This window comes from Xanthomonas axonopodis pv. maculifoliigardeniae (genome assembly GCF_041519315.1).
In the GTDB taxonomy this organism is placed as follows: Bacteria; Pseudomonadota; Gammaproteobacteria; order Xanthomonadales; family Xanthomonadaceae; genus Xanthomonas; species Xanthomonas euvesicatoria.
The window spans coordinates 2752392-2810062 of sequence record NZ_CP167998.1 but is presented as its reverse complement, the minus strand read 5'-3'; the positions used below and the strand labels follow the sequence as shown (position 1 = coordinate 2810062).

General features: G+C 63.8%; 40 protein-coding genes and 1 pseudogene (1 of these 41 only partly in view). 28 read left to right on the top strand and 13 right to left on the bottom strand.

What is annotated here, in order from left to right:
• Positions 1-87 precede the first annotated feature (87 nt).
• Positions 88-1196 (top strand): IS3-like element ISXca2 family transposase gene (locus tag ACDH77_RS12200; protein WP_087944180.1). Its coding sequence is split into 2 segments (ribosomal slippage): positions 88-340 and positions 340-1196, totalling 1110 coding nucleotides; the frame shifts between segments, so codons are not numbered across the junction.
• A 17-nt stretch (positions 1197-1213) separates the two neighbouring features.
• Here ACDH77_RS12200 and ACDH77_RS12195 read toward each other — a convergent pair.
• The 4 genes and pseudogenes from ACDH77_RS12195 to htpG form a co-directional block, all read right to left on the bottom strand.
• Positions 1214-1669 (bottom strand): annotated as a pseudogene (locus ACDH77_RS12195) (RHS repeat-associated core domain-containing protein); the annotation flags it as partial.
• Between the two features lie 125 nt (positions 1670-1794).
• Complete coding sequence (locus ACDH77_RS12190; protein ID WP_126952847.1) at positions 1795-2301, bottom strand: hypothetical protein; 507 nt, start codon at positions 2299-2301, stop codon at positions 1795-1797.
• Entirely contained in the window at positions 2298-6842 is a 4545-nt protein-coding gene (locus ACDH77_RS12185) for an RHS repeat-associated core domain-containing protein (protein ID WP_372353471.1), read from the bottom strand. The genes ACDH77_RS12190 and ACDH77_RS12185 overlap by 4 nt, the downstream gene beginning before the upstream one ends.
• A 198-nt stretch (positions 6843-7040) precedes the next feature.
• A complete protein-coding gene (gene htpG, locus ACDH77_RS12180; protein WP_372353470.1) occupies positions 7041-8945 on the bottom strand; it encodes a molecular chaperone HtpG in 1905 nt (634 codons plus the stop codon).
• Between the two features lie 174 nt (positions 8946-9119).
• Between htpG and rsmD the strand changes: the two genes are divergently transcribed.
• From rsmD to ACDH77_RS12145, 7 genes are all read left to right on the top strand, one after another.
• Complete coding sequence (gene rsmD / locus ACDH77_RS12175) at positions 9120-9809, top strand: 16S rRNA (guanine(966)-N(2))-methyltransferase RsmD (protein ID WP_031423154.1); 690 nt, start codon at positions 9120-9122, stop codon at positions 9807-9809.
• Positions 9806-10312: a pantetheine-phosphate adenylyltransferase gene (coaD, locus tag ACDH77_RS12170; RefSeq protein ID WP_008574388.1), complete on the top strand. Its 507-nt coding sequence runs from the start codon at positions 9806-9808 to the stop codon at positions 10310-10312. Before rsmD ends, coaD begins: the two co-directional genes overlap by 4 nt.
• A 46-nt stretch (positions 10313-10358) precedes the next feature.
• Entirely contained in the window at positions 10359-10856 is a 498-nt protein-coding gene (locus tag ACDH77_RS12165) for a hypothetical protein (protein ID WP_005931897.1), read from the top strand.
• Between the two features lie 58 nt (positions 10857-10914).
• A complete protein-coding gene (locus ACDH77_RS12160; RefSeq protein ID WP_033478847.1) occupies positions 10915-11097 on the top strand; it encodes a hypothetical protein in 183 nt (60 codons plus the stop codon).
• Positions 11088-11372 (top strand): YfhL family 4Fe-4S dicluster ferredoxin, encoded by a 285-nt coding sequence (locus ACDH77_RS12155; protein ID WP_014090436.1) that lies wholly within the window; start codon positions 11088-11090, stop codon positions 11370-11372. Before ACDH77_RS12160 ends, ACDH77_RS12155 begins: the two co-directional genes overlap by 10 nt.
• On the top strand, positions 11369-13147 hold the full coding sequence (gene ggt, locus ACDH77_RS12150; RefSeq protein ID WP_014090435.1) for a gamma-glutamyltransferase: 1779 nt from the start codon (positions 11369-11371) through the stop codon (positions 13145-13147). The genes ACDH77_RS12155 and ggt overlap by 4 nt, the downstream gene beginning before the upstream one ends.
• Before the next feature lie 289 nt (positions 13148-13436).
• Positions 13437-15197 carry a glycoside hydrolase family 9 protein gene (locus ACDH77_RS12145; protein WP_218488468.1) on the top strand — a complete coding sequence of 587 codons (1761 nt, stop codon included), beginning with the start codon at positions 13437-13439 and terminating at the stop codon, positions 15195-15197.
• Positions 15198-15572: 375 nt separating this feature from the next.
• On the opposite strand, the gene upp is transcribed toward ACDH77_RS12145, so the two are convergent.
• Positions 15573-16205 carry a uracil phosphoribosyltransferase gene (gene upp, locus ACDH77_RS12140; protein ID WP_008574400.1) on the bottom strand — a complete coding sequence of 211 codons (633 nt, stop codon included), beginning with the start codon at positions 16203-16205 and terminating at the stop codon, positions 15573-15575.
• A 151-nt stretch (positions 16206-16356) separates the two neighbouring features.
• On the opposite strand from upp, the gene ACDH77_RS12135 reads away from it, so the two are divergent.
• The 4 genes from ACDH77_RS12135 to ACDH77_RS12120 all read left to right on the top strand — a co-directional run bounded on the left by ACDH77_RS12135 (position 16357) and on the right by ACDH77_RS12120 (position 22487).
• Entirely contained in the window at positions 16357-18915 is a 2559-nt protein-coding gene (locus ACDH77_RS12135; RefSeq protein WP_029819668.1) for a TonB-dependent receptor, read from the top strand.
• Positions 18912-20033: a phytase gene (locus ACDH77_RS12130; protein WP_031423142.1), complete on the top strand. Its 1122-nt coding sequence runs from the start codon at positions 18912-18914 to the stop codon at positions 20031-20033. The genes ACDH77_RS12135 and ACDH77_RS12130 overlap by 4 nt, the downstream gene beginning before the upstream one ends.
• The gene (locus ACDH77_RS12125) at positions 20030-21409 is read left to right on the top strand and encodes a metallophosphoesterase (RefSeq protein ID WP_372353469.1); all 1380 of its coding nucleotides are present in this window, start codon (positions 20030-20032) and stop codon (positions 21407-21409) included. The genes ACDH77_RS12130 and ACDH77_RS12125 overlap by 4 nt, the downstream gene beginning before the upstream one ends.
• 370 nt (positions 21410-21779) lie before the next feature.
• Entirely contained in the window at positions 21780-22487 is a 708-nt protein-coding gene (locus ACDH77_RS12120; RefSeq protein ID WP_071118702.1) for a glycosyltransferase family 32 protein, read from the top strand.
• A 351-nt stretch (positions 22488-22838) separates the two neighbouring features.
• On the opposite strand, the gene ACDH77_RS12115 is transcribed toward ACDH77_RS12120, so the two are convergent.
• Entirely contained in the window at positions 22839-24335 is a 1497-nt protein-coding gene (locus ACDH77_RS12115; protein WP_372353468.1) for an aminotransferase class III-fold pyridoxal phosphate-dependent enzyme, read from the bottom strand.
• Positions 24336-24457: 122 nt separating this feature from the next.
• Between ACDH77_RS12115 and ACDH77_RS12110 the strand changes: the two genes are divergently transcribed.
• The 14 genes from ACDH77_RS12110 (at position 24458) to ACDH77_RS12045 (ending at position 40953) form a co-directional block, all read left to right on the top strand.
• Positions 24458-24889, top strand: a complete 432-nt coding sequence (locus ACDH77_RS12110; RefSeq protein ID WP_008574410.1) for an Lrp/AsnC family transcriptional regulator — start codon at positions 24458-24460, stop codon at positions 24887-24889.
• 165 nt (positions 24890-25054) lie between these two features.
• Positions 25055-26125: a tRNA preQ1(34) S-adenosylmethionine ribosyltransferase-isomerase QueA gene (queA, locus tag ACDH77_RS12105; RefSeq protein WP_008574413.1), complete on the top strand. Its 1071-nt coding sequence runs from the start codon at positions 25055-25057 to the stop codon at positions 26123-26125.
• A gap of 81 nt (positions 26126-26206) precedes the next feature.
• Positions 26207-27352: a tRNA guanosine(34) transglycosylase Tgt gene (tgt, locus tag ACDH77_RS12100; protein WP_029819662.1), complete on the top strand. Its 1146-nt coding sequence runs from the start codon at positions 26207-26209 to the stop codon at positions 27350-27352.
• Between the two features lie 131 nt (positions 27353-27483).
• The gene (gene yajC / locus ACDH77_RS12095) at positions 27484-27837 is read left to right on the top strand and encodes a preprotein translocase subunit YajC (RefSeq protein WP_003489768.1); all 354 of its coding nucleotides are present in this window, start codon (positions 27484-27486) and stop codon (positions 27835-27837) included.
• Between the two features lie 190 nt (positions 27838-28027).
• Positions 28028-29872 (top strand): protein translocase subunit SecD, encoded by a 1845-nt coding sequence (secD, locus tag ACDH77_RS12090; RefSeq protein ID WP_014090428.1) that lies wholly within the window; start codon positions 28028-28030, stop codon positions 29870-29872.
• 89 nt (positions 29873-29961) lie between these two features.
• Positions 29962-30930, top strand: coding sequence for a protein translocase subunit SecF (gene secF / locus ACDH77_RS12085; RefSeq protein ID WP_010372305.1), 969 nt, complete (start codon positions 29962-29964; stop codon positions 30928-30930).
• Between the two features lie 641 nt (positions 30931-31571).
• On the top strand, positions 31572-32039 hold the full coding sequence (locus tag ACDH77_RS12080; protein WP_083348091.1) for a DUF4145 domain-containing protein: 468 nt from the start codon (positions 31572-31574) through the stop codon (positions 32037-32039).
• An 81-nt stretch (positions 32040-32120) separates the two neighbouring features.
• Positions 32121-32663, top strand: coding sequence for a hypothetical protein (locus ACDH77_RS12075; RefSeq protein ID WP_143030926.1), 543 nt, complete (start codon positions 32121-32123; stop codon positions 32661-32663).
• A 78-nt stretch (positions 32664-32741) separates the two neighbouring features.
• Positions 32742-33401: a hypothetical protein gene (locus ACDH77_RS12070; RefSeq protein WP_071118706.1), complete on the top strand. Its 660-nt coding sequence runs from the start codon at positions 32742-32744 to the stop codon at positions 33399-33401.
• A 413-nt stretch (positions 33402-33814) separates the two neighbouring features.
• Positions 33815-34885: a hypothetical protein gene (locus ACDH77_RS12065; RefSeq protein WP_277574555.1), complete on the top strand. Its 1071-nt coding sequence runs from the start codon at positions 33815-33817 to the stop codon at positions 34883-34885.
• Between the two features lie 30 nt (positions 34886-34915).
• Positions 34916-35272 carry a Rap1a/Tai family immunity protein gene (locus ACDH77_RS12060; protein WP_014090426.1) on the top strand — a complete coding sequence of 119 codons (357 nt, stop codon included), beginning with the start codon at positions 34916-34918 and terminating at the stop codon, positions 35270-35272.
• Positions 35273-35577: 305 nt separating this feature from the next.
• The gene (locus ACDH77_RS12055; RefSeq protein ID WP_041470100.1) at positions 35578-36219 is read left to right on the top strand and encodes a DUF1629 domain-containing protein; all 642 of its coding nucleotides are present in this window, start codon (positions 35578-35580) and stop codon (positions 36217-36219) included.
• 35 nt (positions 36220-36254) lie between these two features.
• On the top strand, positions 36255-40262 hold the full coding sequence (locus ACDH77_RS12050; RefSeq protein WP_277574554.1) for an AHH domain-containing protein: 4008 nt from the start codon (positions 36255-36257) through the stop codon (positions 40260-40262).
• Between the two features lie 40 nt (positions 40263-40302).
• The gene (locus ACDH77_RS12045; RefSeq protein WP_372353466.1) at positions 40303-40953 is read left to right on the top strand and encodes a hypothetical protein; all 651 of its coding nucleotides are present in this window, start codon (positions 40303-40305) and stop codon (positions 40951-40953) included.
• Positions 40954-41187: 234 nt separating this feature from the next.
• Here ACDH77_RS12045 and ACDH77_RS12040 read toward each other — a convergent pair whose 3' ends face one another.
• From ACDH77_RS12040 to ptsP, 4 genes are all read right to left on the bottom strand, one after another.
• The gene (locus ACDH77_RS12040) at positions 41188-42465 is read right to left on the bottom strand and encodes a carbohydrate porin (RefSeq protein ID WP_014090422.1); all 1278 of its coding nucleotides are present in this window, start codon (positions 42463-42465) and stop codon (positions 41188-41190) included.
• Positions 42466-42636: 171 nt separating this feature from the next.
• Positions 42637-44379: a PTS fructose transporter subunit IIC gene (locus ACDH77_RS12035; RefSeq protein WP_109290909.1), complete on the bottom strand. Its 1743-nt coding sequence runs from the start codon at positions 44377-44379 to the stop codon at positions 42637-42639.
• Positions 44380-44531: 152 nt separating this feature from the next.
• The gene (pfkB, locus tag ACDH77_RS12030) at positions 44532-45488 is read right to left on the bottom strand and encodes a 1-phosphofructokinase (protein ID WP_014090420.1); all 957 of its coding nucleotides are present in this window, start codon (positions 45486-45488) and stop codon (positions 44532-44534) included.
• Positions 45485-48028: a phosphoenolpyruvate--protein phosphotransferase gene (gene ptsP / locus ACDH77_RS12025; RefSeq protein ID WP_372353465.1), complete on the bottom strand. Its 2544-nt coding sequence runs from the start codon at positions 48026-48028 to the stop codon at positions 45485-45487. Before ptsP ends, pfkB begins: the two co-directional genes overlap by 4 nt.
• 161 nt (positions 48029-48189) lie before the next feature.
• Between ptsP and ACDH77_RS12020 the strand changes: the two genes are divergently transcribed.
• A complete protein-coding gene (locus tag ACDH77_RS12020; protein WP_008571279.1) occupies positions 48190-49188 on the top strand; it encodes a LacI family DNA-binding transcriptional regulator in 999 nt (332 codons plus the stop codon).
• A gap of 344 nt (positions 49189-49532) precedes the next feature.
• Here the strand turns inward: ACDH77_RS12020 and ACDH77_RS12015 are convergent, their stop codons facing one another.
• From ACDH77_RS12015 to ACDH77_RS12005, 3 genes are read right to left on the bottom strand one after another with little or no spacing between them, the layout of a single operon-like run.
• Entirely contained in the window at positions 49533-52703 is a 3171-nt protein-coding gene (locus ACDH77_RS12015; RefSeq protein ID WP_011347809.1) for a multidrug efflux RND transporter permease subunit, read from the bottom strand.
• A 12-nt stretch (positions 52704-52715) separates the two neighbouring features.
• Positions 52716-54023 carry an efflux RND transporter periplasmic adaptor subunit gene (locus ACDH77_RS12010; protein WP_031423116.1) on the bottom strand — a complete coding sequence of 436 codons (1308 nt, stop codon included), beginning with the start codon at positions 54021-54023 and terminating at the stop codon, positions 52716-52718.
• A gap of 14 nt (positions 54024-54037) precedes the next feature.
• The gene (locus ACDH77_RS12005; RefSeq protein ID WP_008571360.1) at positions 54038-54697 is read right to left on the bottom strand and encodes a TetR/AcrR family transcriptional regulator; all 660 of its coding nucleotides are present in this window, start codon (positions 54695-54697) and stop codon (positions 54038-54040) included.
• A gap of 278 nt (positions 54698-54975) precedes the next feature.
• Between ACDH77_RS12005 and ACDH77_RS12000 the strand changes: the two genes are divergently transcribed.
• Positions 54976-57671, top strand: the 5' portion of a protein-coding gene (locus ACDH77_RS12000; RefSeq protein WP_008571359.1) for an NAD-glutamate dehydrogenase. 2314 nt of this gene lie beyond the right edge of the window; the window shows 2696 of its 5010 coding nt (coding positions 1-2696); it begins with the start codon at positions 54976-54978; its stop codon lies off the right edge, out of view.

Here is a 57671-nt window from a genome sequence, read left to right as displayed (position 1 = left end):
TATAATTCCTAAGTGTCGACTCCCCGTAAACTTGATCCAGCCATAACTAGAGGTCTCCGGGCACACTAGCCATCAAGGAGACCACCAATGCGCAAGAGCAAGTTCACCGATAGCCAGATCGTCGCCACGCTGAAGCAGGTCGAGGGTGGCCGCCAAGTCAAGGATGTGTGTCGTGAGCTAGGGATTTCCGATGCGACGTACTACGTCTGGAAATCCAAGTACGGCGGCATGGAGGCCGCTGATGTGCAGCGCCTTCGCGACCTGGAGACCGAGCACAACAAGCTCAAACGCATGTACGCCGAGCTGGCGATGGAAAACCATGCATTGAAGGATGTCATCGCAAAAAAACTGTAGACCCGGCGCACAAGCGCCCGCTTCTGGCCTGGCTCATCGAGCAGCATGGCTGGAGCGAGCGCCGGGCCTGTTCGGTGGTTGGCGTGGCGCGCTCGACGATGCGCTATCAGCGTCGTCCCGATCGGGATGATGAGGTTATCGCGCTGTTGTCCGAGTTGGCCGAGCGTTTTCCTGAGCGTGGATTTGGAAAACTTTTTCAAATCATCCGCCGTCGCGGACATGTGTGGAACCACAAGAGGGTCTGGCGCGTGTATTGCCTGATGAAGCTCAATCAACGTCGTCGCAGCAGGCGCCGGGTACCGACGCGTCATCCACAGCCGCTGGCCTGCGGTGATCGACCCAATGCTGGATGGTCGATCGACTTCATGTCCGATGCGTTATGGGACGGTCGGCGTTTTCGCACGTTCAATGTCATCGACGATTTCAGTCGGGAAGCCTTGGCGATCGAAGTGGACCTGAATCTTCCGGCCGCCCGCGTCATCCGCACGTTGGAACGCATCGCAGCTTGGCGCGGCTATCCGAACAAGCTACGTTTGGACAACGGGCCGGAATTTGTCGCGCTGGCCTTGTCCGAGTGGGCCGAGCGTAAGGGCATCGCCTTGGACTTCATTGAACCGGGGCGTCCGATGCAGAACGGTTTTATCGAACGCTTCAACGGCAGCTACAGGCGCGGCGTGCTGGACATGCATCTCTTCCGCACGCTGAGCGAGGTCCGCGAACAGACCGAACACTGGCTTGCCGACTACAACCAACAGATCCCGCACGACAGCCTGGGCGGACTAACGCCCGCTGAGTTCCGTGATCAACATCAACCGCAGACCTCTAGTTTTAGCTGGCATTGAATTGCGGGGAGTCGACACAGTTTGTTGGCGTTTGCGAGCAGGCCGACCGGTAGGTCGTCCAGCCAGATCGCCTGTTGCTTGGGCGCGCCATTGCTGTCGTAGTCGCCCAGCCAGTGGCCGGCTTCATCGTAGAGCGTGTAGGTGTTGGTGGTGCCGAGGAAGCGGCGCACCTGCTCGCCACGGCCGTTGTAGCGGTAGTTCATGGTCACCGCGCCGGCGCGGCGGGCCTGGGTCATGCGGCCGGTGGTGTCGTAGGTGTACTGGCGGGCGGTGCCGCCGATGGCGGTGGTGTTTCCGGTGGCGTCGTAGCTACGTGCCACACCGGCGACGGCGCTGAGGCAATGGCTGTCGGTCGGATAGCTGTAGATCTGCGTGGCCGTGCCGACTCTGGCGCTGAGGCGGTTGCCGGTGGAGCCGTCGATCAGCGTGCCGGTGCGGCCGTCCTTGAGCGCTGTGAGGCGGCCCAAGGTGTCGGAGCTTGGCTTGATTTTAAGAATGGTATCGATCCGGCCAAAGTCCAAACTCATCTTTTGCCTGCTTGATAGGTGGGTCGGATGTTTGGTGACGGAAGGTGGTCTAATGAAATTAAGTTGATTGGCTACATTAGGATCTCCATTAGCTGCTCTTTTGTCATCATTCCGCTAGGTAAGTAGGAAGAGTAGTTGTCAGGTATTAATAAACACTCTCTTGATGCCTCATCGTATCTTTTTAATTTAAGTAGGGTTGCTACTAAATGCATGCGAGATGAGTTTGTGTAGTAATCAAAATCCTCTTTATTTCCAAGGCTTATTGCTTCCGAAAAAGCCGTCGCTGCTTCAGGGAATCGGCCTGAGCGCCATAAGCCAATACCCAACTCATAGTAATCGCCCGGTTCCTCTGAGCCAAGATTGGCAAGGGATTCGCGATCAGCAAGTTCCAGTTCTTTTTCGCGCATGTCGGAATATATGTCAGCCCGGGCACGCAACCCTGCTAGGTTGGTTGCTGGCTCATTCAAAAGTATTTGGCAAACTTCAAGCGCGGACTGAAAATCACCAGTAGTCTTGAACTTTTCCGCAGTTTGCAGAATTTCCTCAAGATCACCTTCGGTTTCTGGAATTTTTTTCATCTCTGCACCTTGTTTCCACCGCATTGTTGACTAACTAGGCCGCGAGCACATTGCTCGATATCAGTGAATCCTCCTGTGACACCGGTCACGCTTCTTTTTTTTCTGCGTCCGGCAGCTTGCTGCAACTGCTCAAAAATTAGCTGACGACATACTCGGCGCGCCTCACGCCATTCTCGCTCACAGCGATCATTATCATCGCAATTATTGATGCTATTACTGATGGCTTGTTCTAACTGACTGATGGCGCTCAAGGGCGACATTTTGTATAGCGACTCAAGTAGGCTGTCTCCTGTAATTTCTGGTATCTGGGGTAAATTAATTGAACCGCCTTGAGGTAACTGGGTGCTTGCATCGTTTGGGTTGTTAGGTCCATATGGGTTGTAGACACCCACGGGGCCGGTCATCCCTGGGCCCTGTGATATCATTGTTGCCTGCAAGCCATCAGGATCTATCCACATCAATGGATTGTTGAAGGCATATCTGTATGTCCCGATACCGCCACGCAGGCCAATCGGATCAGATTTCGAATATCGCCCCGTGGATGCCTCGTATTCCCTGTTGCCATTTTGATTCAACCCACTCGCCGCATCAAACCGCTGCCCCGGAAACCGCATATCCAGCACCAGTGCCGCACCATCCCCATCAGGATCTTGATTCGGCGCGGTGTTGCCGAAGGCTTCACCCTTCAAGCTCCATGCCCACACCGCCACATCGCGGGTGGGGTCGATCACCACGCGTGGGCTGCCCAAGTGGTCGGGTTCGATGTAGTGCAGCGTGTTGGCATTGGCTAGCAGGCCGACTGGTAGGTCGTCCAGCCAGATCGCCTGCTGCTTGGGCGCGCCGTTGCTGTCGTAGTCGCCCAGCCAGTGGCCGGCTTCATCGTAGAGCGTGTAGGTGTTGGTGGTGCCGAGGAAGCGGCGCACCTGTTCGCCTTTACCGTTGTAGCGGTAGTTCATGGTCACCGCGCCGGCGCGGCGGGCCTGGGTCATGCGGCCGCTGGTGTCGTAGGTGTATTGGCGGGCGGTGCCGATGGCGGTGGTGTTGCCGGCGGCATCGTAACTGCGGGCGACGCCTGCCACGGCACTGAGACGATGGCTGTCGGTCGGGTAGGTGTAGGCCTGCGTGGCCGTGCCGACCTTGGCGCTGAGGCGGTTGCCGGTGGCGTCATAGCTGTAGCCGTCAATGACAGTTCCGGTGACACCATCGGTGAGACCGGTCAGGCGGCCCAGCGCGTCGTAGTCCAGGCCGATCTCCGGCGTTGAATTGCCGGCTGGCGTCAGTGCGGTGAGGTTGCCGGCCGGGTCGAAGCCGAAGCCTACGTCAAGACCGCCCGGGCGGGTGTCCTGGATCGCCTGCGGGCGGTAGTCCAGATCATAGTGGCGGGCGAGGGTGCGGCCATTGCCGTAGGTCCAGCCGGCAGCCGGGCCGAATGGATAGTAAGTGGCATTGCCCAGAAGCACCTGGCGGCTACCGCCGGCGGCCTTCACGCCGACCTGCGTGGTCTGGCCCTGCGCATTGCGCACGTAATCGACCACCGCCCCGTCGGGATAGGTCATGCGGCGCAGTTGGCCGCCGATGGTGTAGTCGTAACGCAGCACCAACGCGGTGCCGTTGCTGGTCTGCACCTTGCGCACCAAGTCGCCGAAGCGGTTGTAGCAGTACTGGGTGATGGCGCCGCCGTCCTGCATCTTGGTCAGGCGGCCGATCGAAAAGGTCTCCCCGCTGGCGCAGGCCGTCTGCGTCGCGTCGTAGGTGTAGGTGATGTTGAGGCTGGTGGTGGGGTAGGTGACCTTGGTCGGGCGATTGAGCGCGTCGTAGCTGTAGGCGGTGGTGTTGCCGCGCGCATCGGTCTGGGTGGCGCGGTTGCCGGCGCTGTCGTAGGCGTAGCGGGTGACGCCGGTGTCCGGGCTGGTGAGTTTCACCAGATCGCCGAACCCGTTGTACTCGTAGGTGGTGTCCAGGCCCTTGGGGTCGGTGACCTTGGTCAGGTTGTCGAGTGCGTCGTAGGCGAACTTGGTGTCGGCCTTGATGCCGGCGACATCCTGCAGCGTGCGGGACAGGCGATTGAGCGGGTCGTACTCGCTCTGCGTCGCGGTCGCCAACGCATCGGTCACGGTGGTGGCGTTGCCGTTGGCGTCGTACGCGAAGTCTGTGGGGTCGCTGGCCGCAGTAGCCTGGGTCTTAAGTTGGCCGAGCTGGTTGTAGACGCGCGAGAGCGTGCGCTTCAACGTGCCCGACGCATCGCTGGTGTCTTCCTTGATGCGATTGCCGGCGTTGTCCAGCGTGTAGTGGACGGTATTGCCCGCGTTGTCGGTGATGTCGGTCAGCCGATGCGCCGCATCGTAGCTGAAGGCAGTGAACGCGCCATCGGGCTGGGTGACCTGCCTGACCAGGCCGGTGGGCCAATAATCGATGCGGGTGATGCGGTCATCGGCCTCGCTGGAGGCATCGGCGCCACGCACCTTGGCGGCCGTCAGCCAACCGCGCGGGTGATAGGTGTAGTCGGTGACGATGCCGTTGGTGTCCTTGATGGACAGCGGGCGGCCGGCGCCGTCGTAGGCGAGGTATTCGGTGACTTGGCCGAGGGCGTTGGTGACTTTCCACAAGTCGCCTTTGCGGTGCGGGCAGGTCGTTGGTGTTGCGGCGCAGCTCGCATCATCGCTGAGGTAGTAGCTGTAGCGCGTGCTGTCGGCGATATCGCTGCGCGGACCATCGCTGGAGAGCAGTACGCCCGCCAGCGGACAGGCGCCGGTGGCGATATCGGCCTCTTCGCAATAACGTTGCGTAACGAGCCGGGAGGGACTTCCAGCTGGGTCGAGTTGCGAGATGGTCAGTGCCTGGCCTCTGGCGTTGTAGGTCCAGGTTGTCCTGGCCACCAGCGCATTGGCGGCGTCATAGCTGCGGCGGTCTACAGGTTGACGCAAGCTGGCGTGCCAATCGGTTTGTACCGTGCGCTTGCGGCCGGCCGTATCGTTGGCGGCATCAATCTTGCTGGTCAGGAGACCGCGATAGTTGTAAGTCCAGTCGGTGGAGACGCCGGCAAAATCGACTTCCAGATCGGGATAGCCATTCCCGTCATAGCTGCGGGACTGGAACGATGCGCTCGTGCATTCCGGGCACAGCCCCTGGACTGCGACCACCTTGGCCTGGCCGAGCTTGGACAGGCCAGTGCGCGTGATGGTGTTTCCTGATGGCGTGGTGACGGTAGAGGCGGCGCCTGCATAGGCGATCGTGAATTGGTCGATCGCTCCTGCCGGATTGCCATGCACGCTGCGGGTCACACGTTTTTGCGCATCGTAGCTCCATGACGCATAGACCTGGCCTTGTGCATCGCGATGTGTCGTCAGCGCATCCGGAAAGCGTGAATCGGCATATCCATAACTGGCCACCGTCGAGGAGGCCGATGCTCCTGCCGCCTGCAAGGCCACCGAGCTCAAGCGCCCTTGGGTGTCATAGCTATAACCGAGGGTTGCACCATCGGGTAGCGTGACCTGGGCCACCCTGCCGGCTTGGTAGGCAAACACGATTTGCCGGCCGCGCAGGTCCCGCACCGACTGCAATTGCGTGCCGGCATAGGTCAACGTCAGTCGCTCGCCATCCGGGTAGGCCATGCCGGTCAGTTTGCCGTCGGGGCCGAAGGTTTCTTGCGTATCGTCTGCAGTGGTGACTTGCCAGCCGGTCCGCACACCGTTGTCGAGGAGTTCGGTCAGCACTTCGCGCACGTCCCAGTCGGGCGTCCAGGTCCCGTTGGCAGACTTCTTGAAGGTGTAAAAATTGCCGCTGGGACGGGTCAGGACCACGGTTGCTGCATCGGCCACAGTCAACGCACGTGCGTAGCTATGCCGCCATGTGGAACCGAGTGTGGTAACGGGCTGCAAGCCAGCTGCGCTGCTGTAATAGCGTACGAACTCCAGATGTCCAACCGGGGCGCGGTAATCGACTGCGGTTTCGAGTTTGGTCCCGGTGAACACGTTCGCGGGGTTGCCGGCCGTGGTCGGCCCGGTGGTGGCGTCGCAACAGCCGTTGTTCTTGCCAGGATCGATGGAGGGAGGAGATGCGCAGACTGCGCCGTTGGGCGTGGCGACTGGCTGGCCGCCGTTGGTGCCGACGGTGTACTCGCAGCCTTGTTGACAGACTTTGTCGGTGCTGCCGGCTGCTGGGGCAATGGAAGGGCGGGCGGTGCAGGTGGAAGCGTAGAAACTGCTGTCTAGATAAGAAATCCAAGTGTAGTTATCAAACGCACGATAGCATTCGACGACTGCTTCGTAACGCTGATCAAATGTTCGATCATTTACTTTACCGCTGTGGGTGTTTATTGCTCCGTATCCGCAAATCGCTTCGTTGCCTTCTCTCAAAGCATTGAGATAGGCCTGCCCTTGGTCACATAGGCTTGTGCCCGCATTGCACAAAACTGAGTCAACAGCTTGAGCTTTTGGCATCGGGATGAAACAAAAGCACATCACGACGAGTGCAATCAAAAATCTTAACCTAGCGCCATGGAGAATTTTTTCGGGTGGTGGCCTTTGCGCAAGATCTTTCATTGCTTCACTTTCCTTGTAGTGTAATTTTCTGCACGCAGCTGTAGTGAGGCTTGCGTGAAAGAAGCATATGGGGGCTATATCCGTTTGCCAAGCACTCCGGCTGTAAAAGCACCCGCACTAACTGGCGCGGTGCCTGAGCCCAAATGCAAAGACCGGCGGAATCGCCGGTCTTTGCTCATTGCTCCATCACCGCAGCGCTTACACCGATAACTCCAACAACAACTTATTCAACCGCCGCACATACGCGGCCGGATCCTTCAAACTATCGCCCGCAGCCAACGCAGCCTGGTCGAACAACACACGACTCAGGTCGCCGAAGCGATCCATATCCTGTTCCGCGTCGAGTTTCTCGATCAGCGGGTGGGTGGGATTGAACTCGAACACCGGCTTGCTTTCCGGCACCGCCTGGCCGCTGGCTTCTAGCAGCTGACGCATCTGCAGGCCCAGGTCGCCCTGGCCGATGGCCAAGATCGCCGGGGAATCGGTCAGGCGATGCGAGACGCGTACTTCGGCCACGTCGTCGCCCAGCGCTGCCTTGATGCGCGAAGCCAGACCTTCCTTGGATTTGGCGAGGTCTTCCTGCGCCTTCTTGTCTTCTTCCGAATCCAGCTTGCCCAGGTCCAGGTCGCCGCGCGCCACGTCCACGAACGACTTGCCGTCGAATTCGGTGAGATAGCTCATCAGCCATTCGTCGATGCGGTCGGTGAGCAGCAGCACTTCGATGCCCTTCTTGCGGAAGACCTCCAAATGCGGGCTGTCCTTGATTTGCGCGTAGCTTTCGCCGGTGAGGTAGTACAGCTTGTCCTGGCCTTCAGCCAAACGACTCACGTAATCGGCCAGGCCAACGCTTTGTGCGCCGGTGGTGTCGTGCGTGGACGAGAAGCGCAGCAGGCCGGCGATCTTTTCGCGGTTGGCGTAATCCTCGGCCGGACCTTCCTTCAATGCCTGGCCGAAGTTGCGCCAGAACGTGGCGTAGTCGTCCGGCTTGTCCTTGGCCAGCTTTTCCAGCATGTCCAGCGAGCGCTTGGTCAGCGCCGACTTCATCGAATCGACCACCGGGCCGGATTGCAGGATTTCGCGCGAGACATTGAGCGAGAGGTCCGACGAATCCACCACGCCCTTGATGAAACGCAGGTACAGCGGCAGGAACTGCTCGGCCTGGTCCATGATGAAAACGCGCTGCACATACAGCTTCAGGCCCTTGGCCGAGTCGCGGTGGTACAGGTCGAACGGGGCACGGCCGGGCACGAACAGCAGCGAGGTGTATTCCAGCTTGCCTTCGACCTTGTTATGGCTCCAGGCCAGCGGGTTGCCCGCGTCGTGGGCGATGTGCTTGTAGAACTCCCGATACTCCTCGTCCTTGATCTCGGACTTGGGGCGCGTCCACAGCGCGCTGGCGCGGTTGACCGCTTCCCATTCGGGCTCTGCCGGCGTGTCGGCGGCTTCGCCGTAATGCTCCTTGCGCATCTCGATCGGCAGGCCGATGTGGTCGGAGTATTTCTTGAGGATGCCGCGCAGCGTCCAGCCATCGGCGAACGATTCTTCGCCTTCCTTCAGGTGCAGCACGATGCGGGTGCCGCGCTCGGGCTTGTCGACGCTGGCGATCTCGAATTCGCCTTCGCCACGCGAGGACCAGTGCACGCCTTCGCTGGCCGGCAGGCCGGCGCGGCGCGAATACACGTCCACCTGGTCGGCGACGATGAAGGCGCTATAGAAGCCCACGCCGAACTGGCCGATCAGGTTGGCATCCTTCTTCTGGTCGCCGCTGAGGTGCTTGAGGAAATCGGCAGTGCCGGACTTGGCGATCGTGCCCAAGTGCGAGACCGCCTCCTCGCGGCTCATGCCGATGCCGTTGTCGTCGATGGTCACAGTGCGCGCGTCCTTGTCGTAATCGACGCGGATGCGCAGCTCGCCGCTGCCTTCCAGCAGCTCGGGCTTGACCAAGGCTTCGAAGCGCAGCTTGTCGGCGGCATCGGCGGCATTGGAGACCAGCTCGCGCAGGAAGATTTCCTTGTTCGAGTACAACGAATGGATCATCAGCTGCAGCAGCTGCTTGACCTCGGTCTGGAAGCCGAGCGTCTGCTTGTCGGTTTCAACGGTCATTGGGGTCGTGCTCCGTGGTGGTCCAGGCCGCAACGCGGCCGATGGCCTGGGGGATGCGGCCTTCTGCCGATTTTTCAAGGCGGGCCTGCGCGAATGTGCCGCCCGCGGCGGCTGGCGCGGGGCAGGGCGGCTGCGGCGATGGCGGCGGTATCATGGCCGGCCATTCGTCCTGCCTTGAGCCATGTCGCCAACTGCGCTGCTGCCGTGCTGCACCCGCCCGCCCTCGCCAGGTGCGGGGCGATGAGCCGCCTGCAGCGCCCGGCCTCGCGTGGCGCGGAAGGCCAGGTGCGTATTGTTGGCGGGCGCTGGCGCAATACGCGGCTGGCGGTGCCCAGCTTGCCCGGCCTGCGCCCCAGCAGCGACCGCGTGCGCGAAACGCTGTTCAACTGGCTGATGCCGCGCCTGCCCGGCGCGCGCGTGCTGGATCTGTTCGCCGGCTCCGGCGCGCTGGGCCTGGAGGCGGTGTCGCGCGGCGCTGCGCATGCCACCCTGATCGAACGCGACCCCGGTCTGGTGCAGCGGCTGCGCGAGCACGTGACCCGGCTGGATGCCGCCACGCAGGTGCAGGTGCTGCAGGAAGATGCGGTGCGCTGGCTGGAGCGTGCGCCCGCAGCGCTGGCTGATATCGTCTTCGTCGACCCGCCATTCGCGGCCGGGCTGTGGCCGGCAGTGCTGGAGCACCTGCCGGCGCATGTGGCGGCCGACGCCTGGCTGTACCTGGAAGCGCCCGCCGATGCGCCGCCGCTGCTGCCGGCCGGCTGGCATCTGCACCGCGAGGGCGCCACCCGTGAGGTGCGCTATGCGCTGTACCGCCGGGCCGCTGCTACACTGAAGAGCGATCCGACCCCGGTAGTCTCCGTATGAGCGTTGCCAACAGCCGCACCGCCGTCTATCCCGGTACCTTCGACCCGATCACCAACGGGCATATCGACCTGGTGAATCGCGCCGCGCCGTTGTTCGAGCGCGTGGTGGTGGGTGTGGCGTATAGCCCCTCCAAGGGCCCGGCATTGTCGCTGGAGCGCCGCGTGGCGCTGGCCCAGGAAGCGCTGGCGGCGCATACCAATGTGGAAGTGCGCGGCTTCGATACCCTGCTGGCGCATTTCGTGCGCGAGATGGGTGCCGGCGTGCTGCTGCGCGGCCTGCGGGCAGTGTCCGACTTCGAATACGAATTCCAGATGGCCAGCATGAACCGCCATCTGATCCCGGAGGTGGAAACGCTGTTTCTTACCCCGGCCGAGCAATACAGCTTCATCTCGTCCTCGCTGGTGCGCGAAATCGCGCGGCTGGGCGGGGATGTGTCCGGCTTCGTGCCGGCATCGGTTGTCGAGGCCTTGCGGCAGGTGCGCCAGTCCCGCGCGCAGGCCTGATCATCTGCAGTTACATCACCACATGCATTTCAAAGGGAGGAGTTTCATGAAACACACCATGCGCGCTCTGGCGCTCGCTTCGATCGCCGCTCTGGCGGTCACCGCCTGCAAGAAAGAAGAGCCGGCACCGACCGCTGCCGCCGCACCGGCCCCGTTGACCGCACCGGCCAAGGACGACAACGCCGGCTGGAAGAAGTACCTGCAGGAAGTGGTCGGCCAGAACCTGGGCACCACCACCAACAGCCCGTTCCTGTACTACTTGCCGCCAGAGTCGGACGCCGAATTTGCCGGCAGCTACGAGCGTCAGCTGGAAAGCGTCAAGACCGCGCTCGCGCGTGGCGTGCAGCCGGGCAACATGCTGGCCTTCGGTTCGTCGGCGTCCAGCAAGATGGCCGACCTGATCGATGCGGCGTTCAAGGACGTGGCACCGGACTCGATGAAGGGTGTGCGCGTGCTGTTCATCGGCAATGCTGCCGACAACGCGCGCGTGCAGACCATCGTCCAGCCCAAGGGCGCGGAATACATCTTCGTTGAAGCCAAGTAATGCCGTAGCAGGCCGGATGCGCGGGAGGGCGCATCCGGCCGCAGCCTGGGAATGCACCATGCTGCCGAGTTCGCACTCCATCGGAGCCGGCCGCACCAGGCCGGTGTCCGACAGCGCCCAGGGCGCTATCTACCTGCCGCTGCGCGCCATGGGCGCCCGGCTGCAGCAGCACATTGCGTTCCAGCGCCTGCGGTTGCAGCGCGTCGCGTCGCGTCGCATCGTAGTGCCGATATGTCTCTGAAAATCAACGAGCTCTGCGTCAACTGCGACGTCTGCGAGCCTGCGTGCCCGAATCACGCCATCTCGATGGGCGAAACCATCTACGTCATCGATCCGGCACGTTGCACCGAGTGCGTGGGCCATTTCGACGAAGCGCAGTGCGTGGTGGTGTGCCCGGTCGAATGCATCGATCCGGATCCGGCCATTCCGGAAACCCATGACCAGTTGCTGGCCAAGCTGATGCAATTGCAGCGCGATCACCCCGAACTGTACGAACAGGAGCCCCCCGCCCCGTGAGCACTTTTTCCCGACGTTTTTCTTCGCGCGGCGTGTTGCTGCTGGCCTTTGTGCTGGCGCCAGCGGCCTGGTGCGCCGATGCCGCCAAGCCGGCGACGGCCACCACCGCAGCGGTTGCCGCGCATCCGCCCGGCGCGGCGATCGCCAGCGGCCATGCGCTGGCCACCGATGCCGGCCTGCAGATCCTGCGCGAAGGCGGGAATGCGTTCGATGCCGCGGTGGCGGTGTCGTCCACGCTGGCGGTGGTCGAGCCGATCAGCTCAGGGCTGGGCGGCGGCGGTTTCTTCCTGTTGCACGATGCCAAGACCGGCAAGGACGTGATGCTGGACGCGCGCGAAACCGCGCCCGCGTCGGCCACCGAAGCGCAGTTTCTCGACAAGAAAGGCGAGCTGGACCGCGACCGCTCGGTCAATGGCCCGTGGTCGGCGGGCATCCCGGGCTTGCCCGCAGCGCTGGTGGAGCTGGCTGCCAAACACGGCCGGCTGCCGCTGAAGCAGTCGCTGGCACCCTCGATCCGCATCGCGACGGAGGGTTTTCCCGTCTACGCGCGCATGGCCAAGGGCTATGCCTCGCGGCGCGAGGTGATGGAGCGTTACCCCGGTACGCGCGAGGTGTATCTGCGCGGCGGCAAACCCATTGCCGAAGGCGACACCTTCAAGCAGCCGGAGCTGGCGCAGACGCTGCAGCTGCTCGGCGACAAGGGCTTCGACGGGTTTTACAAGGGCGAGACCGCCAAGAAGTTGCTGGCCGGCGTGAAGCAGGCCGGCGGCCAGTGGAGCGCGGCCGAGCTGGCCGGGTACCGGGTCAAGGAGCGCGCGCCGATCCAGTTCGACTACCGCGGCTGGAAGATCACCACTGCGCCGCCGCCGTCGTCCGGTGGTATTGCGCTGGCGGCGATGCTGCAGATCCTGGAGGGCTGGGACTTGAACACGCTCGATGAGGTGCATCGCACCCATCTGGTGGTGGAGTCGATGCGCCGCGCCTACCGCGATCGCACCTTCTTCCTGGGCGACCCGGACTTTGTGGACGTGCCGCAGCGCGTGCTCACCAGCAAGGACTACGCGCAAGGCCTGCGTGCCACCATCAATCCGGACAAGGCCACGCCCAGCGATCTGCTGTCGGGCAACCCCACGCCGCTGGAAGACGACGAGACCACGCACTTTTCCATCATCGATGGCGAAGGCAACCGCGTCGGTGCCACCCAGACGGTGAACCTGCTGTACGGCTCGGGCCTGATTCCCAAGGGCACCGGCGTGCTGCTCAACAACGAGATGGACGACTTCGCGCTCAAGCCGGGCACTCCGAATGCGTTCGGCGTGATGGGCTACGCCGCCAACGCGCCCAAGCCGGGCAAGCGCATGCTCAGTTCGATGACACCCACCTTCATGGAATCGGCCGACAAGGCGATCGTGCTCGGCACCCCGGGCGGCAGCCGCATCATCACCATGGTGCTGCTGGGGATCCTGGGCTACGACGCCGGCCTGGATGCGCAGGCGGTCAGTGCGCTGCCGCGCTATCACCACCAGTGGTTGCCGGACGTGATCGACGCCGAGACCGACGCGTTTTCGGCGCAGACCGCCAAGGGCCTGCAAGCGATGGGGCATGCATTGAAAATGCCAGGCGACACCGCCGAAGGCGGCCGTGGCTCCAGCCATGTGTGGGGCAACCTGCAAACGGTGGAGTGGGACAAGCGCCGCAACGTGCTCAGCGGCGGCAGCGACCCGCGTAACCCGGTGGGCAAGGCGCAAGTGCAGTTGGACGCGACGGCACGCTGAGGCGTGAACCCGATTGCGTCGACGCCCGGTAGCCGGCAAGGCGGCCGGGCGTTGTTCGTTGTTTCGATCAAGCGCCATTGATGCAATGCGACCGTGGTTGCCTGGGCTGGCGCGTTTGCTGCCAGCCCAGCATGCGCTTGATTGCTGGCATGCAGTGATGATGAGCGCGGCATGGCTGCGTGCGAGGCGATCCGCGCAAGGGGCGCATTGCTGCAGCGATGCGGATTGACGCATCGGCTATGCCGGCATTGGACTTGTCGCTGCAAGATAATGCGGCGACCATCGTGGCATGACTAACTTCAAGACTGTGCTCACCAGCCTGATGATCGTTTCGCCCGTGCTCGCCTGCGCTGCGGAGACCACCGGTAGGCAGGAGGCCGTGGCGGCCAGCGACGCCATCCACGTCAACCAGCTGGGCTATCTGCCGGGCTCGGCAAAACTGGCGATCGTCGGGCTGCCGCCGCAGGACGCCGCGCAGCGTTCGGACCGCTTCACCGTCGAAGATGCACAGGGACGCAGCGTGTTGCAGGGAACCCTGCAGCCGGCCGCGATGTGGTCGCCGGCCGCACAGCAGGCGCGGGTGGCGGATTTTTCCGGGCTGCGTGCGGTCGGAACCTATCGGTTGAAGGTCGACGGGCTGCCGGCATCGGAGACCTTCGCCATCAACGCGCATGCCTATCAGCCCCTGGTCGATGCAGCGTTGAAGGCGTTCTACTTCAACCGTGCCAGCACCGCGCTGCCGGCACGCTACGCCGGGCGCTATGCGCGCGCGGCCGGGCACCCGGATACGCAGGTGCGCATCCATCCGTCCGCAGCGTCTGCAACGCGTCCGACCGATAGCGTGATCAGCGCGCCCAAGGGCTGGTACGACGCGGGCGACTACAACAAGTACATCGTCAATTCCGGCATCAGCACCTACACCTTGCTGGCGGCCTACGAGCAGTATCCGGCGTTCTTCAGGTCCAAGCCGCTGACCATCCCCGACGATGCGCCCGGCGTGCCCGGCATCCTGCAGGAGGCCTGGTGGAATCTGGACTGGATGCTCGCCATGCAGGACCCGGCCGATGGCGGCGTGTACCACAAGCTCACCGACAAGCAGTTCGATGGCTTGGTGATGCCGGATCAGGCCACGCAGCAACGCTACGTGGTGATGAAGACCACTGCCGCGACCTTGGACTTCGCTGCGGTGATGGCCGTTGCCAGTCGCGTATATGCGCCATTTGAAAAGCAGTATCCGGGGCTGTCGGCGCGCATGATGAAAGCCTCGCGGGCTGCGTGGGCATGGGCGAAGCAGCATCCGGACGTGATCTACCATCAGCCCAGCGACGTGCGTACCGGCGGTTACGACGATGCACACCTGGATGACGAATTCGCCTGGGCGGCGGCCGAGTTGTACATCGCCACCGGCGAGGATGGGTTCTACGACGCGATGATCGCGCGCAACGTGCCGGCCACCGTGCCCTCATGGGGCAATGTCGGTGGGCTGGCCTGGATGTCGTTGGCCGCGCATCGCGACCGACTCACGCCGCATGCCGATCGCGCGCGGATCGCACGGGAGATCACCGGACTGGCACAACAGCTGGCCGACACCTGGCAATCATCGGCATGGCGGCTGGCGATGAACGACAGCGATTTCGTGTGGGGCAGCAATGCAGGGGTGCTCAACCGCGCGATGATGCTGCTACAGGGCTACCGGCTGACGCAGCAGCGGCAATTTCTGGATGCGGCGCAATCGCAGCTGGACTACATCCTGGGCCGCAATCCGCTGGGGCTGTCGTTCGTGACCGGGATAGGCAAACGCACCCCGATGCATATCCATCACCGACCCTCAGAGGCCGATGGGATCGAAGCGCCGGTGCCGGGTTGGCTGGTCGGCGGCCCGCAGCCGGGGCAGCAGGATGCCAAGGAGTGCAAGGTGCCGTACCCCTCCAAACGGCCGGCGTTGTCGTACCTGGACAACTTCTGCAGCTACTCCACCAACGAGGTGGCGATCAACTGGAATGCGCCGCTGGTGTATGTGAGCGCGGCGATCGAGGCGTCGACGCGCTAAAGCGTCGCTATCAAGCCGATGCCGCGGCTGTTCCTTTTCCCGTCGGGAGAAGGTGGCGCGCAGCGCCGGATGAGGGTACGGCGTCGGCAGGAATACTGATACACCGTACCCTCATCCAACCCCTCTCCCGCAGGAGAGGGGCTTAAGCTGCTGCAATTCATGCTGCCTGCGTACCAAAGGTTCGGTCACCAGCAGCTCTGAATGACGCTTTTGGCCATGCCAGCAACATGATCGAGGTCGGACGCGCTGCGGCATTTCCTTCTGCCTTCGGGAGAAGCTGGCGCGTAGCGCTGGATGAGGGTAGGCGGCAGCAAGAACACTGGCATGCCGTACCCTCACCCCAACCCCTCTCCCGGGCGGGAGAGGGGCTTAAACTCATTCCAGCCGCGTTCCAAAAATCCGGTCGCCTGCATCGCCCAGGCCGGGCAGGATGTAGCCCTTGTCGTTGAGGTGTTCGTCGATGGCCGCGGTATAGACCTCGACATCCGGGTGCACCGCTTCGAGCGCCTTCAGGCCTTCCGGCGCGGCGACCAGAAAGATGCCTTTGATGCGCCGTGCGCCGGCGCGCTTGAGCATGTCGATGGTGGCGATCAGGGTGCCGCCGGTGGCCAGCATCGGGTCCAGGATCAGGGCGTCGCGTTCTTCCAGGCGGCCAGTGAGGCGTTCGAAATAGGGCACCGGTTGCAGGGTTTCTTCATCGCGCTGCAGACCGACCACACTCACGCGTGCGGCAGGAATCAGTGCCAGTACGCCGGGCAGCATGCCCAGACCGGCGCGCAGGATCGGTACCAAGGTGATCTTTGCGCCGGCAATGCGCTGCACCGTCACCGGGCCGGCCCAGCCCGGCTGGGTGTGCGATTCGGTATCCAGATTGGCGGTGGCCTCGTAAGCCAGCAGCGTGCCCAGTTCGGTGACCAGTTCGCGGAAGCCCTTGGTGCTCAACGCGGCATCGCGCAGCAGGCCGATCTTGTGCTGGACGAGGGGGTGGCGGACTTCGACGATTTTCATGGGCAGCGGCAGGCGGGAGAGGGGCACAGTGTGCCGCAGCCGCGCGGTGTGTCGCCACACTTCGGGTGTGATCGCTGATGCATATGTCATGTCAGTGAAACGTCGTAGACATAGTGTGCCCACCCATTCTTAACCGATTGGGGAAGCACCCGTGTTGAACAAGACTCCGCTCTGCCTGGCGATCACGCTGACGTTGGCTGCGGCCACGTGGAGTCCGCTGGCGCACGCGGCCCAGGGTGCGGCCACGGGCGGCGCTGCCAGCGCTGCGGCAATCGACCTGGAGCGGCTGGAGGTGCGCCCGCAGCTGGAAGCGCAGGAGCGCGCAGTCGATCTCAAACGCGCCTCCGATGCCATCCAGGACGCCGTCGCCTCCGATGCGATGGGACGTTACCCGGACAAGAATGTTGCAGAATCCTTGCAGCGCCTGCCCGGCGTCAGCGTGACGCGCGACCAGGGCGAAGGCCGCTTTGTGGTCATCCGCGGACTGGATTCGTCGCTCAACAGCGTCACTATCGACGGCATGACCATGGGCACGCCGGAAGACGGCACGCGTTCGGCACCGCTGGACGTGATTCCTTCCGATTCCACCGAGCGCCTGAAGGTGGTCAAGTCGCCGACCCCGGACATGCCGGGCGATTCCATCGGCGGCGCGATCCAGGTGGAATCCACCTCCGCCTTCGATCGCGACGGACGCACCTTGCGCGGCTCCATCGAAGCCAGCCACCAGTCGCTGTCGGGCAAGACCAGCCCGAAGGGCGCCTTCAACTACAGCGACATCTTCAATGGCACCTTCGGGGTGGCCGTGGGCGTGAACTATCAGGACCGCGAGTTCGAATCGGACAATACCGAAGTGGCCTACGACACCTTTGACGGTGGCGCGGACGACGATCTGTTCGCCGGCGAAGTGCAACGCCGCAAATACTTCATCGAACGCACCCGCATGGGCGCGAACCTCAATCTGGACTGGCGCCCGGACGCGGATAACCGCTACTACCTGCGCACGCTCTACAGCCGTTTCGACGATGCCGAAACGCGTCAGCGCACCATCTTCGGGTTGAGCGATGGCGAGGTCAGTGCCAATGGCGACGGCACCTATCGCGTGGACGACCTGCCGGCCGACAGCATTTCCAAGCGCGTGCGCTACCGCACCAAGAAGGAAGACACCATGGCGTTGAGCGTGGGTGGCGAAAACCGCCTGAGCGCCGCCACCGTGGATTACAAGCTGGGCTACACCAAGACCCGCGAGCGAGTGAACGATGAAAAGGAGGCGCGCTTCAATTACGACGGCGACGATCTGGCGGCCACGGTGGATCAGCGCAGTGGCATTCCGAAGCTGGGCTTCTCCGACAACGGCTGGCAGAGCAACGATGATTTCGTGTTCGATCGCTTCGTGATTGCGCCCACGCAGGTGGACGACAGCGAGCGCAGCGCGCAGATCAATGTGCGCTTTGACGGCGAGCATTCCAGCCTGAAGATGGGCGTGCTGGGCCGCTGGCGCGAGCGCGGGGTGAACGTGGACGAAAACGAGCTGCGTCGTGGGCCGGCCATCGACCTGAGCGACTGGACCACTCCCGCGCCCGAGCACCGTGGCGGCACCTTGGGCCAGAGCATCGGCTCGGACGGCATGCGCCGCTACTGGAACACCTCCGGCGATCTGTACAGTGCACGTCCGCAAGATGTGGGCGGCAATCTGCAGACCTCGCTGCAGGACGATTACACGGCCACCGAAGATGTCTTCGCCACCTATGCGATGGGCACCTGGGACATCGGCGCACTGCGCATGATCGCCGGCGTGCGCGTGGAAAATACCCAGTTCGATGCCACCGGCAACCAGGTGGACGTGGCAGCCAATGGCCGCACCGCCACGGTGACGCCACGCGAGGCTTCCAGCAGCTACACCAACGTGCTGCCCGGCCTGCATCTGCGTTACGACAGTGGCAACGACTGGGTGCTGCGCTTTGCGGCCAACAAGACCTTGTCGCGCCCGGCGTTCGGCGATGTGTCGCCACGCGTGAGCATCAACCGTGGCGATAACGAGGTGAGTCTGGGCAACCCCGATCTTGATCCGTACCGTTCGCAGAACCTGGACCTGTCGTTCGAAAAATACCTCGGCAGTACCGGTGTGATCTCGCTGGGCGTGTTCCACAAGTCGATCGACGACTACATCGTGCAGACCATCAACACCAACGATGCGGAATTTCCGGGCCTGCAGGTCACACGCTCGATCAATGGCGACACCGCAAAGGTGCGCGGCGCGGAATTCAATTGGCAGCAGACCCTGGACTTCCTGCCCGAGGGCTGGAATGGCTTTCTGGTTGGTGCCAGCGCCACGGTGCTGGACAGCGATTTCAATCCGGGCCTGGAAAATCGTGCCGGCGACGACTTCACCCTGCCGCGTTCGTCCAAGCGCATCTACAGCGGCCACCTGGGCTACGAAAAATACGGGTTCAGTGCGCGCGTGGCGGCGGTGTATCGCAGCCAATATCTGGACACCATCGGGCAGAGCCGTGCGTACGATATCTATGTTGCCCCACACACGCAGCTGGATTTCAGCATGAACTATCAATTCAACAGCCACGTCAGCCTGTATCTGGAAGCGCAGAACCTGTTGGACGAGCCGTTGGAGCTGTATCAGGGCATCCGCTCGCGCACCCTGCAAAATGAAGAGTACGGCCGCACCTACGCGCTTGGCCTGAAGGTGGCGCTGTGATCGCACCACGCACCGTCGTGCAGATCACGCTGCTGTCCGCTGCCGCCGCATTGGTCGGTTGCGCCAGTGCCCCGGCCGGCCGCGAAGCTGACGAAGCGCTGCTGAAGGATCCCTTGCTCAGCGAGGCCAAGGTAGCGCACGAAGTGGTGCCGGAAGCCTTCATTACCGCGCTGACGCCAGCGGACAACCTGGATTCGCCGGCCAGCTGGATGGCGCCGGATGGTCGCCGTTGGGTGATCGCCACGGCCAAGGGCACGCATGCGCTGGTGGTGTTCGACGGCGACAGCGGCAAGCGGCTGCGCGTGGTCGGCGGCAAGGGCAAGGCCCTGGGCAAGCTCGACCGCCCCAATGGCATTTCGGTGGTCGATGACCTGGTGTTCGTGGTGGAGCGCGACAACCGGCGCGTGCAGGTCTTCTCCTTGCCCGATCTGACGCCGGTGACGGCGTTTGGCCAGAACCAATTGCGCGAGCCCTACGGCCTGTGGGTGCGCAAGCACGAGGGCGGCTACGAGGTGGTGGTCAGCGACAACTACATGTCGCCGGCCAACAAGGATCTGCCGCCGCCGCTGGCCGAGCTTGGCCAGCGCTTTCGGCGTTATCAGCTCGATGCTGCAGGGCAGGGCTGGCAGGCACGACTGACGCAGAGTTTTGGCGACACCAGCGAAGCGGGCGCGGTACGGATTGCCGAATCGGTGTTCGGCGATGAAGCCAATGCGCGGCTGATGATTGCCGAAGAAGACGTGGCCGTGGGCACGCAGTTGCGCGACTACGGCATTGACGGGCGGTATCGCGGCCGCAACGTCGGCGCCGGGCTGTTCAAGGCGCAGGCCGAGGGCATCAGCTTGTTCGCATGCAGCGACGGGAGCGGCTACTGGATCGCCACCGATCAGTTCAAGGACCGCAGCGTGTTCCAGGTCTTCGATCGCAAGACGCTGGCGCATGTCGGCGCCTTTGCCGGCCGTGTGACCGCCAACACCGATGGCGTGTGGCTGGATCAACGCAGCGATGCGCGCTTTCCAGGTGGCGTGTTCTATGCGTTGCATGACGACCAGGCAGTGGCCGCGTTCGATTGGCGCGATATCGCGCGGACATTGCGCCTGAAAGAGTGCACGCCATGATGGCCGCGCGCAGATCGGTCTCTGCGTTGCTTGCGGCGATCGCAACCATAAGCGTTTCAGCCTCGGCTGCCGACCGTGCTGCCGAACCCAATACGCAGGTGCCGGCGGGTTCGACGCATTATGTTGCCGATGGCTTCCCGGACCGCATCGTCGCCACGCCGGCGCAGGACGCGGCCACAGGCTTTGCCGTGGCCTGGCGCACCGACGCCAGCGTCGACAGACCGTGGCTGGAACTGATGGTCGCCGGCGATTCGCCGGATGTAGGCACGCCACGACGCATTCGGGCGAGCACGCTGACGCTTGCCAGCGAAAACGGCAGTTCGCATCACCATCGCGCCGATGTCGACGGGCTGCAGCCGGACACGATGTACGCGTACCGCGTGCAGGGGCAGGGGACCTGGGGCGCGTGGAATCACTTCCGCACGGCTGCCACAGCCACCACGCCGCTGACCTTGCTGTATTTCGGCGATACCCAGAACAAGAATCTCAGTCTGGTCTCGCGGGTGATCCGTCAGGCCTGGCGCTCGGCGCCGGACGCCCGGCTGGCCTTGTTCGCCGGCGACCTGGTCAGCGGCAAGGACGGCCAGGACGACAACGAATGGGCCGAGTGGTTCGAGGCCGGGCGCTGGCTGCTGGAAGGCACTGCAGTGGCGCCGGCGCCGGGCAATCACGAATATCACGAAGAGGGCGAAGACACGCCGCAGGCAACCCGCGTGCTCGGCAGTCATTGGCCGGTGACCTTTGCGTTGCCGCGTAACGGGCCTTCGGCCACCGCGCGCACCAGCTATTGGTTCGACTACCAGGGCGTGCGCATTGCCGTGCTCGACGGCACCTCGGCGCTGGACCTGGGGACCGGCCCCGCGCAGGCGCAGTGGCTGGACAAGGTGCTGGCCGACAACCCGCATCCCTGGTCGATCGTGCTGATCCATCAGCCATTCTTTTCGCCGCGTGCCGATCGCGAAAACGAAAAGTTGGTCGCACAGGTGCTGCCGGTGATCCGACGCCACAAGGTGGATCTGGTGTTGCAGGGCCACGACCACACCTACGGCCGACGCGGCGATGCGGCCGGGCAGGCGACGCCGGTCTTCGTGGTCTCGGTCGCCGGGCCCAAGCAGTACCGCCTGTCGGACATGGCGCGCACCACCATGCGCCCGGTGGGCGAAGACACCCAGCTCTATCAGGTGCTGCGTCTGGACAGCCAGCATCTGTTGTACGAATCGCGCACGGCCACCGGACGTCTCTACGACGCGTTCGAACTGCAACGCGACAGCGACGGCAGCAAACGCTTGATCGAACGCGAGGCGGGACGCATCGCGCCACGCAATTGCCCGCGCAGTGCAACGCTCAAAGGGCGTGCGGATCGATGCTGGGAATGAGCGAGGGCAGGCAACAGCCTGCCCAAGCAATACCGTGCTACTGGTGGCTGGGCAGCAGTGCGCAGACGATCTGCAAGCTGCACGTGGTTGCGTGTCCGCTGCCAGCTTCTTCGAGGTGCCCGACCGCCGCCTTGAATATGACAGGGCAGCACGCGGTTTAATCCGGATTTCGACTGTATTTATGCGTTGTTTCAAAACTTCGCATTTGCATAGATTGTTTCTATGAGCTTGCAGTTGATCATCATGTACTGCGATTTATGTCACGTCGATAGTGCGACTACGGTTGGTACGGCCGGGCCAGCGACCAGGTAGCCGAATCGATGCGGCACTGCGGTGGCGGCTCGGTTCCCCCACCGCCCGAGTCGCCCCCATGATTCCCCAATTGATTCACCTGACCGCACCCACCAAGCAGCTGCTATGGGAAGAGCGCAGGATCTGCGATCGCCTGCAGCGCCTGTTGCCTGGATGGACCTGTTACGTCTGGGACGATTCCGATAACGCAGAACTGATGCGGCGTGCGTTCCCCGAGTTTGCCCAGCGCTACGAGCAGATCCGCTTCGGCGTGATGAAAGCCGACATCGCCCGGTGCGCGTACATGCACGCACATGGCGGCTTCTACTTCGACACCGACTACAAACTGCTACGACCGCTCGATGCGCAGGTGCTGTCGCAGCATTGCGTGTTGCCCGTCGAGGAAGGTGCGCCGGGCCAGGAAGACTTCAAGATCGGCAATGCCGTGTTTGGCTCCGAGCCCGGGCATCCGTTCTGGCGCGCGTTCATCGAGCACATCTTTACCGCGCATGCCCCGGAAACGCTGCAGGATCACCGCGAAATCCCCATGATTTCGGGCCCGCGTGGGCTGACGCGCTTCTACAACGCGCATGGTGGGCAGTTCGCCGACATCCTGTTCCCGCCACGCGACGCCTTCCATCCGGACCGCACCTGGTTCGGGCTTGGCCATCGTGGCGGCAAAATCGCGGTCGGCTCGCACCTGTGCTGGGCATCGTGGCGCGGCAAGTCGCCGCGGCGTGCGCTCACCAACTACCTGCGCCGCAAGTTGAATGCGGTGCCGATCTGAGTGGCAGCGTGCACGGTGATACGGCAATCGACCTGGGGCAGGGCCGCTCAGGTCGAATCTGGGTGAGGTCATCGCCCTGCATGCTGCAGGCGATTTATGCAAGCGCAAGCTTGCATGTTCTCGTGGCTTCGCATCGTGTGTTGCAGGTATTGCGCAAATTCAGACCAGGCAACGCAGTCGGGACAATGGCTGATGACCCACCCTGGATCGGCTGGACGCAACCGAAGACTTGCGCCACTGTCGCCGGCGCTGATCGCGGTTCCAGGGCGCCGCGCAGAGCGCTGGTGGAAGACCTGTCAGCCATCTGCCGCACGCCGACGACATGCGCGCCGGCGTGCCGCGTGGAGCAAATCAGGCCGCTGCGGCCTGCACCTGACGTGGGCCTTCCTTGAGCGCACGTGCGATCAGGCCCACCAGCAGATCGAGTTCGTCTTCATCCATCGCAAAGTGCGGGGTGAAACGCAGCGAATTCTCGCCGCCGTGGATCACGTTGACGCCGCGGTGGCGTAACCACTCCTCGGTGGAACCGGCGCCGTAGCACTTGAATTGCGGTGCCAGTTCGCAGGAGAACAACAGGCCGGTGCCTTGCACCTTGGTGATCAAGCCGCCGAGTTCGGCCTGCAGCGCTTCCAGCTTGGCAATCGCCTGCGCACCGCGGATGCGGATATTGTCGCGCACCTGCGGGGTGAACAACGCCAAGGTGGCGCAGGCCACATCGAGCGCGCGCGGGTTGGTGGTCATGGTGTTGCCGTAGGTGCCCTTGCGATACACCTGCGCGGCGTGCTCGGTCACCGCCAGTACCGACAGCGGGTACTGCGCCGCATTGAGCGCCTTGGAATAGGTTTCCAGGTCCGGCGAGTCGAGCTGCTCGAATCCCGGGTAGTCCACCACCGACAGCACGCCATGCGCGCGCAGCCCGGCCTGGATGGAATCGACCAGCAACAGGCTGCCATGGGTACGGGTCAGCGCGCGCGCGGCGGCGTAGAACTCGGCCGGCAACGCACGCCCCGGGTCGCCTTCGCCCATCACCGGCTCCAGGAACACCGCTTCGATAAACCAGTGATTGCGCGCGGCCTCATCGAAAGCGCGTTGCAACGCGGCCACGTCGTACGGGGCGATTGCGATGACCGAATCCTCGTCGCGATAGCTGGCCAGGTACTTGGTGTAGGTCTTGCGGCTGGAATCCGAGTACAGGCCCGGGCGATCGGTGCGGCCATGGAAGCTGCCCTTGACCACCAGGCGTTTGATGGTGGCACCGGCATGCCGCGCGCCGGGGTCGGTGTGCAGCTTGGCGTTGGTATCGACGATGCGGGCAGCCAGGCCCACCGCTTCGGAGCCGGAATTGAGACACATGAAGCGTGCAAACGGGCAGCCGCCGCGGCTGTGGCCGATCTCGGCACGCAGGGCGCGATCGAGCCGACGTTGCGCCAGGCTGGGCGTCATCACGTTCGCCATCACCTGCGGGCGCGCCATGGCCCCGAGCACCGCGGACGGCGTATGGCCGAAGCCGAGCATGCCGTAGCCGCCGGCGTCGTAGAGCACTGCGCCCTTGAGCGTGACCACCCATGGCCCGCGTGCGGCCAGTGCCACGTAAGGCGTCACTGCGTCGTCGGCGTAGAAATTGATGAAACCTTCCTGCACCGCGCCGATCTGGGCTTCTTCGTCCAGGTCCAGCAGGTCGGCGGCGTCATCGCGCACCAGCGCGTACTCGGCTGCTGCCGCATGGATGGCCTGCTGCAGGTCAGGGTGGCTGCCGGCCAGGCGCGCGATGGTCGCATCGTCCAGGCCTTCGGTCAGGCGGCGGCCGGCATGGGCACGCAGCGGGGCGAGCGGGGCAAGGACGGACATGGCGCATCTCCTTCAAAGGTGGCGTTCCCTTCCTATTATCGGCAGAAGATCGGCGTTTGGCAGCGTGAATCTGGGCAGGAAGTACGGTATTTTCGTCGATTCGCCGAAACGAATGCGCAATAGTGAAGATCACCCCCTCCGACGAACGCCTGTTGTCGCTGCTGCGCGAGGACGCGCGCGCGTCCACCGCCCAGATCGCGCGGCGACTTGGGCTCTCGCGCACCACCGTGCAGAGCCGCATCGAAAAGCTCGAGCGCGACGGCGTGATCAGCGGCTACACCGTGCGCACGCATGACGACTACGAACAGGGCCGCATCCGTGCGCACATCCTGATCACCGTGTTGCCCAAGAAGATGCCGGCCGTGGTGAAGGCGCTGCGCGATATCCCGGAAGTGCGCCTGCTGCATTCGGTCAGCGGTGCCTACGACCTGGTCGCCCTGGGCGTGGTCGGCGGCGTCAACGAGATGGACGTGCTCACCGACGCCATCGGCGCCATCGACGGCGTGGAGCGCACGACCAGCGCGATCATCCTGTCGACCAAGTTCGAGCGGTGAATGAGCCGGGATTGGGCATTCGGGATTGGGGATTAGTAAAAGCTGGCCAGCCCACGTAGTAAAGCTGCCGGCCGCTTGGCCTGGATGTTACGAATCCCCAATCCCCAATCTCAATTCCCGGCCGCAGTTACACTATGCGGCTACTCCGCCAACGATCCTGCGGCCTTGAAGAAGTCCGATTTCCATTACGAGCTGCCCGAAGAACTGATCGCCCAGGCGCCGCTGGCCGAACGTGCCGCCAGCCGCCTGCTGGTGGTGCCGCCGGCGCCAGCGGCCTTCGGCGACCGCCAGGTGCGCGATCTGCCCGAGCTGCTGCAGCCCGGCGATCTGCTGATCTTCAACGACACCCGGGTCATTCCGGCGCGCTTGTTCGGGCAGAAGGCCAGCGGCGGGCGAGTGGAGATCCTGATCGAGCGCCTGCTTGGCGAGCGCGAGGCGCGCGTACAGATCGGCGCCAGCAAGTCGCCCAAGGCCGGCAGCGTGATCGCGCTCGATGCCGGCGGCCAGGCCGAGGTGCTGGGCCGCGATGGCGAGTTCTATCTGCTGCGTTTCCAGATCCCGACCCCGCTGGAGCACTGGCTGCTGGAGGCTGGCCGCCTGCCGCTGCCGCCGTATATCCGCCGCGAGCCGGGTGTCGAAGACCGCGAGCGCTATCAGACCGTGTTCGCGCGCGAAGTCGGCGCGGTCGCCGCGCCCACCGCCGGGCTGCACTTCGACGAGCCGCTGCTGGCGCGCCTGCGCGAGCGCGGGGTGGAGTTCGGCCACGTCACCTTGCATGTGGGCGCCGGCACCTTCCAGCCGGTGCGGGTGGACAAGCTCGACCAGCACGTCATGCACACCGAATGGCTGAATGTCGGTGCCGCATTGGTGGAACAGGTGCGGCGCACCCGCGCCCGCGGCGGCCGCGTCATCGCGGTGGGCACGACAGTGGTGCGCTCGCTGGAAAGCGCCTGGCGCAAGACCGAGGCCGCGCCCGAAGGCGAATTGCAGCCATTCGCTGGCGAAACCCAGATCTTCATCCTGCCCGGCTACCGCATCCGCAGCGTCGACGCGATGGTCACCAACTTCCATCTGCCCGAAAGCACCTTGATGATGATGGTCTGCGCCTTCGCCGGCCGCGAGCGCATCTTCGCCGCCTACCACCACGCCATCGCGCAGCGCTATCGCTTCTTTTCGTACGGCGATGCGATGTTGTTATGGGGCGGGGAATCGGGAGTCGGGAATCGGGAATCGTAAGGCGGGACCCGCCGAACGATCAGCCACCTGCCAACCGCTCTTCCCATTCCCGATTCCCGACTCCCCATTCCCGGCCCCTCAATGTCCCGACTCCAGTTCCAGCTCCAAGCCACCGACGGGCATGCCCGACGTGGGCGCCTGACCTTTCCGCGTGGCACGGTCGAAACCCCTGCGTTCATGCCGGTCGGCACCTATGGCTCGGTCAAGGGCATCCTGCCCGAGCAGATCCGCGCGCTGGGTGCGGAGATCATCCTGGGCAACACCTTCCACCTGTATCTGCGCCCGGGCCTGGAGGTCATCGGCGATCACGGCGGGCTGCACGGATTTGCGCGCTGGGATGGGCCCATCCTCACCGATTCCGGCGGGTTCCAGGTGTTTTCGCTGGCGCATCGCCGCAAGATCACCGAGCAGGGCGTGACCTTTTCCTCGCCGACCGATGGCGCGCGGGTGTTCCTGGGCCCCGAAGAGAGCATGAAAATTCAGAAGGTGCTCGATTCGGACATCGTGATGATCTTCGACGAGTGCACGCCGTACCCGGCCACCGAGGACGTCGCGCGACGCTCGATGGAGCTGAGCCTGCGCTGGGCGCAGCGCTCGCGCGACGCGCACGACGGGCTGGGCAACGATGCGGCGCTGTTCGGCATCGTGCAGGGTGGGGTGCATCCGGACCTGCGCAGCCGCTCGCTGGATGGCCTGCAAGGCATCGGTTTCGACGGGTATGCGATCGGCGGGCTGGCAGTGGGCGAGCCCGAGCACGAGCGCAACGCCATGCTCGAACACCTGCATCCGCGCCTGCCGGCCGAGCGCCCGCGTTACCTGATGGGCGTGGGCCGCCCGGAAGACCTGGTCGAAGGCGTGGCACGCGGGGTGGACATGTTCGATTGCGTCATGCCCACCCGCAATGCGCGCAACGGCCACTATTTCACCTCCTTCGGCACCGTGCGCATCCGCAACGCAAAGTACGAACGCGACCTGGACACCATCGAGCCGGGCTGCGGCTGCCATGCCTGCAGCAGCGGCTATACGCGCGCCTACCTGCGCCATCTGGACCGCTGCAACGAAATGCTGGCGCCGATGCTGGGAACCCTGCATAACCTCTGGTATTACGAAAAACTGATGGCCGACATGCGTGCGGCGATCGCTTCGGGAACCTTTGTGGAGTTCCGGCGGTCCTTCTATGCGGCACGCGGCGCCACCACGCCGCCGTTGCCGGGGGAAACCAGCTGAGACCGGCCGTCCGCGCCCCGGCGCGGACGGCGTGGAACCTGCGTGGCATAATTCCCGGCTGTTCCGCCCCGGCGGTACCTGAATAGCGAGCGGGCCCATGGGCGCGCTGGCACCAAACTAGGATGCACTGAATGAATCTGCTCGATTTCCTGATCCCCGCTGCCCAGGCGCAGGCCGCCGGCGGCGCGCCGGCACCCGGCCCGATGGGAGGCCTGTCCACCTTCGCGCTGCCGATCATCCTGATCGCCGTGATGTACTTCCTGATGATCCGCCCGCAGATGAAGCGTCAGAAAGAACACAAGGCGCTGCTGGACAAGCTGGCGCGCGGCGATGAAGTGATCACCTCCGGCGGTGTTGCGGGCGTGATCACCGACATCGGCGACAACTTCATCAGCGTGGAAGTGGCCGACAACGTGCGTATCCGCGTGCAGAAGAGCGCCGTGGGCCATGTGCTGCCGAAGGGCACGCTGAAGTCGGCAAGCTAAACGCGTCTTGCCACGGCTGCGCCGCTGTCAGGCAGGCGCAGTCGCCAGGTGGAACCGGAGGTTGTGACCCACCGGTTCCGCTGTACCGCCCGTATCCATCTGAAGACCATTGGCGACGTTGTACCGGTCGCTTGAAGTCGTTCTCACTGCTAGGCGCGGCGCCGGGATGGTGCCACGCGGGACTGTCGCAATGCTCGAATTTCCTCGCTGGAAGTACTTCCTGATCCTGCTGGTACTGGCCGTCAGCGCGCTGTATGCGTTGCCCAACGTGTACCAGAAGGACCCGTCCGTGCAGATCACCGCCAGCCGCGGTGCGCAGCTCGACGACGCATTGCGCAGCCGCATCGACGGTGAGCTCAAGAGCGCCGGTATCACCCCGAAGGCGATCACAAAAGAAGGCGACAGCCTGATGGTGCGGTTGCCTTCGCTGCAGGCGCAGACGCGCGCCAACGACGTGTTGCGTCAGCAGCTGGGCGAGAACTACACCGTGGCGCTGAACCTGGCCTCCACCGTGCCGGACTGGCTGGCCAAGCTGGGCGGCCGGCCGATGGTGCTGGGTCTGGACCTGGTGGGCGGCGTGCACTTCGCCATGCAGGTCGATCAGAAGGCCGCGCTGGAAAAGCGCCTGGACGGGTTTGCCGAAGACATCCGCACCACCTTGCGCGATGCGCGTATCCCGTATCGCTCGGTGGAACGTCGCGCCGACAACAGTATCCAGGTCAACCTGGGCGAGGGCGCCAATGCTGACGCCGCGCGCGTGACGCTGGCCAAGGCGCAGCCGACCCTGACCTACGACGTCAGCGGCCAGAACATCGCCGTGAAGGTGCCGGAGGCCGAGCTCAAGCAGATCGCCAGCGGTGCGATCGAGCAGAACCTCACCACCTTGCGCAACCGCGTCAACGCACTGGGCGTGTCCGAGCCGACCATCCAGCGCCAGGGCGAGGACCGCATCGTGGTTGAACTGCCCGGCCTGCAGGACACCGCCGAGGCCAAGCGCCTGATCGGTGCCACCGCCTCGCTGGAATTCCGCGCCGTGGTCGACGGTAATGCCGACGATGCCGTGCGCAGCGGCAACATTCCGCCGGAGGCCAAGGTCTATCGCCTGCGCGACAGCAACGCGCCGGTATTGTTGAACAAGCGCGCGCTGGTGACCGGCGACCAGATGGTCAGCGCATCGGTCAGCACCGACCAGAACGGCATGCCGGCAGTGGCGGTGACGCTCAACAACGTCGCCGGCCAGCGCATGTTCGACTACACCAGCGCCAACGTCGGCAAGCTGATGTCGGTGGTCTACATCGAGCGCATTCCCACCGTGACCATGGTCGACGGCAAGGAAGTGCGCAGCGTACGGGTCAAGGAAGAAGCCTTGTCGCCGACCCGCATTGCCGGCGTGTTCGGCAAGAACTTCCAGACCACCGGTCTGGAAAAGACCGAAGCCGAGAACCTGGCCAAGCTGCTGAAATCGGGCTCGCTGGCCGCGCCCATGGACTTCGTCGAGGAATACGTCATCGGACCGAGCCTGGGTGCGGAGAACGTGGAGCGCGGCGTCACGGCGGTGGTCTACTCGTTCCTGTTCACCCTGGTGTTTTTCACCATCTACTACCGCGTGTTCGGCGCGATCACCTCGGTGGCGCTGCTGTTCAACCTGCTGATCGTAGTGGCGGTGATGTCGCTGTTCGGTGCCACCATGACGTTGCCGGGCTTTGCTGGCCTGGCGCTGTCGGTCGGTCTGTCGGTGGACGCCAACGTGCTGATCAACGAGCGTATCCGCGAAGAGTTGCGACTGGGCGTACCGGCCAAGTCGGCGATCGCGGCCGGTTACGAAAAGGCCGGCGGCACCATCCTCGACGCCAACCTTACCGGCCTGATCGTGGCGGTGGCGTTGTATGCGTTCGGTACCGGCCCGCTGAAGGGCTTCGCGCTGACCATGATGATCGGTATTTTCGCCTCGATGTTCACCGCGATCACGGTCTCGCGTGCGCTGGCGGTGTTGATCTACGGCAGCCGCAAGAAGCTGAAGTCTGTCGCTATTTAATGCGAGTCCCTCGCAAGAGCCCGTCTGTAATGCGAGTCCCTCGCGAGAGCCCGCACATCCATGTGCGGACTGCTTAGGAAGATCTTTCAATGAAAATTTTTCCGCTTCATCTGATTCCGAACGACACCAAGATCGATTTCATGAGCTGGCGCAAGCCGGTGCTCATTTTGATGCTGGTGCTGGCAGTCGCCTCGGTCGGCATCATCGTCGGCAAGGGTTTCAACTACGCGCTGGAATTTACCGGCGGCACGCTGGTGCAGACCTCGTTCCAGAAGACCGTGGACGTGGACCAGGTGCGCGAAAAGCTGTCCAAGGCCGGCTTTGAAAACGCCCAGGTGCAGAACGCCCGCGGCGGTAATGAAGTCATGATTCGCCTGCAGCCGCATGGCCAGAACAACAATCGCGACGACGCCGCTCGCACCGTTGCCGAAGATGTGCGCAAGGCGGTGACCAGCGATGAGAATCCGGCCACCGTGCAGCCTGGCGAATTCGTCGGCCCGCAGGTCGGCAAGGATCTGGCCTTGAACGGCGTGTATGCCACGGTGTTCATGCTGGTGGGCTTTTTGATCTACATCGCGTTCCGCTTCGAGTGGAAGTTCGCGGTGGTCGCCAGCCTGACTGCGTTGTTCGATCTGCTGGTCACCGTGGCCTTCGTGTCGCTGACCGGCCGCGAGTTCGACCTGACCGTGCTGGCCGGCCTGCTGTCGGTGATGGGCTTTGCGATCAACGACATCATCGTGGTGTTCGACCGTGTGCGCGAAAACTTCCGCGCACTGCGCGTGGAGCCGCTGGAAGTGCTCAACCGTTCGATCAACCAGACGCTCTCGCGCACGGTGATCACCGCGGTGATGTTCTTCCTGTCGGCACTGGCGTTGTACATCTACGGCGGCGAGTCGATGGAAGGCCTGGCCGAGACGCACATGATTGGCGCGGTGATCGTGGTGATCTCCTCGGTGATCGTGGCCGTGCCGATGCTGAGCATCGGGCCGTTTGCGGTGACCAAGCAGGACCTGCTGCCCAAGGCCAAGGACGTGGAGGCGCTGGCGCGCCGTCCTTGATGGGTTGGCAAAGGTGTGACGAGAAAACCGCGCATCGCGCGGTTTTTTCGTTTCTGGCGGTGGACGTCGTGACTGCATGGCGATACGCAGTACGTTGTGGTAGAGAGCCGCTGGCCAGGATGAAGCGCCGTAACCAACTGAGATACGCCTGCTCAGTGCGCAGGCTTTAGTGCCCAACGCGCACGCGTTCGTGCACTCGATCGAACAACCGCGTCGGCGGACGTACTGTTACGCCAATTGTTTTTGGTGTGTATGTCATGCGCCTGTGTCCTTGCTGGATAAAACTACAAACCGCGCAAATGTAGAGTCCGCTTGCCGTCGCGTAATCCCGTGATCGCGGCTAGGATTCCCCCATTCACAAAGCGCCAGCGATCGAAGATACTCCGTGCAACACCGCATTTCGGCGGTCCGATAGTAGTTAGCGAATGACATTCAGGATCGACTGGACTTGCCCCTTCTGCGGACACGCTGCCGTGATCACTCACGACACGTACTCGAGCACAATGTTTCGGTTCAACGACGGCAACAGGGAAAAGTCGGTCCTGGCTCTGCTCGTGGACTCAATTACTTGCCCGAGACCGACGTGTCGGGAATACGCGATCAAGGCGCGTCTTCACACATACGACTCAAGCAAGGATTCGTTGGGTAAGGAGCTCGGGCGATGGCAGCTACGCCCTAACTCAAGCGCGAAAGTCTTCCCCGACTACATTCCGAAGCCTATCCGCGAAGACTACGAGGAAGCGTGCCTCATTCGCGATCTGAGTCCGAAAGCTGCCGCCACGCTGGCCCGGCGCTGCTTACAAGGGATCATCCGAGACTTCTGGGGGATCTCCAAAGCGCGGCTCGTCGACGAAATTAACGACCTTAAGGGCGTAATCGATCAGGCTACGTGGGAAGCGATCGATGCCGTTCGAAGTATCGGCAACATCGGCGCTCACATGGAACGCGACATTAATCTCGTCATAGAAGTTGAACCCGAAGAAGCGCAATTGCTCATTGGGCTAATTGAGGTGCTGCTAAAGGATTGGTACATAGCACGGCATGAGCGGCAAGCGCACCTGCAACAAATCGTCGCACTAGCAAAAAGCAAAAAGCCGGCGGCTACGTAGGTCATCGGCTAACAGTTCGTCCAAGCCGACGCCGCTTCGCGGCGCGGCTTAACTCAGGTGCTAGGGCGCTATGGAGACATCATGGATCGTGCGTTGGAGAACATGCAAAACGCTGGGCTCATCTTCATGTTTAGCGTCTGGCTGCAAGGCCAAATGGCGGACCTCATCATCCTCAAGAACCATCCACACCTAGTTCCGGAGTTCATCGCAAAACCGGAGAGGGTTCCGCATGAGTTCGGCCAGCTTAGGGCGAAGTATTGGGAGAAGCAGTTCGGAGATGTCCGTGCAGAGTTTCTTGCCGTGTTTGCTAAGGATGTTACAGCCGGAGAGGCGGCTGATTTAGAGCACGTCTATCACGTCCGAAATATGATTGGGCACGCGCATGTATCGATAGGCCGCGATTACATGCTCTACCGTCCCGCAGGCGAGAAGAAGGAGAAGGCGATCGTCTCTGCGCTCAACCTGAAGCCAGTTGACGATCAGATGCAACCAATGATGGTTGTGCTGCGTTTCTGGCAGGAAGACATATTCAAAAACATCTCAGACACGATTGGCCGGCTAGACCAATCGTGCTTTGCGCGCCTCGCGACTTCCATCAGCATTCCGCATGGGCGCATACGCTAAGCCGTCTAACAATTCGTCCAAGCCGACGCAGCTTATCGGCGCGGCTTAACTCAGGTGTTAGCCCGCTTAGGAGTTCTTGTGCAACCTGTAAAGACAGACGACACCATCACCAAGACGAGATCTCTGGCGGTGCTGCTAAAAATCGCGCCCTTTGGTAAGCCGCTAGACTTCAAGGCACAAAGCATCAATGAGCTTTGGGCCGTCGGGTGTACTGAGGACTTGCTCTATGAGCTCGACAAAGAGGGCGCCATCATTTTTGAGTTCTGCTCAGACGATGTGCTCGTCTGTTATACCAAAGAAGAGACACCGCGTTTCCTTGTGGAGTATGTCGAGAAATCTATCCAGCGTGCTCAGTCCGAAAAACACTCTTTGGCAGCTGAGCTAGAGACTTTGCAAGGCAAGCTCAGTTCTATCTACCACCACAATCCGACTGAGCTTAAAGAGCGAATCCATTCCTCAAAAAGGCACATTGACCAGGTTCGGCGAAAGATTGAGAAAAACGACCTGCTTCGTCCGATGGCTGAGCCACTCGATGAAATTCAGCGGCATTTCGATAGCCTCGCTGTGGTCGCAGAGAACTATTCCTCCGTGTATTCAAACATCCTAAAGCCAATCGAGGAAGAAGGTAAGAAGGGAATAAGAGCTACCGTTTTCTGGGCTGTAGCCGGCATTGTCGTTTCAGTCCTCTTGTCAAATTTTGGCGCGATCAGAGTCATGCTTCGTGCAGTCGCGGGCTAATTACTGGTTCAAGCCGACCAATCAATCGCTTCGCGATTGATTGGTCGGCTTAGCTCCAAAGTAAGGCCGTGGTGGGGCAGATCAGTTGATGGATAGTGCCTCGGTCGGTCCGCTGGCATGCATGCGGCCGGCTTTGGGTAGTCGTCATCACCGTTGCTGATTGCGGTAAGTTCGGTGTTTCGCCCTTGTACGTCAGTGCCGCGCTGCGTTCATTGCACCTGCCTTCGGTAGCAGCCTGCATCGGGGGGCGTCGCTGAGCAAGCTCCATCCCGCAAGCTGTGGCACACTCGGTCCAGGTGGCAGTGCTGGGGAGCATGGTTGCACCATCCAACATTGTGGTCACTCACTGCCTAACAACTCATTCAAGCCGAAGTTGCTTCGCAACTCGGCTTAATTCAAGCTTTAGGTGCTCAATGAACCTTTATGACTACATCTACGTAGACCTGGACAAAGTCATCTCGCTCTACAGCCAGATGACGGGCGGCGTTGTCGAAGTCATAGAGCGCAATGCTGAGACCTCACGGTCTTCCGACAACAAGCGCAACTACGACTTCAAGGTATTCAAGCATGACGCCGGAGGAACGGAAATTGACAAGCGAACGTCTAGGGAAACTATCAAGCCCCACCACGCACTACTCAAGGAGATGGAAGATGCGCTGGGCGCAGAGGGATATCTGGTTGACTTAACCGACTCGGAAACAGCAAATTCCTTTCACGATCCAGCCTTTCGCGCGCAACTAAAAGACACTTTTTGTATCAAGGTAAGAGGGCGGGCGGTTATAGAAGACTACGAAAGGATGAAAGGGATCGCGATCGCTTTTCCTGACATCGCAAAATTGATAAACAAAAGCGGCGAATCCACATTGCTTAATTCTCCCGAATACGTCGAGCTCAAGGCGCAACTGACGGCTGCCGAGGCGGCCACCAAGGGAATCAAGGATCGCAATGCACGTGCAAGCGAGGTGGAGCGACTCAAGAAAACGAAAGACGCGCTGGCGACCCTTGTCGCGACGTCCACAAGCGTAGATGGGGTGGACCAATGGATTCTTGATGGAATGAGAACGTGGATAGATACGTTCTTGCCGGGCATCGTCAATTTGCGCGTATATCCGAGCGCGGATAGACCAGACGAGCACGTTTTTGGCCACTTAAAGAAATCGTGTTTCGAAGACACGGACGCAAGCTCATTCCACTTTACCTACGGATCTTTTCCAACCGAATCTTTGACGCTGGTCGGAATAGTCACCTCGGTTCCATCTTCAGAAGGGGAGCAGTTTAAGCCGCTCGGCGAGTTTGAGAAACCTGGACTCGCGGATCATGAATCCGTTGAACGAGGTTTTCGCGGGCTATTCCGTGGATTCGATGGCTTAGAGCAGATGATTCGAACCTGTCGATATCCGCGCGTTCTTGTTCACCCTCTCACGGTCTACCGCAGCGTCGCACCTAACCCGTCCTTCAAGCGGACGCCTGACGGCGCCGCTTAAGTCAAACGTTAGTCCCTAGGAGATTTGGTTATGCGATTTGGATTATTCGCTGGTCTGCTGTTAGCTGTCTCGACTAGTTCTGCGCAGTCGGTACACGTCTATGATGGTTACTTGAGAGGCGAGACGTATGTGACGCAGTCACCTGCTACTCGATCAGCCTATGTAATGGGCGTTGTGGACGGGCTGCTGAGTTCCGGATTCTACGGAGCCTCTAAGGAAGAGGTGCAGAAGGTTCATGCATGTACTTCTGAAATGAGCAGCGAGGCGTTGCGAGACGTTGTTGATAAGTATCTGCTGACCAACAAAGATATCTGGAAAGACCCTATGAATGTTCTTGTGTCGAACGCGCTAGTGGGAGCTTGTCCGGTGATGCGGCCAGGTGGGTAACTATTCATTCAAGCCGACGCCGCTTCGCGGCGCTGCTTAACTCAGGCGTTAGGCGGTGGTGGGGCAAAATACCTTGGCGTCCTACCTCGTCAGCTGCCTCAGCACGCACGGGCGGGCGTAGGTTTCAAGATCATCATGAGATCGAGCAGCAGACGCTGAAGAACAAGTTGCACTTATCAATCCAAGCCTTCTGCCAAACTCCAGATTGGCTGACAGAAGTAGTTGAATGCCAATGCAGTCGATGCTGGCGCTAGACTTCGATCACAGCAATCCAGGGGTGTGAGCCTGTGGACGGGATGCAATACATGGAAACAAACATGACCAATCAACCAAAAAAGGGTGAGTTCTTCCAGCTGCGTCCCGATGCCCGCCGTGGCGGAAAAGGGCACGGCGTGGTCTTCCAGAACGAGAAGGCATTGCTTTCGCCTCCTCGTCTCATCTTGAAGCCAGACGAGGGCGGATTTCCTCCGTTGCATGAGACTCCGCGCCTGGTCTATATCCCCAGCGAAGGGGAATTGCCGCAGGATCTAGAGGGCGGCTTCAGTGGCTACTGGTTGGTGTCCCAACGGCTTCGCGACGTGATGGAGTCCGTGGACGCAGATGCCTTCGTTTTCACTGACGCCGACTATCGCTTGACCGATGGCTCCAAGGGGCCGAACGTCTTCCTTTGCGATGTCGTACGGACGTTGGATGCCTTGGACGAGGAAGCCTCCGAACTCGATATCAAGATCAGCGATGACTATGAGGACGGAAAGTATTACAGCTTGGCCGGCGGGAGTCGTTTGGCTTTCAAGCGCGACGTGCTTGGAGGTGTGCATGTTTTCAGGCTTCCCTTCCATGGTGGTGTTTTTTGCGATCGGGTGTTCAAGGACGCTGTTGAGGCAGCGGGGATTGGCACTGAACGCTACTCTGATGGCCTCTGGTTCTACGACGTAGTGAACCGTTGAGGCGAGCCGCAAGCCAACAGGAAAGGGTCTGAGTCATGCCCAACTACCGGACGCTTTTTCAAGATCACCACAACATCGAGCAGCAGACCCTCAAAAACAGTGAGTTGCTGGCTAAGCTTCAAGAGACGGGGCGGTTTGATATCCATGCGCCCGAGAATCGCCTGTTTCTGCCGTCCGATCCGCAGTTCGCGCAGGCATTAGACATCACGCCGCACAGCGGAGGTCCTCTTGGTGCCTATCAAGATGGCGTTATTGAGCGCTTGGACGACATCCAGGCGACTCGGGATGGTCGCGCCGCCTTGCGGGGCGATTCTGAAGCGCTGGACCGCGTCGCCCAACGCGTGGAGCAATTGCGCGACACCATCAAAGTCGGCTTGATCAATGGCGACTTGAACACCAACACGCCAGTGGGGCTTACGCCGTCGCAGGCGAGCGCGAAAGTCCAGAACTTTTTCCGCGACTCGCCGGGCTACCACCAAACCCACGCTCAGCAAATCGATGCCTTGAAGGCCTTCACTGGAGCGGATCACGGTTGGGGTGGCGTCGCGAACTCCGAGGCCCGCATTGTCACCGCGCTCGATCAGATCCGGGTCAGCAGCACGGCCATTGCGCGTGGCGGAAGTCCAACGCTTCAACGAAGTGGGCTCTCGCTCGCCATCGCTAATGCCCATCACGATGGGCGCGTGGTCTTTTCCGAGCGGAGCATCCTCAAGGTCGAGCAGGTTCTGGGCGAAGAAGCCGCCGGACCTCTGCGAGTTCCTCGCGGTCAAAGCGGCGCCGCTTCCATTGAACTACTGTTGGGCAACGCTTCGGCGAGCACCTTGGTGCGCTCCGGCGGCTTGTTGGCGACGGGGGCAGACGCAGTGATGGCCGCTCGCCGTTCGGCCGAACTGCTGGAGCAAGGCAATGTCACGGCCGCGCAATCGGAGGTTCAGCATGCCATCGCCCGCAATGCGGGCGGTTGGGCTGGTGGTGCATCCACGGCAGCAGCGTTGGGCGGCAGCGGCTTCGTGCCTGCGGCGTTGGTGGTAGGCGATGCGCTGTTGATGAGCAAGGCGTTCGACAAGGGCGCCGATCTGCTGGACAACCGCGCCATCTACCACCAGACCGACAAGGCTGGCGTGGAGTGGCAGTTCAACGGTCGCAACTGGCAGCGCGAAGCGGCCATCGAGCTCGCTCCGGATGGCCGGCGCACGAGCGGCGAGCAGCCCGTGGTCGCCAGCTATGAAAAATCCCAGGAACTGGGCGCGCTGGCCAACGCCAAGGCAGTGGAGTTGGCGCTGGGCAAAGCTCCTGCACCGCAGGACCCGTTCAACCTCCCTGCACGGGCCAGCGACCAAGTTGGACTAGACAACCAGAACTGGCATCGCAATCCCGAGAGCCAGGCATGGGAACGCCAAGTCAAAAACGCTGTGTCCGGTGCCAACGACCGAGGCAGCTACGAACACCAAACCGCCTCCCCCGAACGCGCGCAACAGCTCAACCAGGAAGCCCTGGGCCGCATCGAAACCAACATCGCCACCGGGCGCGAAGCCATCGCCGCCGCTTACCTGGAAAACCATGCCGCGCAGCGCGCCCGCGACTATGGAGTGGAAGTGCCGGCAGCCGTGGAAAGTGTCCTCGCCAAGCAAGGTCAGGTGCAGGGACACGACGGGCAGGTCTACCAGCGGAACGACGCTGGACAGTGGGCTGGGAAGGATGGGGTGGCTACTGGAAACCTGGCGGTGGAACTGGAGTTGACGAACCAGGTGCGCCAGCCGTCGGTGGAGCGTGCCCAGGAGACCCTGGCAGCGATCCAGGCGCTTCCCGCCCCTACGGCTGCGCAGATAGAGCACAACGAGCTGCTGCACCGTTACCGGGCCGCAGGCGTCGATTTGAACGTGAACCCTCAGACTCAGCAGGCAGTGGCGCTGGCCGCGCAGCGGACTAGGGACGCCAATGGCATCACCGGGCCGACCATGCAGCAGCTACAACGCAATGCGTCGGGGCAATACGGGTATGACAGCCCCATCGCGCACCTCCAGCGCGACAGCGATGGAATCACTCGTGTGGTGGCCGTGACCAGCAGCGAAGCCATCCGGCAGGCGTTGAGCGAGGCGCAAGGCAATCGACTACAGTCGCCAAGCCTAGGGCGCGCGCCTGAGGGAACGGCAGAGGCGGACACCTCGGCCTCCGAGTCGTCCAATCCGCAGCAGGTGCTGGATATCCAAGCGCACATGCAAGCCTCTGTCGCGGCGCAGGCGCGGCAAGAACGCGAACAGCAAGATCGCCTCGCGCAAGAGCAGCACGCCGCGCAGGTGCGCGAGCACCTCCAACAGGCACAGCCGGAGCGCGAAGAGCGGGCGCAGAACGAACAAGCAATCCAGGCCCACGCCGTGCTGGAAGGTCAGCGCCAAGCCGAGCAGCAGCGGGAGTCAGAAGAGCGGCAAGTGCAGGAGCAGCAAGCACAGACCAGCCAGCAACGCGAACTGCAGGAGCGTGAGGAAAGGAATTTCCAGGAACGTCAGGCGCAGGAGCGCCAAGCCCAAGACAACCAGCAACGGGAGCAGCAAGAGCGCCAGGCTCAAGAAGCCACGCGGGTCGAAGTCCAGGAACGTCAGGCTCAGCAAGCGCAGCAGCAAGACCCCAGCCAGCACTCCTCGCAGCAAGCCGATCCTCAGCCGCACGCTCCGGATGCGGCGCTGGCTCAGCAAACGCCGCAGCCCGAGTTGCAGCAGGCAGACGCCTACCAGCAGCTAGAAGCGCATAACCAATGGGCAGGCGAACACCCGGCTCACACCACACCTGACCCACGGATGCAGGCGCCTGGTCCAGGCGACGCACAGCCGCATCAAGCACAAGAAGCGGCACGCGCGCTGGAAACGCATGCGTTGGAGAGTCGCGATGCTGCGCACCTCCATGGGCCTCCCTCTGGGGGCAGGGAATCCGGCGACGAACCTATGCAAAGCGTGCAGGCCGACGTGGTGCCGCCAGCACTGCATCCCCAGGTGCAAACGCAGCAAGCAGAGATGGAGCAAGCGTCGGTCCGTCAGCAAGACGTGGCGCGTGAGCAGGAGGCAGCGCCGGTTCGCGTCATATCCGCAACAACGCCTACGGCAGCAGAACCGTTGACTGCATCGCAATCCGCGGACTCCTCCACTTCTGAACGGCATGCGGAGACAGAGCAGGCCTGTTTCTCAGGTGGCTCGCTCGCTGAGCATGGGGTGGCTTTGCTGGCCCCAACAACTCTCGCGCAAACACACGGGCGATCGCTGGGGAATAGAGTAGAAAATCGCTTTCCCTCAGAGCCATCAGGCGCGGAAAACCAGCAAGCCCAATCGACCCCCGCGCGGGAACGCAGCGCCGCAGACCCGGGTGGCGCCCTGTTCCTGGAAGAGACCATGCGCTCGCTGCGTCAACTGCAACAGGAGATTGAGGCGGCGGATCGGGAAGACGAACGCTTCCATCAGGAATGGAGGGAGTATCGCGAGCGCGGAGAACCTTATCCCTTCGCTCAAAAGAGGGCGCTAGACCAGGAGGGTAGCGGCATTGATGCGTTCAGCGCACACCAACCAAGTCACCGCTCGCCCAGAGAAGCGGCCGCGCAAGCCGATGCCTTCCCATCTCCAGTTCAGCGCTTTGCTGGTCCAGGGGAAGGGAATGCACCAAACGAGTCGCCGAAAGCTGAGCGCAAATCCATCACGGGCGACCCGGACGTAGACGAGGTCCTCTACGCGCTCGACAGCAAGAACGAGTTGGCGATCGAGCAGGCCCTGAACCGGGTCGCCAATAGCGCAGCAACGCAGGCGCTCATCAAAAGAGGCAACGAGTTCCTGGAGGCGCAGGCCCAGCAGGAGGCCCAGGAGCTCGCCACCACACGCCAGGCGCTGGGGATGGATGTCTCAGCGGAAATCAACACCAGCCGCGGGCCGGTGATGGTGATGACCTTGCCGGAGTTCGCCAAGGGGCCGATGCAGAGCGGTCCCCAAGGGGACGGCGGTGGGGGTGGAGACGGCGGTGGCGGCGGGGGAGGAGGCGGTGGTGGTGGAGGGGGTGGTGGTTAGTCAAAATCGCTTCCGTGACCAGCCGAGCTCAGGAGACCCCATGGACAGGCAAGACGCCGCCGCAATGGCGGAAATGATGGCGATTTTGAACGCGTCGAACGCCTCGCTGCAGGAAACGGTCAAAGTGCTGACGACGCTGGTGGCATCCATGCAGCAGCGCGAACAACGGCTGCGCGAGGTGGTCGCCGAGCAACTTCAGGTAGTCCAACACGCGGCCAGCAATGCCGATGCCAAGGTCAATCGGGTGCTGGAGAATGCGTTGCCGCGGTTAACGCAGCTGACCAATCAAGCGTTGACGCAGACATTGGAGCCGGCCGCCAAGCGGTTCAACAAAGAGATGGCCACTGCGGATGAGACATTGCAGCAAGCCACTCGACGTTACGCGCAGGCCCAGCAGTCCTTGGAAACAAAGATCACTCGACGCATGGGCATTGCATCCGCCACGATGCTCGTGGCCGGCGTGTTGGGCCTGGGTGCGGTGGCCTACTCGGTTGGCATGATCACCGAAAAGCGAACCGAACTCGCACAGCTTCGAGCGTCCATCGACTACCTGGATCGCGTGTCCCGTGCGGACCTAGCTCCCTGTGGCGAAGGCCGGCTCTGTGCCACCTTTGAGAAGAATGGGCCGCGTTACGGCAACCAGCGGCAATACAGAGCGATCAATCTGCGTGCAAAATCAGATTCGCAATGATGCGACGTCGTCATTACAGCCACTGGCTTGCGCGACAGGGGCGGTCGAAAAAGCCACCTCGCGTGCGGTCGCGCCTAAGCGGCTCATCGAACTCATTGGCCAAATCCGGCAAATGCCCAGGCCAACCGAGTCGACGCAATGCGTTGCACTGCAGTAAGTGCAACGCACCCACCACCCACTGCAGGCAATGGTGCCCGCCAAGCATGCGCGCAACGCGCGCAGCTTCTCTGCGGCTCACAGATTCCAGTCGATCCGCATGCCCGCGATCAACGCGTTCTTCAGATCGTTGGTGCGGGTCGGTTCGTTGAACTGGTCGGGGTTGATCACGTAGTGCAGGTTCGGGGCGATGCGCAGGCGCTTGGTGACCTGGATGCCGTAGCTGAGCTCCATCATGATCTGGTTGTCGGCGGGGGTGCCGGTGCCGCCGGCGGAGGCGCGGGCCAGGCGCAGGTTTTCGATCGCTTCGTCGCTGTATTTCTGCTGGGTGATCACGAAAGCGATGTTGTCCTGCGGGCGGCTGGCGAAGGTACCTTTCTGCACCAGGCCGAGCTGGATGAAATGGTCTTCGATGGCTTGGCCGCCGGTGCTCTTGAGCATGGCGCCGAAGACGGTGAGGCCGCGCGTACCCGACGGGTCGGGGTTGGTCACCTGCTGTTCGAAGCGGGCGAACATGCCCGAGCGGCCTTGCTTGTTTTCATAGCCCAAGCCGCTCAGTACGGCCGGGTTGCCATTGCGGTCGCGCAGCGGGTCGGTGTAGTCGGAGTTGTCCTGCCAGCCGCCCAGTTCGTACATGGCGGCCATGCTGCCGTCGCCACCCTTGTTCTTGTAGCCAACGGCATAGGGCACCACCACGCCGGTGGTGTCGTTGGTGCTCCAGTTCAGGCCGTGCTGGCCGTCCTGTGCCTGGATGGGGTTGACCTCGTAGGCGCCGACATGCAGATAGACCTTCGGTGTGACCCAGGCGGTGGCATGCGCGGCCCAGCTGGAGACCGGCCAGTAAGTGAAGTTGCTGGTGCGGAACACGAAGGTGGGGTTGCCGCAGGCCGAGTTGCCCTGGAAGTACTGGCACAGGTCCGAGCCCAGGAAGTGGATGTTGGCCACGCTGCGGCCGGCTTCCAGTTCCAGACGGTCGTTGAAAAGTTTCTGCAGCAGGGTGAAGTTGGCCAGGCGCGTGCCCTGGCCGCCGTAGATTTCCTGCACCGAGGTGCTGTTGCCGATGCTGCTGTTGGCCAGGTTGGTGCCGTGGCGGTTGCTGACGTACAACTTCACCGTGGCGCCGTTCCAGCCGAACAGGCGGTCCATGTCGACATCGGTGCCGACCATCAACTGGCCGGCGTAGGCGTCGCCGCTTTTGCGGCCGCCGTCGATCATCGAGGCCGCTTCGCCGGTGTAGCCGAGCTTGAGCTTGAAGGCATCGGCGGCATCCTGCGCGTGGGCGAGCGGGGTCAGTGCCAAGGTCAGCGACAGGCACAGCAGGCGGGGGCGGGCACGGCGGGGGGCGAGAGCGGTCATGGCAGGACTCCGGACAAAAGGGCGTGGCCGTGGTGGCGAACGCGACAACATGTGGGTGGGCATGCCGCTGGCAGCGCACCTGGGTGCGCGCAGCGGTGAAGCAGGTCAGGGGCGCGCGGGAAAACGCGGGCGCGTCAGGTGCGGCGGCAGGTCCGTGCCGCCGGAGGTGCCTCAGGCAACGACGTCGGTCACCGGCTTCTTGAGCAGGCGCAGCGCGATGGCCGTGACCACCACACCGACCACCAGGGCCAGCACGTAGTTGAGCAGGTGGGTGACGGCGTTGGGGATCAGCAGCACGAAGATGCCGCCGTGGGGTGCCTTCAATTCGGCACCGGCGGTCATCGAGATGGCGCCGGCCACGGCCGAGCCGATCACCAGCGCCGGGATGGTGCGCAACGGGTCGCGCGCAGCGTACGGGATGGCGCCCTCGGTCACGAAGGCCAGCCCGAGCACGCCGGCGGCAGTGGCCGAGCCGCGCTCTTCCACGGTGAAGCGGTTGCGGAACACCCAGGTCGCCAGCGCGATGCCCAGCGGCGGGGTCATGCCGGCCACCATGGCAGCGGCCATCGGGGTGTAGACCTGGCTGGCGATCAGGCCGGTGGAGAACGCATAGGCCGCCTTGTTGACCGGTCCGCCCATGTCGAAAGCCATCATGCCGCCGAGCAACAGGCCCAGCAGCAAGGCGCTGCTGCCCTGCATGCCGCGCAGCCAGGCGGTGAGCCAGGCCAGCAGGTCGGCCACGGGCTGGCCGAACACGTACATCATCGCCAGCCCGACCAGCAGGGTGCCCAGCACCGGCAGGATCAGCACCGGCTTGAGGCCTTCCAGGTTGCGCGGCAGCTTGATGTAGCGGTTGAGCGCCGCCACGCCGTAGCCGGCGATGAAGCCGGCAATGATCCCGCCGAGGAAACCGGCGTTGAGATTGGCCGCGACCAGGCCGCCGATCATGCCGGGCGCGATGCCGGGGCGGTCGGCGATGGAGTAGGCGATGTAACCGGCCAGGGCCGGCACCATCAGGGTGAAGCCGGCCTTGGCGCCGATCTGGAACAGCGACCAGGCCAGCGTGCCCTGGTGCGCATCGTCGCCGGCGTAGATGCCGCCGAGGGCAAATGCCAAAGCAATCAGCAGGCCGCCGGCAGTGACGAACGGCAGCATGAACGAGACGCCGGTCATCAGGTGCTTGTAGGCGCCGGTGCGGCCGGTGCCCTTGTTCGCGGTGCCGCTGGCAGCGGTGCCGGTGGCAGGAGTCGCGCCGCCCTGCACGCTGGCGTCGGCCAGCGCCTTGTTGATCAGCGCCGGGCCATCGTTGATCGCCGGCTTGGTGCCGCTCTTGAACACGCGCTTGCCGCCGAAGCGGGCCAGGTCCACTTCGCGGTCGGCGGCAATGATGACGACGTCTGCTGCGCGGATTTCTTCGTCGGTGAGTGCGTCCTGCGCACCCACCGAGCCCTGGGTTTCCACCCGCATCTGGTAGCCGAGCTTCTTGGCGGCCTGCTGCAGGCCTTCGGCGGCCATGAAGGTGTGCGCGATGCCGGTAGGGCAGGAGGTGATGGCCACGATGCGCTTGTTGCCGCTAGCGGTGCCACCGGGATTGCCGGCGACGGCCGGGTCGGCGTGTGCGGCCAGCTTGCCGATCGCAGCGGCCGGGTCGTCCAGCACCGCGCCCAGGCTCAGGCGCACCAGTTGCGCATCGCCAAAGCGGGTGGTGTCGGCATCGGCGTCGCCGACCACCAGGACCTGGGCGGCACTGCTGGCGAGTTCGCCCGGCAAGGCGCCGAGCACGCCCTGGTCGCTGCGGATTTCGATCGTCACGCGACGGCCGGCGGCAGTGGCCGCGCGGCGCAGCGCTTCGGCCGCCAGGACGGCTTCGGTACTGCGTTCGCCAGCGGCGATGACCACGATGGAAGAGGACATGGCAAAACTCCTGCTGTGTTGCGGTCGCCGGTGTTGTCGGCGGGGGGAATTTCAAGCGTTATGCGTGGCGGTGACGCGCGCGATCTGCCGCGGTCTGCAACTGCCGGCCCGACGCCGCCTGGGTGCATGCATCGGCAGTGGCCAATGGCGGCTCATGACAGCATTTCGATCACGACCTCGGTTGCGGCGCGGCGCACGCCCTCTGGCGTAATCCGGCGCGCGTCGCCGCTTTCCAGCCGGCACATCGAAAACGCCGTGGCCAGCCGTGCGCACTGCTCCAGCGTGGTCGCGGCATCGAGCGAGGCGGCGGCCAGGCCGGCCACCATCGCATCGCCTGCGCCCACGCTGCTGCCGTGCGCCAGGCGTGGCGGGCGGGCGATCAGCCGCTGGTCGCGTTGCACGAACAGGGCGCCTTCGGTGCCCATCGAAATGACCACCAGCTGGATGCCGCGGGCGATCAGTTCGTGCGCGGCGGCGCTAAGTGCGCCGTGATCGTTCAACGGGCGGCCGGTCCAGGCTGCGAGTTCGTCGCGATTGGGCTTGACCGCGTACGGCAGCGCCTGGCGCGCGGCTTCCAGCGCTCTCACCAGCGGCATGCCGCTGGTGTCCAGCAGCACGCGCGCACCGGCCGCGCTGGCCTGGGCCTGCAATTGCGCCCAGCTGTCGTCCGGCAGCCCGGCCGGCAGGCTGCCCGACAGCACCACCGGCAGGCCGGGGCGAAGCAATGGGGCGAGATGGTCGGCCACGCCTTGCAGGTGCGCAGGCCCCAAGCGCAGGCCGGGCAGGTTGATGTCGGTGGTGTCGTTGCTGCGCGCGTCGACCAGCTTGAGATTGGTGCGGGTTTCGCCGGCCACGCGCTGGCAGTGATCGGCGATGCCGCGTTCGCGGAACAGCGCTTCGAACACGCCGGCGTTGCCGACCCCGAGCACGCCCAGCGCGGCAACCTGGCTGCCCCAGTCGGCCAGGCACGCGGCCACATTGATGCCCTTGCCGCCGGCATCGTTGCGCACGCTGCTGGCGCGGTGCACGGCGCCCGGCTGCAGGTGTTCGAGCTGGATGGTCTGGTCGATCGCCGGGTTCAGCGTGACGGTGATGGCCTGCAGGCTCATGCCTTGTCCTCGCGCTTGGCTTCCAATGCGCGCACCTGTTCGGCGGTTTCGCAGGCCAGCGCCTGTTCGGCGAGGTGTTGCAGCTGGCTCAACGCGGCGCCGCGCAGGCGTGCCTTGACCGCCGGGATGTCGTTGGGCGTCATCGACAATTCCTGCACGCCCAGGCCGGCCAGCAGGCTGGCGCCGAACGCATCGCCGGCCAGGCCGCCGCAGACGCCGACCCAGCGATCGTGCTTGCGCGCACCGTCAATGGTGCTGCGGATCATGCGCAGCACCGCCGGGTGCAGGCTGTCGGCTTCGGCGGCCAGCTCCGGGTTCTGGCGGTCGATCGCCAGCACGTACTGGGTGAGGTCGTTGGTGCCGATCGAGAAGAAGTCTGCGTGGCGCGCCAGCACGTCGGCCTGCGCGGCGGCGGCCGGCACTTCGATCATGATGCCGATCGGCACCTCCGGTGCGTCGAGGTCGGCACGGAGGCGTGCGCAGATGGCGCGCAGCGCCACCAGTTCCGGCACCGAGGTGATCATGGGGAACATGATCGACAGCCGCGCCCCGTCCTTGGCGGCGCGATACAGCGCACGCAGTTGCGGCTCCAGCAGGTCGGGGCGACGCAGCAGCAGGCGCGCGCCGCGCACGCCGAGGAACGGGTTTTCTTCGTGCGGCAATTCCAGATGCGCCACTTGCTTGTCGCCGCCGATATCCAGCGCACGCACGATCAGCGGGCGGCCATCCAGCGCCTGCGCCATCGCCAGGTAGGTGGCATGTTGTTCGTCTTCGCTGGGCGTGCGGCCGCTTTCCAGGAACAGGAATTCGGTGCGCATCAGGCCAACGCCTTCGGCGCCCTGGGTCAGCGCCATCGCGACCTGGTCGGGCAGGTTGACGTTGGCGCCGATGTCGATGTGGTGGCCGTCGGTGGTTTCGGCCGGCAACGCGCGCTGCGCGGCTTCGCGCTCGCGGATGGCCTGCTGCTCGGCGATATGGGTGCGGGCCGCATCCAGATCCTGCTCGGACGGGTCGATGTACAGGCGCCCGCTGCTGCCGTCGATGATGGCGGTGACGCCGTCTTCGATCTCCAGCAGCTGGCCGCCGGCCGCGACCAGTGCCGGCAGGCCGAGCGTGCGCGACAGGATGGCGGTGTGCGAGGTCGGCCCGCCCTGCGCGGTGGCCAGGCCGAGCACGCGCGCGGTATCCAGGTTGGCGGTGTCCGAGGGCGACAGGTCGCCGGCGAGCAGGATGCACGGCTGCTCGGGCAGGTCGGTAAGGCCGGCGCCGGCGGCGGCCGGGTCGAGCTGGGCCAGCACGCGGCGGCCGACATCGCGCAGATCGGCCGCGCGGCCGACATCGCGCAGATCGGCCGCGCGGCCGGCCAGCACCGGGTTGCCGAGGGCGGCCAGGCCGGAAGCGATCTGTTCCACCGCCTGGTGCCACGACCACGCCACACCGTGGCCTTCGACCATCAGCTGGCAGGTGCGGGTGATCAGGTCGGTGTCGTTGAGCAGTTCGGCCTGGGCCTTGAAGATGGCCGCGTCCGAGGCGCCGAGCCGGCGCTGGGTGTCGTCCTGGATTGCCGCCAGTTGCTGGCGGGTGCGGGTCAGTGCGTCGTGCAGCAATGCGCCGCCATCGCCCAGGCCGACCGGTTGATCGGCGACCTCGGTCTGCGCGGCGCGCAGGCGGTGCACGATGCCGATCGCCACGCCCGGGCTGGCGCCGATGCCGACGATGGCCGGCTGCGCCTGCGGCGGCGTCCAGCCGGCCACCGGGGCAGCGCGGCGTTGCGCGGCACGCTCGGCATCGGCTTTTTCCTGCGCGGTGAGGCTGTCCATGACGGCGCGCAGGCGCTTGAGCAGTTCCGCTGCGTCGCTGCCTTCGGCCGAGACGGTGATGCTGTCGCCGGCACGCAGGCCCAACTGCAGCAAGCCCACCAGGCTCTTGGCATCGGCGGCCTGGTCGCCGGCGCGCACCTGCGCACGGGCCGAGAAGCCGCGCGCGGTTTCGGCCCAGCGGGTGGCCGGGCGCGCATGCAGGCCGCTGGGGTAGGCGATGGTCCATTCGAATGTTTCGGCCAGATCGGTGGCCGGCGCGGCATTGGTCTCGGGCGCGCGGTCGCCGGTGAGCGCGGCGACGATCACGCCGGGGTCGTCGGTGCTGAACAGCGTTTCGAGCTGGGCCGGGTCCTGGATCAACCGGGTCAGCCGGCGCAGCAGGGTGATGTGGGTATCGGACTGCGCGGCGATGCCGACCACCAGCCGGGTGATCTGGCCGGGGTTCCATTCCACGCCATCGGTGAGCTGCAGCACCGCGATGCCGTCGCGGCGCACCAGGTGGCGGTCTTCGCCGACGCCGTGCGGGATCGCCAGGCCGTGGCCCAGGAAGGTATTGGCCAGGCCTTCGCGCCGCCGCATGCTGGCGTCGTAGCCCGGCGCGACGCAGCCGGCCGCGACCAGCAACTGGGCGGCCTGGGCGATGGCGTCGTCCTTGTCGCGGGCAGAGGCGCGCAGGCGCACAAGGTCGGGGGTGACGGGGGCGGGCGACGGAGAGGACAAGGCGGGCTCCGGATGAGGTCGGGCTGGGAAGTATAGTGGGAACGTTCCCACGATCCAGGTCAATGTGCGGTGCACAAAAACGCTGTAGTGCTTTCGGGTTAGCATCAAGAACGACACCGCGCCTGGGTCAGGGTGCGCAAAATGGAGCGGGAACGGTCCCAGTGAGTATCAGCATCAATGACGTGGCCCGCGTGGCCGGAGTTTCCAAGTCCACGGTGTCGCGCGCGCTGGGCAGCGGCCCGGTCAGCGAGGAAGTGCGTGCCAAGGTGGAAGCGGCGGTGCGCCAGACCGGCTATCGGCCCAACCTGATGGCGCGGCGATTGCGATCCCAGCAATCCGGCATCCTGGGGGTGATCGTGGCCGACATCCGCAACCCGTACTTCACGGCGCTGATCCGTGCGGTGGAAGAGGTCGCCTACCGGGCCGGTATGCGCGTGACGCTGTGCAATACCGATGAAGATCCCGAGCGCGAGGCGCTATACCTGGAGTTGATGCAGGAAGAACGCATCACCGGGCTGATTTTTGCGCCGACCCGGGTCACGGTGGGGCGCATGCACGAGCTGGCGCTGGATTACCCCACCGTGCTGGTGGATCGCGCCGGCCCCGGCAGCCGCTACGACAGTGTGGTGCTGGATAACGGCGCGGCCATGGCCGAGCTGGTGGCGCATCTGCAGGCGCAGGGCTACCGGCGCATCGGCGGGCTGTTCGGCAGCACCAGCACCACGGCGGCCGAGCGCCGCGATGGTTACCTGGCCGCGATGCGCGCGCAGGGGCTGCAGCCGGATTACCGCGAAGTGGCGCCCACCGCCGAGGCGGCGATTGCCGAGTTGGGTGCATGGCTGGCCAACGACCAGCGGCCCGAGGCCATCGTGACCAGTAACAGCCTGCTGCTGATGGGCGCACTGAAGGCTGCACGCACCGCCGGCCTGCGCCTGCCGCAGGATCTGGCCCTGGCCGGGTTCGACAACGAGCGCTGGACCGATCTGGTCGAGCCGGGCATCACTGTCGTCGAGCAGCCGGTGGAAGACATGGGCCGGGCGGCGATGTCGCTGCTGCTGGAACGGTTAAGCAATCGGCAATTGCCGATCCGCCGCTTGGTCATGACTGGACGTTGCGTGGTGCGTGGGTCGACTGCTGCGCGTATGCCGGGCGTGGTGTAGAGCGGCGGCGAGGGTCTGTTGGGTGCGGTGGGTTTGACGGGAATGCGTTCGCGCCCGAGTGCGCTCCTACAAAGAGGGCCGTCTGCCGTGGATTGCGGACCTGCGCGATGCCGGCGAACCGGAGGTGTCACTTGCCGTGATTGTTCAGGCCCCTTGCGCCGATCATTGCAACCTGCCGACATCGCCGCCTCGTAGGAGCGCACCTGGGCGCGACGGGCGTTTTCGGTAGTGCGTTCGCGCTCCGGTGCGCTCCTACAAGGGGCGGATTCGCAATGGTTTCCACCGATGCTGCACAAAAAAAGCCCCGGCATTGCCGGGGCTTTGATTTGCATCTACTGCCTGACTCAGCGATCCGGGCGGTGGGTTCCGCCATCGTTCTGCACGGCCAGATATTCCTTGGACTGCTCGTCCAGCTTGTCGCCCAGCATGCGGCGCACCACCACGAAGAACAGCGGGATGAAGATCACGCCGAGCACGGTGGCGAACACCATGCCGCCGATCACGCCGGTACCGATGGAGTGACGCGAGTTGGCGCCGGCACCGGTGGAGATGGCCAGCGGCAACACGCCCAGGATGAAGGCGAACGAAGTCATCAGGATCGGGCGGAAGCGCAGGTGCGCCGCTTCCAGCGTGGCCTCGCGCAGGGTCTTGCCCGCCGCACGCTGCTCAACTGCAAATTCCACGATCAAGATCGCGTTCTTGGCCGCCAGACCAATCACCGTGATCATGCCGATCTTGAAGTACAGATCGTTCGGCAACCCGCGCAACATCGAGAAGGTGATCGCGCCCAGCACGCCGATCGGCACCACCAGCAGCACCGCCACCGGAATCGACCAGCTCTCGTAAAGCGCGGCCAGGCACAGGAACACCACCACCACCGACAGCGCCAGCAGCAGCGTGGCCGCATTACCGGCGATGATTTCCTGGTAGGACATGCCGCTCCAGTCGAAACCGAAGCCCGGCGGCAGATCGTTGTTGACGATATCTTCCATCGCGCTCATCGCCTGGCCGGAACTGCCGCCCGGAGCCGGGTTGCCGACGATGTTCACGGCGGAATAGCCGTTGTAGCGGTTCAGGGCCGGCGAGGCGTAGTTCCACTCGGCCTTGACCACGTTGCTCAGCGGGATCATGGCCGGCTGACCGTCGGCACCGGTGGCGGTGGCGCTGGGGGTAAAGAAGTTGCGCAGCGACTCGGGGCCGGCGCGGAACTGATCGTCGGCACGCATGTTGACGCGCTTGATGCGGCCCTCGGCGAAGTAGTCGTTGACGTACACCGGCGCCAGCATCAGCTGGATCGAGCTATAGATATCGCTGACATCCAGGCCCATCGATTGCGCCTGCACGCGGTCCACGTGCAACTGCAGCTGCGGCGAGTTTTCCAGGCCGTTCGGACGCACGCCGACCAGGGTGTCCTGCTTCTCCGCCGCCTTGCCGAGCACGATGTTGCGCGCATTGATCAGCGCTTCCTGGCCGGCACCGGAACGGTCCTGCAGCCACATGTCGAAGCCGCCAAACTGCCCCAGGCCCTGCACGGTGGGCAGGTTGACCACGAAGATCTGCGCGCCCTTGATGCCGTAGAAGGCGCCATTGAGTTGCTGGATCAACTGCTCGGCAGTGACGTCGCGTTCTTCCCACGGCTTGAGCCGGATGAAGCCCATACCGACGTTTTCGCCCGAGCCCAGGAAGCTGAAGCCGGCGATCTGCAGCATGCCTTCCACGGCCGGCTGCTTCTCCAGCACCGCACGCATTTGCGCGAACGCCTCGTTGGTGCGGATCTTGGTCGCGCCCGGCGGCAGCTGCACGATGGCCACGGCAAAGCCCTGGTCTTCTTCCGGCAGGAAGCTGCCCGGCATGCGCGTGAACAGGAAGCCGCACAGCACCACCAGCGCCACGAACGCGATCATCCATGGCGGCGAGCGCTTGAGGGTATGGCCCACCACGCCGACATAGCGATGCGCCAGCTTGTCGTAGTACTTGTCGAAGGTGCGGTAGACCCAGTTCTTCTTGGTCGAGTGGGTCGACTTGAGGAACGCGCCGCACAGCGCCGGCGTGAAGCTCAACGCCAGGAACGCAGAGAACCCCATCGACATGGCGATGGTCAACGCGAACTGCTTGTAGATCGCACCCGAGGCGCCGGGCTGCAGCGAGGAGGGGATGAACACCGCTGCCAGCACCACGGTGATGGCCACCACCGCGCCGGTGATCTGGGTCATCGCCTTCTGGGTGGCCGCCTTGGGCTCCAGGTGCTCCTCGCTCATGATGCGTTCGACGTTCTCGATCACCACGATCGCATCGTCCACCACGATACCGATCGCCAGCACCATCGCAAACAGCGTCAGCTGGTTGATGGTGAAGCCGATCATGTACATGCCGAAGAACGTGCCCAGCAGCGCGACCGGAATCACCAGCGTGGGAATCACGGTGGCGCGGAAGTTCTGCAGGAACAGCAGCATCACCAGGAACACCAGCACGATGGCTTCCACCAGCGTGTGGATCACTTCCTCGATGGAGATGCGCACGAAGGTGGTCGATTCGTACGGCGCAAACCAGGTCACGCCCTGCGGGAAGGTCGGCTGCAGTTCGTCGAGCTTGGCGCCGACCGCCTCGGACACGTTCAATGCATTGGCGCCCGGCAACAGCTGGATACCGAAGGCACCGGTGGGCTTGCCGTTGTACTGGGTGTCGAAGCCGTAATTGCTCGGCCCCACGGTCACGCGCGCAACGTCCTTCAGGCGCACGGTGGCGCCGTTGTTGTCGGTGCGCAGGATGATGTTCTCGAACTGCTCGGGCGAGCTGAAGCGGCCTTCCGCCGACACCGTGGCGGTGAAGCTGATGCCTTCCGGGGTCGGGTCGGCGCCCACCGAACCGGCAGCGAACTGCACGTTCTGGTTACGCACCGCGGTCAGCACCTGGGTCGCCGACAGGTTGTAGCCCTGCAGTTTCTCCGGATTCAACCAGATGTTCATCGCGTACTCGGCGCCGAACTGGTTGGTGCTGCCCACGCCGGGCACGCGCGAGATCTGCTCGAGCACACGCGAACCGACGATGTCGTTGAGCGCGTCGCGGTCGATCGAGGGGTTGTCCGAGCGCAGTGCGGCCACCATCAGGAAGCCGGCGTTGGCCTTGGCCACCACCACGCCCTGCTGGGTCACTTCCGAGGGCAGGCGCGGCGTGGCCAGCGACACCTTGTTCTGCACCTGCACCTGCGCGATATCCGCGTCGGTGCCTGTTTCGAAGGTCAGGGTGATGGTCACGCGGCCGTTGGCGGCCGAGGACGAGTTGAAGTACAGCAGGTGGTCGATGCCGGTGAGCTGCTGTTCGATGACCTGGGTCACCGCCTTTTCGGCAGTGTCGGCGCTGGCGCCGGGGAAGTTGGCGGTGACGGTGACCTGCGGCGGGGCGATCGTCGGGTACGACTCGATACCCAGATTCAGGATCGAGATCACGCCCGCAAGCGAGATCAGGATCGCCACCACCCACGCAAAGACCGGGTGTTCGATAAAAAACTTAGGCATGTCCGGGTTCCGTCACTGCTGCTTGGACTGGGAGTCGGCCGGCTGCGCGGCCGCATCCTGCGTGGGCTGTTGCTGGGCGGCCGGCGCCGCTGCATCGGCCTTGTCGGCGGACGGTGCGGCTTTCGCGTCGCCGCCCTGTGCCGCGCCGGGCGCCGCGCCCGCTGCGCCGGGCTGGCTGCCTTGTGCCGGCTTGTTCGGATCCCACGGCACGCCCTTGGCCGGCTGCCCTTCCTTGGCCTTCTGCACGCCATCGACGATGACCTGATCGCCCGGGGTCATGCCGCCGGTGACGATCCACTGGCCCTTCTGCTGGCCGTCGACGGTCAGGTTCTTGCGGACCACCTTGCCGTCCTTGCCCAGCACCAGGGCGTAGGGTCCGGTGGCATCGCGCTGCACCGCCTGCTGCGGCAGCAGGTAGGCATTGTTGCGCTGGCCCAGGCTGGCCTTGAAGGTCACGAACGCGCCTGGCAGCAGCGATTGTTCGGGGTTGGGCAGGGTGGCGCGCAGCGACACCGCACCGGTGCTCGGGTCCACCGTCACCGCAGACACGTCCAGCGTGCCGGGGTGCTGGTACTGCGTGCCGTTGCCCAGCTCCACATTGATGGACGACTTGCCGTCGCCGCTCAGCTGCACGTTGCCGCTGCTCTGCGCCTGACGTAGGGCGGCCAGTTCTTCGCTGCTCATGGCGAAGTTCACGTACAGCGGGTCGATCTGGTCCACGGTGGTGAGCAGGGTGGCTTCACCGGCACCGACCAGCGCGCCTTCGGTCACGCGCTGAATGCCGGCGCGGCCGGTGATCGGCGAGGTCACGGTGGCGAAGCCGAGCTGGATGCGCGCAGCTTCGACCGCGCCGCGCGCCTGCTGCACGTTGGCCCCGGACGAACGCTCGTTGGCTTCGGCGGTGTCGATGTCGGCGCGCGAGACGTACTGCTGCGGCGCCAGGCTGCGTGCACGCGTCGCGGCGATCTTGGCGTTGGTATAGGTCGCTTCGGCGGCGGCCAGCTGGCCCTGCGCCTGCAGCAGCGTGGCCTTCAGCTGCGAGGGGTCGATCTGGAACAGCGGCTGGCCCTCTTTGACGTTGGCGCCTTCGGTGTACAGGCGCTTGAGCACCACGCCGTCCACGCGCGCGCGCACGTCCGCCGAACGGTACGCCGACAGGCGGCCGACCAGGTCGCGTTCCAGCGGCAGTGTCTGCGGCTTCATCTCCAGCACCGAGACTTCCGGCGGCGGCGGTGCCTGCTGTTGTTCGGGCTTGCTGCAGGCAGCCAGCGCCACGGTGATGGCACAGGCCAGGCCGAATGTGCGGAGCGGGGCAATCATCAGGGGGAACTCCGTTAGGGTCTTGAAGTGAGAAGCGAAGGTGGTGGCGACGTCGGCGCGGCAGGAGCCGGAGCAAACGCACGCAGGAAGGTGTCCACGGCGAACTGCGCCCATTGCTGCCTGGCGGGAAGGCCGGCGCGATGGGGGACTTGAAACCGTTGGCGGTCGAAATCCAGCCCGACGATCATGCTCAGCAGCAGTTCGGCCATGAAGTGCGGATCGTCATGCCGCAGTTGGCCGGCGTCGATCGCCTGTTCGAAGCGATGCGCCAGGCGCTGCTGCATGCCGACCACGCCGTCGTGGAAGATCTGCTGCGACTGGTCGGGAAACCGGTGCGACTCGGCCTCCACCAGACGGCAGGTCTGTAGCACATCGGGGTTGTTCAAACGGTCAAGATGGGCCAGCGCGAAGGCCAGCAGATCTGCGCGGAGATCGCCCGAGACCGTGCCTAGCGGCCCGGCCGCCAGGTGCACGTGGTCCTGCAGCACGTCGCGCAGCAGGTTTTCCTTGCAGCCGTAGTAGCTGTACAGGGTCTGCTTGGAACAGCCGGCCCGCTCGGCCACCGCGTCCATGCTCAGCCGCATGCCACGCTCGGCAAGCAGCGCATGCACTGCCGCATGGATGCGGCGGTCGCAGTCCGAACGCCGGGCAGCACGGTGGGAACGAGGGATCATGGCGGTAGACTATACCGTCCAGTTTAGTTTTTAAACAGGCTTGACGGCCGCAGCGTTGTCTGCACAACGCCTTCTGTGCCAAGCCTTTGGCCGGACTTTGCCGGTTGTGGCGGTCCAGCCCCGCCTTCCCGCCGCTGCGTTCTCGTCGCTACATGGATGTCGTGCTTTTGCATGCCGCCGGGGGCGATCGTGGGCCGCACATTTGCGCTATGCAGCAAGGCGTCGTCACCGCGCACCGGTACAATTCAGGTTTTCCACCGAGCATTCCAGCTCTACTCATGACAGCCAAGAAAGCCGCTTCGAAATCGTCCACGACGTCGGTCAAACCGGTCGCCGAACGTGCCGTCCCCGTGCTTGCCACCGAACCGCAGGCGGTTACCCTCGAGCCGGTGTTTGCCGCGTTGCGCAAGCGCTACCCGGCCGCCCGTCAGGCCGAAGTCCAGGCGTTCGCCGCCGACTTCTACCGGCGCATGGAGGAAGACGAATTCCCGAACCATCCGCCGGAGCAGTGGGCGGCGCTGGCATCGGACATGCTGGAGTTCGCGCGCGCGCGCAAGGCCGGCACGGTCAACGTGCGTGTCTTCAACCCGACCTTGAAGAGCCACGGCTACGAGTCGCCGCATACCCTGCTGCAGATCGTCAACGACGATATGCCGTTCCTGGTGGATTCGGTCAGCATGACCCTGGCCGACCTGGGCATCGGCGTGCACGTGCTGGGCCACCCGGTACTGCGCATCGCGCGCGACAAGTCCGGCAAGCTCACCGCAGTGGGCGAGGGCAAGGGCGAATCGCTGATGGTGCTGGAGATCGACCGCCAGCCGCCGGAAGAAATGCCCAAGCTGGAAGCGGCCGTGCGCAAGGTGCTGGCCGAGGTGCGCGCCATCGTGCAGGACTGGTCGGCGATGCGCGAGCGCATGGTCATGCTGGCCGACGATCTGGCGACCCGCCGCCTGCCGATCGACGACATCAACCGGCACGAGGCGCAGGAGTTCCTGCGCTGGGCCGCGGCCGACCACTTCACCTTCTTCGGCTACCGCGAGTATCGGGTGGAGAAGCAGGGTGGCCAGGATGTGCTGGCACCGCTGGAAGAGACCGGCCTGGGCCTGCTGCGCGGTCGCGACACCTCGCCGGCGCGTCCGGTGACCACGCTGGCCGCGCATGGCCTGAATGCCTCGTCCAAGCTCAAGGATGCGTTGATCCTGACCAAGACCAATGCACGCTCGCGCGTGCATCGGGTCGGTTACATGGATTACATCGGCATCCTGGAATTCGACGCCAAGGGCCGCATCGTCGGCGAGCAGCGCTTCCTGGGCCTGTTCACGTCCAGCGCCTACAACCGCCGCCCCTGGGAAATTCCGCTGGTGCGTCAGCGCCACGAATACGTGATGAGCAAATCGGGGCTGACCCCGAGCAGCCATAGCGGCAAGGCCTTGCGCCACATCCTGGAAACGCTGCCGCGCGAGGAGCTGTTCCAGTCCAACGAAGAAGAGCTGTACCGCACCGCGATGGGCATTCTCGGGCTGCAGGAGCGCGTGCGTAGCCGCCTGTTCCTGCGCCGCGACAAGTACGGGCGTTTCATCTCGGCGCTGGTGTACATCCCGCGCGAACGCTTCAACACCGATGTGCGCCTGCGCATCGAAGCCTTGTTGAAGGATGCGCTGCACGGCGAATACATCGACTCCAGCGTGGTACTGGGCGAATCGCCGCTGGCGCAGCTGCACCTGATCGTGCGCCCCAAGAGCGGCGAGGCGCTGGAGTTCAACACCACCGAACTCGAATCGCGGCTGGCGCACCTGCTGCGCAACTGGCGCGATGCCCTGCGTGAGGCATTGGTTGCGCGGCATGGCGAGGCCAACGGCCTGCGCATGGCGGCCAACTTCGGTCGCGCACTGCCGGCCGGCTATATCGAAGATTCCTCGATCGAATCGGCGGTGTCCGACGTCGAGCATCTCGCCTCGCTGGATGGCCCGGACGACCTGCATCTGAGCCTGCAGGAAATCCGTCGCGACGACGGCATGCGTCTGGACGCGGGCGAAGGCCTGCGCCTGAAGCTGTACCGCCAGCTCGACGACATTCCGCTGTCCGATGCGATGCCGATGATGGAAAACATGGGCCTGCGGGTGATTTCCGAGCGGCCGTATCGGCTGCAGGTCGGCGACACCCCGGTCTACATCCAGGATTTCGAGGTCGAATCGACGTCCGGCAAGATCAATGCCGCACACGCCGATGCCAGCTTTGGCGAAGCGTTCGAGCGCATCTGGAACGGCGATGCCGAAAACGACGGCTTCAATCGCCTGATCCTGGCGGCCGGCCTGCATTGGCGCCAGGTGGCATTGCTGCGCGGCTACTGCAAGTACCTGCTGCAGACGGCGGTGCCGTTCTCGCAGGCCTACGTCGAAGCCACCTTCACCCGTTATCCGTTGCTGGCGCGCCTGCTGGTGGAATTGTTCGAAGCACGCTTCGACCCGTCCACCGGCAGCGAGACCAAGGCGCAGATCTTCGCCGGCCAGGAGCGCCTGCGCGAAGAACTGTCTGCGTTGGCAGGCGGCGACGAGGCCACGCTCAAGGCGCTGGACGCCGTGCTGGAAGCACGTGGCGGCGATCGCAACGCGCAGCAGGACGCTACCCGCGCCACCTTGCTCAAGCTGATGGACCGCGTCTCCAGCCTGGACGAGGACCGCATCCTTCGCAGCTTCATCGATGTGATCGATGCGACCTTGCGCACCAATTACTACCAGACCGACAAGAACGGCAAGCACCCCCACTGCATCAGCTTCAAGCTGGATTCGGCGCGCGTGCCGGACCTGCCCAAGCCGCGTCCGTATCGCGAAATTTTCGTCTACGGCCCGCGCGTGGAAGGCGTGCATCTGCGCTTCGGCGCAGTGGCGCGTGGCGGCCTGCGCTGGTCGGACCGCCGCGAGGATTTCCGCACCGAAGTGCTGGGCCTGGTCAAGGCGCAGATGGTCAAGAACAC

Bases quoted from the DNA above. Each gene is read 5' to 3' on its own strand.
- ACDH77_RS12155 (WP_014090436.1), top strand. From the start codon at position 11,088: ATGTCTCTGAAAATCAACGAGCTCTGCGTCAACTGCGACGTCTGCGAG.
- ACDH77_RS12050 (WP_277574554.1), top strand. From the start codon at position 36,255: ATGCCCAACTACCGGACGCTTTTTCAAGATCACCACAACATCGAGCAG.
- ACDH77_RS12165 (WP_005931897.1), top strand. From the start codon at position 10,359: ATGAAACACACCATGCGCGCTCTGGCGCTCGCTTCGATCGCCGCTCTG.
- ACDH77_RS12145 (WP_218488468.1), top strand. From the start codon at position 13,437: ATGACTAACTTCAAGACTGTGCTCACCAGCCTGATGATCGTTTCGCCC.
- coaD (WP_008574388.1), top strand. From the start codon at position 9,806: ATGAGCGTTGCCAACAGCCGCACCGCCGTCTATCCCGGTACCTTCGAC.
- yajC (WP_003489768.1), top strand. From the start codon at position 27,484: ATGAATCTGCTCGATTTCCTGATCCCCGCTGCCCAGGCGCAGGCCGCC.
- ACDH77_RS12075 (WP_143030926.1), top strand. From the start codon at position 32,121: ATGGATCGTGCGTTGGAGAACATGCAAAACGCTGGGCTCATCTTCATG.
- ACDH77_RS12005 (WP_008571360.1), bottom strand. From the start codon at position 54,697: ATGATCCCTCGTTCCCACCGTGCTGCCCGGCGTTCGGACTGCGACCGC.
- ACDH77_RS12055 (WP_041470100.1), top strand. From the start codon at position 35,578: ATGGAAACAAACATGACCAATCAACCAAAAAAGGGTGAGTTCTTCCAG.
- tgt (WP_029819662.1), top strand. From the start codon at position 26,207: ATGTCCCGACTCCAGTTCCAGCTCCAAGCCACCGACGGGCATGCCCGA.
- ACDH77_RS12015 (WP_011347809.1), bottom strand. From the start codon at position 52,703: ATGCCTAAGTTTTTTATCGAACACCCGGTCTTTGCGTGGGTGGTGGCG.
- secF (WP_010372305.1), top strand. From the start codon at position 29,962: ATGAAAATTTTTCCGCTTCATCTGATTCCGAACGACACCAAGATCGAT.
- ACDH77_RS12115 (WP_372353468.1), bottom strand. From the start codon at position 24,335: ATGTCCGTCCTTGCCCCGCTCGCCCCGCTGCGTGCCCATGCCGGCCGC.
- secD (WP_014090428.1), top strand. From the start codon at position 28,028: ATGCTCGAATTTCCTCGCTGGAAGTACTTCCTGATCCTGCTGGTACTG.
- ACDH77_RS12035 (WP_109290909.1), bottom strand. From the start codon at position 44,379: ATGTCCTCTTCCATCGTGGTCATCGCCGCTGGCGAACGCAGTACCGAA.
- pfkB (WP_014090420.1), bottom strand. From the start codon at position 45,488: ATGAGCCTGCAGGCCATCACCGTCACGCTGAACCCGGCGATCGACCAG.
- htpG (WP_372353470.1), bottom strand. From the start codon at position 8,945: ATGACCGTTGAAACCGACAAGCAGACGCTCGGCTTCCAGACCGAGGTC.
- ACDH77_RS12065 (WP_277574555.1), top strand. From the start codon at position 33,815: ATGAACCTTTATGACTACATCTACGTAGACCTGGACAAAGTCATCTCG.
- ACDH77_RS12185 (WP_372353471.1), bottom strand. From the start codon at position 6,842: ATGAAAGATCTTGCGCAAAGGCCACCACCCGAAAAAATTCTCCATGGC.
- ACDH77_RS12125 (WP_372353469.1), top strand. From the start codon at position 20,030: ATGATGGCCGCGCGCAGATCGGTCTCTGCGTTGCTTGCGGCGATCGCA.
- ACDH77_RS12160 (WP_033478847.1), top strand. From the start codon at position 10,915: ATGCTGCCGAGTTCGCACTCCATCGGAGCCGGCCGCACCAGGCCGGTG.
- ACDH77_RS12190 (WP_126952847.1), bottom strand. From the start codon at position 2,301: ATGAAAAAAATTCCAGAAACCGAAGGTGATCTTGAGGAAATTCTGCAA.
- upp (WP_008574400.1), bottom strand. From the start codon at position 16,205: ATGAAAATCGTCGAAGTCCGCCACCCCCTCGTCCAGCACAAGATCGGC.
- ACDH77_RS12045 (WP_372353466.1), top strand. From the start codon at position 40,303: ATGGACAGGCAAGACGCCGCCGCAATGGCGGAAATGATGGCGATTTTG.
- ACDH77_RS12040 (WP_014090422.1), bottom strand. From the start codon at position 42,465: ATGACCGCTCTCGCCCCCCGCCGTGCCCGCCCCCGCCTGCTGTGCCTG.
- ACDH77_RS12010 (WP_031423116.1), bottom strand. From the start codon at position 54,023: ATGATTGCCCCGCTCCGCACATTCGGCCTGGCCTGTGCCATCACCGTG.
- ACDH77_RS12120 (WP_071118702.1), top strand. From the start codon at position 21,780: ATGATTCCCCAATTGATTCACCTGACCGCACCCACCAAGCAGCTGCTA.
- ACDH77_RS12060 (WP_014090426.1), top strand. From the start codon at position 34,916: ATGCGATTTGGATTATTCGCTGGTCTGCTGTTAGCTGTCTCGACTAGT.